Annotated in this window: 54 protein-coding genes (1 of these 54 cut by a window edge); 23 read left to right on the forward strand and 31 right to left on the reverse strand. The window is 67.0% G+C overall.

The window, feature by feature from the left end:
* Positions 1-14: 14 nt before the first annotated feature.
* Positions 15-707: a YceD family protein gene (locus tag ACN6PJ_RS20730; RefSeq protein WP_427997691.1), complete on the reverse strand. Its 693-nt coding sequence runs from the start codon at positions 705-707 to the stop codon at positions 15-17.
* 72 nt (positions 708-779) lie between these two features.
* On the opposite strand from ACN6PJ_RS20730, the gene ACN6PJ_RS20735 reads away from it, so the two are divergent.
* Genes ACN6PJ_RS20735 through ACN6PJ_RS20745 form a run of 3 tightly spaced genes read left to right on the forward strand, consistent with a single transcriptional unit; the run spans position 780 to position 2941 of the window.
* Entirely contained in the window at positions 780-1382 is a 603-nt protein-coding gene (locus tag ACN6PJ_RS20735) for a Maf-like protein (protein WP_427997692.1), read from the forward strand.
* Positions 1383-1441: 59 nt separating this feature from the next.
* Positions 1442-2152, forward strand: a complete 711-nt coding sequence (locus ACN6PJ_RS20740) for an SAM-dependent methyltransferase (protein WP_427997693.1) — start codon at positions 1442-1444, stop codon at positions 2150-2152.
* Between the two features lie 3 nt (positions 2153-2155).
* Positions 2156-2941: an N-acetylmuramoyl-L-alanine amidase gene (locus ACN6PJ_RS20745; protein ID WP_427997694.1), complete on the forward strand. Its 786-nt coding sequence runs from the start codon at positions 2156-2158 to the stop codon at positions 2939-2941.
* Between the two features lie 12 nt (positions 2942-2953).
* On the opposite strand, the gene msrQ is transcribed toward ACN6PJ_RS20745, so the two are convergent.
* The 4 genes from msrQ to ACN6PJ_RS20765 all read right to left on the reverse strand — a co-directional run bounded on the left by msrQ (position 2954) and on the right by ACN6PJ_RS20765 (position 6348).
* Entirely contained in the window at positions 2954-3592 is a 639-nt protein-coding gene (msrQ, locus tag ACN6PJ_RS20750) for a protein-methionine-sulfoxide reductase heme-binding subunit MsrQ (protein WP_427997695.1), read from the reverse strand.
* 7 nt (positions 3593-3599) lie between these two features.
* On the reverse strand, positions 3600-4562 hold the full coding sequence (msrP, locus tag ACN6PJ_RS20755) for a protein-methionine-sulfoxide reductase catalytic subunit MsrP (protein ID WP_427997776.1): 963 nt from the start codon (positions 4560-4562) through the stop codon (positions 3600-3602).
* A 153-nt stretch (positions 4563-4715) separates the two neighbouring features.
* Entirely contained in the window at positions 4716-5384 is a 669-nt protein-coding gene (locus ACN6PJ_RS20760) for an HAD family hydrolase (protein WP_427997696.1), read from the reverse strand.
* Between the two features lies 1 nt (position 5385).
* Complete coding sequence (locus tag ACN6PJ_RS20765) at positions 5386-6348, reverse strand: RluA family pseudouridine synthase (protein WP_427997697.1); 963 nt, start codon at positions 6346-6348, stop codon at positions 5386-5388.
* A gap of 523 nt (positions 6349-6871) precedes the next feature.
* Here ACN6PJ_RS20765 and ACN6PJ_RS20770 point away from each other — a divergent pair.
* Positions 6872-9916, forward strand: a complete 3045-nt coding sequence (locus ACN6PJ_RS20770; protein ID WP_427997699.1) for an Rne/Rng family ribonuclease — start codon at positions 6872-6874, stop codon at positions 9914-9916.
* Between the two features lie 189 nt (positions 9917-10105).
* Here ACN6PJ_RS20770 and ACN6PJ_RS20775 read toward each other — a convergent pair whose 3' ends face one another.
* From ACN6PJ_RS20775 to argE, 5 genes are all read right to left on the reverse strand, one after another.
* Positions 10106-10654, reverse strand: coding sequence for an acyloxyacyl hydrolase (locus ACN6PJ_RS20775; RefSeq protein WP_427997700.1), 549 nt, complete (start codon positions 10652-10654; stop codon positions 10106-10108).
* Between the two features lie 266 nt (positions 10655-10920).
* Positions 10921-11796 (reverse strand): acetyl-CoA carboxylase, carboxyltransferase subunit beta, encoded by an 876-nt coding sequence (accD, locus tag ACN6PJ_RS20780; protein WP_043543325.1) that lies wholly within the window; start codon positions 11794-11796, stop codon positions 10921-10923.
* Positions 11797-11831: 35 nt separating this feature from the next.
* On the reverse strand, positions 11832-12695 hold the full coding sequence (gene trpA, locus ACN6PJ_RS20785; protein ID WP_427997701.1) for a tryptophan synthase subunit alpha: 864 nt from the start codon (positions 12693-12695) through the stop codon (positions 11832-11834).
* Positions 12696-12705: 10 nt separating this feature from the next.
* Complete coding sequence (gene trpB / locus ACN6PJ_RS20790) at positions 12706-13905, reverse strand: tryptophan synthase subunit beta (RefSeq protein ID WP_427997702.1); 1200 nt, start codon at positions 13903-13905, stop codon at positions 12706-12708.
* Positions 13906-14041: 136 nt separating this feature from the next.
* Entirely contained in the window at positions 14042-15193 is a 1152-nt protein-coding gene (gene argE / locus ACN6PJ_RS20795; RefSeq protein WP_427997703.1) for an acetylornithine deacetylase, read from the reverse strand.
* 136 nt (positions 15194-15329) lie between these two features.
* Between argE and ACN6PJ_RS20800 the strand changes: the two genes are divergently transcribed.
* Positions 15330-16643: an MFS transporter gene (locus ACN6PJ_RS20800; protein WP_427997704.1), complete on the forward strand. Its 1314-nt coding sequence runs from the start codon at positions 15330-15332 to the stop codon at positions 16641-16643.
* 32 nt (positions 16644-16675) lie between these two features.
* Here the strand turns inward: ACN6PJ_RS20800 and ACN6PJ_RS20805 are convergent, their stop codons facing one another.
* Positions 16676-18943, reverse strand: coding sequence for a RelA/SpoT family protein (locus ACN6PJ_RS20805; protein WP_427997705.1), 2268 nt, complete (start codon positions 18941-18943; stop codon positions 16676-16678).
* 103 nt (positions 18944-19046) lie between these two features.
* On the opposite strand from ACN6PJ_RS20805, the gene ACN6PJ_RS20810 reads away from it, so the two are divergent.
* Entirely contained in the window at positions 19047-19880 is an 834-nt protein-coding gene (locus ACN6PJ_RS20810; protein ID WP_427997706.1) for a zinc-dependent peptidase, read from the forward strand.
* Positions 19877-20386 carry a flavodoxin family protein gene (locus tag ACN6PJ_RS20815; RefSeq protein ID WP_427997707.1) on the forward strand — a complete coding sequence of 170 codons (510 nt, stop codon included), beginning with the start codon at positions 19877-19879 and terminating at the stop codon, positions 20384-20386. Before ACN6PJ_RS20810 ends, ACN6PJ_RS20815 begins: the two co-directional genes overlap by 4 nt.
* 119 nt (positions 20387-20505) lie before the next feature.
* Here ACN6PJ_RS20815 and ACN6PJ_RS20820 read toward each other — a convergent pair whose 3' ends face one another.
* Both ACN6PJ_RS20820 and pncB read right to left on the reverse strand, forming a co-directional pair.
* Positions 20506-20856, reverse strand: a complete 351-nt coding sequence (locus ACN6PJ_RS20820) for a RidA family protein (RefSeq protein ID WP_427997708.1) — start codon at positions 20854-20856, stop codon at positions 20506-20508.
* A gap of 71 nt (positions 20857-20927) precedes the next feature.
* Positions 20928-22103 carry a nicotinate phosphoribosyltransferase gene (pncB, locus tag ACN6PJ_RS20825; protein WP_427997709.1) on the reverse strand — a complete coding sequence of 392 codons (1176 nt, stop codon included), beginning with the start codon at positions 22101-22103 and terminating at the stop codon, positions 20928-20930.
* Between the two features lie 155 nt (positions 22104-22258).
* Here pncB and fdxA point away from each other — a divergent pair, with 155 nt between their 5' ends.
* The 12 genes from fdxA to ACN6PJ_RS20885 all read left to right on the forward strand — a co-directional run bounded on the left by fdxA (position 22259) and on the right by ACN6PJ_RS20885 (position 33483).
* Complete coding sequence (fdxA, locus tag ACN6PJ_RS20830; protein WP_062679504.1) at positions 22259-22582, forward strand: ferredoxin FdxA; 324 nt, start codon at positions 22259-22261, stop codon at positions 22580-22582.
* A gap of 49 nt (positions 22583-22631) precedes the next feature.
* A complete protein-coding gene (locus ACN6PJ_RS20835) occupies positions 22632-23432 on the forward strand; it encodes a ferredoxin--NADP reductase (protein ID WP_427997710.1) in 801 nt (266 codons plus the stop codon).
* 213 nt (positions 23433-23645) lie between these two features.
* Positions 23646-24872: a polyhydroxyalkanoate depolymerase gene (locus ACN6PJ_RS20840; RefSeq protein WP_427997711.1), complete on the forward strand. Its 1227-nt coding sequence runs from the start codon at positions 23646-23648 to the stop codon at positions 24870-24872.
* Between the two features lie 199 nt (positions 24873-25071).
* Positions 25072-25707: an electron transport complex subunit RsxB gene (rsxB, locus tag ACN6PJ_RS20845; protein ID WP_427997712.1), complete on the forward strand. Its 636-nt coding sequence runs from the start codon at positions 25072-25074 to the stop codon at positions 25705-25707.
* Entirely contained in the window at positions 25704-26339 is a 636-nt protein-coding gene (gene nth, locus ACN6PJ_RS20850; RefSeq protein WP_427997713.1) for an endonuclease III, read from the forward strand. Before rsxB ends, nth begins: the two co-directional genes overlap by 4 nt.
* 352 nt (positions 26340-26691) lie before the next feature.
* A complete protein-coding gene (locus ACN6PJ_RS20855; protein WP_427997714.1) occupies positions 26692-27465 on the forward strand; it encodes an ABC transporter ATP-binding protein in 774 nt (257 codons plus the stop codon).
* Positions 27462-28172: an ABC transporter ATP-binding protein gene (locus tag ACN6PJ_RS20860; RefSeq protein WP_043543347.1), complete on the forward strand. Its 711-nt coding sequence runs from the start codon at positions 27462-27464 to the stop codon at positions 28170-28172. Before ACN6PJ_RS20855 ends, ACN6PJ_RS20860 begins: the two co-directional genes overlap by 4 nt.
* Positions 28173-28232: 60 nt before the next feature.
* Complete coding sequence (locus tag ACN6PJ_RS20865; RefSeq protein ID WP_427997715.1) at positions 28233-29447, forward strand: ABC transporter substrate-binding protein; 1215 nt, start codon at positions 28233-28235, stop codon at positions 29445-29447.
* Positions 29448-29539: 92 nt separating this feature from the next.
* The gene (locus ACN6PJ_RS20870; RefSeq protein ID WP_043543349.1) at positions 29540-30427 is read left to right on the forward strand and encodes a branched-chain amino acid ABC transporter permease; all 888 of its coding nucleotides are present in this window, start codon (positions 29540-29542) and stop codon (positions 30425-30427) included.
* On the forward strand, positions 30424-31407 hold the full coding sequence (locus tag ACN6PJ_RS20875; protein WP_427997716.1) for a branched-chain amino acid ABC transporter permease: 984 nt from the start codon (positions 30424-30426) through the stop codon (positions 31405-31407). The genes ACN6PJ_RS20870 and ACN6PJ_RS20875 overlap by 4 nt, the downstream gene beginning before the upstream one ends.
* A 112-nt stretch (positions 31408-31519) precedes the next feature.
* On the forward strand, positions 31520-32545 hold the full coding sequence (locus ACN6PJ_RS20880) for an ABC transporter substrate-binding protein (protein WP_427997717.1): 1026 nt from the start codon (positions 31520-31522) through the stop codon (positions 32543-32545).
* A gap of 92 nt (positions 32546-32637) precedes the next feature.
* On the forward strand, positions 32638-33483 hold the full coding sequence (locus tag ACN6PJ_RS20885; protein ID WP_427997718.1) for a branched-chain amino acid aminotransferase: 846 nt from the start codon (positions 32638-32640) through the stop codon (positions 33481-33483).
* Between the two features lie 22 nt (positions 33484-33505).
* On the opposite strand, the gene ACN6PJ_RS20890 is transcribed toward ACN6PJ_RS20885, so the two are convergent.
* From ACN6PJ_RS20890 to ACN6PJ_RS20975, 18 genes are all read right to left on the reverse strand, one after another.
* Positions 33506-34255 (reverse strand): N-acyl homoserine lactonase family protein, encoded by a 750-nt coding sequence (locus ACN6PJ_RS20890; RefSeq protein WP_427997777.1) that lies wholly within the window; start codon positions 34253-34255, stop codon positions 33506-33508.
* Positions 34256-34320: 65 nt separating this feature from the next.
* Positions 34321-35034: an ABC transporter ATP-binding protein gene (locus ACN6PJ_RS20895; protein WP_427997719.1), complete on the reverse strand. Its 714-nt coding sequence runs from the start codon at positions 35032-35034 to the stop codon at positions 34321-34323.
* Positions 35021-35803: an ABC transporter ATP-binding protein gene (locus ACN6PJ_RS20900; RefSeq protein ID WP_427997720.1), complete on the reverse strand. Its 783-nt coding sequence runs from the start codon at positions 35801-35803 to the stop codon at positions 35021-35023. Before ACN6PJ_RS20900 ends, ACN6PJ_RS20895 begins: the two co-directional genes overlap by 14 nt.
* Positions 35800-36774: a branched-chain amino acid ABC transporter permease gene (locus ACN6PJ_RS20905; RefSeq protein ID WP_427997722.1), complete on the reverse strand. Its 975-nt coding sequence runs from the start codon at positions 36772-36774 to the stop codon at positions 35800-35802. Before ACN6PJ_RS20905 ends, ACN6PJ_RS20900 begins: the two co-directional genes overlap by 4 nt.
* A gap of 3 nt (positions 36775-36777) precedes the next feature.
* Positions 36778-37647: a branched-chain amino acid ABC transporter permease gene (locus ACN6PJ_RS20910; RefSeq protein WP_427997723.1), complete on the reverse strand. Its 870-nt coding sequence runs from the start codon at positions 37645-37647 to the stop codon at positions 36778-36780.
* A 17-nt stretch (positions 37648-37664) separates the two neighbouring features.
* The gene (locus ACN6PJ_RS20915) at positions 37665-38828 is read right to left on the reverse strand and encodes an ABC transporter substrate-binding protein (RefSeq protein ID WP_427997724.1); all 1164 of its coding nucleotides are present in this window, start codon (positions 38826-38828) and stop codon (positions 37665-37667) included.
* 51 nt (positions 38829-38879) lie between these two features.
* Positions 38880-39728 carry an alpha/beta fold hydrolase gene (locus ACN6PJ_RS20920; protein WP_427997725.1) on the reverse strand — a complete coding sequence of 283 codons (849 nt, stop codon included), beginning with the start codon at positions 39726-39728 and terminating at the stop codon, positions 38880-38882.
* The gene (locus tag ACN6PJ_RS20925; protein ID WP_427997726.1) at positions 39725-40120 is read right to left on the reverse strand and encodes a hypothetical protein; all 396 of its coding nucleotides are present in this window, start codon (positions 40118-40120) and stop codon (positions 39725-39727) included. The genes ACN6PJ_RS20920 and ACN6PJ_RS20925 overlap by 4 nt, the downstream gene beginning before the upstream one ends.
* A gap of 120 nt (positions 40121-40240) precedes the next feature.
* Positions 40241-40903 (reverse strand): 3-oxoacid CoA-transferase subunit B, encoded by a 663-nt coding sequence (locus tag ACN6PJ_RS20930; RefSeq protein WP_427997727.1) that lies wholly within the window; start codon positions 40901-40903, stop codon positions 40241-40243.
* Positions 40893-41585 carry a 3-oxoacid CoA-transferase subunit A gene (locus tag ACN6PJ_RS20935; protein WP_427997728.1) on the reverse strand — a complete coding sequence of 231 codons (693 nt, stop codon included), beginning with the start codon at positions 41583-41585 and terminating at the stop codon, positions 40893-40895. The genes ACN6PJ_RS20930 and ACN6PJ_RS20935 overlap by 11 nt, the downstream gene beginning before the upstream one ends.
* Positions 41586-41615: 30 nt before the next feature.
* On the reverse strand, positions 41616-42788 hold the full coding sequence (locus tag ACN6PJ_RS20940) for a thiolase (protein ID WP_427997778.1): 1173 nt from the start codon (positions 42786-42788) through the stop codon (positions 41616-41618).
* A complete protein-coding gene (locus ACN6PJ_RS20945; protein ID WP_427997729.1) occupies positions 42788-43186 on the reverse strand; it encodes a Zn-ribbon domain-containing OB-fold protein in 399 nt (132 codons plus the stop codon). Before ACN6PJ_RS20945 ends, ACN6PJ_RS20940 begins: the two co-directional genes overlap by 1 nt.
* Positions 43187-43240: 54 nt before the next feature.
* On the reverse strand, positions 43241-45328 hold the full coding sequence (locus ACN6PJ_RS20950) for an FAD-dependent oxidoreductase (RefSeq protein ID WP_427997730.1): 2088 nt from the start codon (positions 45326-45328) through the stop codon (positions 43241-43243).
* 7 nt (positions 45329-45335) lie between these two features.
* A complete protein-coding gene (locus ACN6PJ_RS20955; protein WP_427997731.1) occupies positions 45336-45548 on the reverse strand; it encodes an acetyl-CoA carboxylase biotin carboxyl carrier protein subunit in 213 nt (70 codons plus the stop codon).
* Between the two features lie 15 nt (positions 45549-45563).
* Positions 45564-46928, reverse strand: coding sequence for an acetyl-CoA carboxylase biotin carboxylase subunit (locus tag ACN6PJ_RS20960; RefSeq protein ID WP_427997732.1), 1365 nt, complete (start codon positions 46926-46928; stop codon positions 45564-45566).
* Positions 46929-46950: 22 nt separating this feature from the next.
* The gene (locus tag ACN6PJ_RS20965) at positions 46951-48495 is read right to left on the reverse strand and encodes an acyl-CoA carboxylase subunit beta (RefSeq protein WP_427997733.1); all 1545 of its coding nucleotides are present in this window, start codon (positions 48493-48495) and stop codon (positions 46951-46953) included.
* A gap of 46 nt (positions 48496-48541) precedes the next feature.
* A complete protein-coding gene (locus ACN6PJ_RS20970; RefSeq protein WP_427997734.1) occupies positions 48542-49525 on the reverse strand; it encodes a Bug family tripartite tricarboxylate transporter substrate binding protein in 984 nt (327 codons plus the stop codon).
* A 73-nt stretch (positions 49526-49598) separates the two neighbouring features.
* Positions 49599-50567 (reverse strand): Bug family tripartite tricarboxylate transporter substrate binding protein, encoded by a 969-nt coding sequence (locus ACN6PJ_RS20975; RefSeq protein ID WP_427997735.1) that lies wholly within the window; start codon positions 50565-50567, stop codon positions 49599-49601.
* Between the two features lie 167 nt (positions 50568-50734).
* Between ACN6PJ_RS20975 and ACN6PJ_RS20980 the strand changes: the two genes are divergently transcribed.
* The 4 genes from ACN6PJ_RS20980 to ACN6PJ_RS20995 all read left to right on the forward strand — a co-directional run.
* Positions 50735-52189, forward strand: a complete 1455-nt coding sequence (locus ACN6PJ_RS20980; protein WP_427997736.1) for an aldehyde dehydrogenase — start codon at positions 50735-50737, stop codon at positions 52187-52189.
* A 69-nt stretch (positions 52190-52258) separates the two neighbouring features.
* The gene (locus ACN6PJ_RS20985; protein ID WP_427997737.1) at positions 52259-53140 is read left to right on the forward strand and encodes an NAD(P)-dependent oxidoreductase; all 882 of its coding nucleotides are present in this window, start codon (positions 52259-52261) and stop codon (positions 53138-53140) included.
* 33 nt (positions 53141-53173) lie between these two features.
* Entirely contained in the window at positions 53174-53890 is a 717-nt protein-coding gene (locus tag ACN6PJ_RS20990) for an IclR family transcriptional regulator (RefSeq protein ID WP_427997738.1), read from the forward strand.
* A 39-nt stretch (positions 53891-53929) separates the two neighbouring features.
* Positions 53930-55069: the 5' portion of a phosphocholine-specific phospholipase C gene (locus ACN6PJ_RS20995; protein WP_427997740.1), read on the forward strand. It continues 1008 nt past the right edge of the window; 1140 of the gene's 2148 nt are visible here — the first part of the coding sequence; the start codon lies at positions 53930-53932; its stop codon lies off the right edge, out of view.

Raw genomic sequence — 55069 nt, forward strand, 5'->3', positions numbered from 1 at the left:
GCCCGATGTTGATCTCAATCTTTGTGCTTCAGTTGTTCCAGCACCGCAAACGGCGACGGACGCTTGACAACGGGCTCCTCGGGAGGAGCTTCGCCGGCATTGGCCTGCGCGCCCGGGCATACATCATGCTTGGGCACATACGGAACGCTCAGAATGAGCTCATCTTCGACCTGGGCCAGCAGATCGAAGTGATGTGAACCCACCACCTTTTCAGGCAGGTTGGACACAAAACCTTTTCCTTCTTCGTCTTCGTCGCCCTCGTCTTCGATGCCGCCGGAATGTTCTCCGGAAGCAAAGCCGTCATCGAGATCGTCTTCGGACTTGACCAGCTGCAGCAGGACTTCGCTGTCGACCGGGTACGCAAACGGCGCGTTGCACCGCTGGCACACGACCACCGGATTCGCGCGCACGTGTAGATGCAGCAGCGGTTGACCCGCGAGGAGACCGGACTTGCCCTCTTCCCCTCGAACGGACCAGTGCGCAAGGCCGGCTTCGCCGGCAGGCTGCTCGGGCAGCCCGTCGACAAACCGCGTAAGCCGTACGAGCGGCACGCTACCCTGCGCTTCCTTGCCCAACCGGGCAAAAGCGAACGCGTCGATGCGCCTTGCATCCACCGGCGTTGCACCCGCGGCACGAGCGCCCTCACCGTCACCCTGGCCACCCGCGCTTTTGCCAAGCTTCCCGCCTGCCAAGCCCTTGGTGTTCATGATGATGTTCCTGCAAAAATGCCGCAAAACGTTAGATAATACTGTGACTTACGTATTAACGTCAAATATCGCATGCCCTTCAAGCCCAGCCTCATCCTCGCCTCCAGCTCACGCTACCGCAAAGAATTGCTGTCCCGCCTGCGCCTGCCATTTACCGCCGTTTCCCCGGATGTGGACGAAACGCCACAACCCGGCGAAACCCCCGAGGCCCTGGCCCTGCGGCTGTCCGTGGCGAAGGCCATGGCCGTGGCGGCGAACCACCCGGGCAGCATCGTGATCGGCTCGGACCAGGTGGCCACGGTGGACGGGCAGCCCATCGGCAAGCCGGGGAATTTCCCGCGCGCCCTGGCCCAATTGCGGGCCTTGTCGGGCCAGGTGGTGGAATTCCACAGCGCGCTGGCGGTCACTGACGGCCAGCGCGTGGAAAAAACCGACATCGTCACGCGCTGCCGTTTCCGCCGGCTGACCGACCAGGCGATCGAAGCCTATTTGCGCGCCGAGGAACCCTACGATACCGCAGGCAGCGCCAAGGCGGAAAGCCTGGGAATCGCGCTGATGGAAAGCATCCAGAGCGACGACCCGACCGCCATCATCGGCCTGCCCCTGATCGCGCTGACCGGCATGCTGGCCCGGTTCGGACTGGATCCGCTGGACGCGCCGGGAGCGCCCGCATGAGCCGCCCGGCCGCCCCGCAGGCCCAAGGCGCCGCAGCGATCCGGCATGAAGGATCCCCAATGAACGGCGCCCTGCACCTGATCCCCGTCGGCCTGGGCGACGCCCCGCCCGAGCGCTGGCTGCCCGCCGAGGCGCGCGCCCTGGCCGGCCGCCTGGACACCTATATCGCGGAAAACGCCAAGACCGCCCGCGCGTTCCTCAAATTGATCGGCACGGCCCGGCCGCTCCAGGAAATCACCATCCACACTCTCAGCGACAAGGTCGACGCGGCCCAGATCAAGGCCTGGCTCGAACCCATCAAGGCCGGGGCGGAAATCGGGCTGGTTTCCGAGGCAGGCTGCCCCGCGGTCGCGGATCCGGGCGCGAAAGTCGTGGATGCCGCCCACAGGCAGGGCATGACGGTCAAACCCTGGGTCGGCCCCTCTTCCATCCTGCTGGCGCTGATGGCGAGCGGACTGGACGGCCAGCGCTTCGCGTTCCACGGCTATGCGCCCGTGGACGCCACGGAGCGCGCCAAGCAGCTGCGTGCCTGGGAGCAGCATTCGGCCAGGCACAACCAGACCCAGATGCTGATCGAAACGCCCTATCGCAACGCCGCCATGTTCGCGACCCTATTGGCCAGCCTGAAGGGCGACACCAGGCTCTGCGTGGCCCGCTCGGTGACGACCGCCGACGAATGGATCGTCACGCGCAGCGTGTCCGACTGGAAGCAGCAGCCGGCGCCCCAGCTCGACAAGCTGCCTACGCTGTTCCTCTACCTGGCCCGCTGAACCATGTTCCGCCTGACCCTCGCGCTGCTGGCCGCGGCAGCCCTGGCGGGATGCGCGGCGCGCGGCCCCGCCGGCCTCGACCTGGACACTTCGGTGACCGCCGTCAGCCAGTCCAGCCGGGTCCGCGCCATCGTGCTGCACTACACCACCGTCGACGACGCCGGCTCGCTGGACCTGCTCTCCAAAGGCAAGGTCAGCGCCCACTATCTGGTGACCGATTCCGGCCGAACCTACCGCCTGGTCGACGAAAACCGGGCCGCGTGGCACGCCGGCGCCAGCTCCTGGTACGGCAACATCGCCATGAACAGCACCTCCATCGGCATCGAAGTCGTCAACCCCGGCTGGACGGACGGCCCCGACGGCAAACCCCTGTGGCACGCCTACAACGACCGCCAGCTGCGCGCGCTGACCCTCCTGCTGCGCGACATCATCCAACGCCACGGCATCGCGCCGGAGAACGTGGTGGGCCACAGCGACATCGCGCCCCAGCGCAAAGTGGACCCTGGCCCTCTTTTCCCATGGAAGGCCCTGGCGGATGCGGGGATCGGGCGCTGGTACGACGAGACCGGCGCGGCCGCGCACCGGGCCCGGCTGCAATCGCAAGGCATCCCGGACGTCGCCTGGTTCCAGCAGCAATTGCAGCGGCTGGGCTATGCCTGCCCGCAGGACGGCGTGCTGGACAAGGCGACGATCAACGCCCTGGCGGCGTTCCAGATGCATTACCGCCCCGCCCTGCACGATGGCCAGCCGGACGCGGAAACCGCCGCCATCATGCTGGCGATGCTGTAGCGGGCCGGCCCGCTAGGCGCGGCGGCGCAGCCACGCCGCCACGCGCCAGCCCAGCAGCACAGCCAGGACGGAGGCGTAGGCCAGGGGCTGCGCGAAATCGTTCTTGCCGGCCTTGTGCCACCAGTAGTGCAGCACCGCCAGCAGCCCTATGGCATACACGGCGCGATGCAGGCTTTGCCAGCGCTTGCCCAGCTTGCGCATGGCCCACTGCGTGGACGTGGCCGCCAGCGCGGCCATCAGCACGAATGCCGCGAATCCCGCCGTGATGAAGGGACGCTCACCGATATCGCGCACCATCGCAGCCGGATCCAGGCCGCGGTCCCACCAGACCCAGGCCATGAAATGCATGACCCCATAGAAAAAGGCGAACAGGCCGCACATGCGCCGCAGGCACACCAGGGCCGGCTGCCCGGTCAATCGGCGCAGCGGGGTGATGGCCAGCGTGACCAGCAGGCAGACGAGCGTCCAGGTGCCGGACGAGCGGGTCAGGAATTCGACCGGGTTCGCGGTCAGGCCGCCGTTGGCGCCCAGCCAGAACCAGCGCGCGAACGGCGCCAGCCCCAACAGGAACAGGATGGGCTTGAAGCGCCCCACCGCCTTTGCCGACAACGGGACCTTGCGCGGCGGCGCCTGCGAAATGCCATCGGGCATGGGCGCCTCAGTAGTTGGCCTTCAGGTCCATGCCCTGGTAGAGCGACGCGACCTGCTCGCCGTAACCATTGAACATCAGGGTCTTGCGCTTGGGCGAGAACAGGCCGTCCTCGCCGATGCGGCGTTCCGTGGCCTGGCTCCAACGCGGATGGGGCACATTGGGATTCACGTTGGCGTAAAAGCCGTACTCCTGGGACGCAGCCTGCATCCATGACGAAACGGGCGCTTTTTCCACCAGGCGGATCTTCACCAGCGACTTGGCCGACTTGAAGCCATATTTCCAGGGCACGGCCAGCCGGAGCGGAGCCCCGTTCTGGTTGGGCAGCACCTTGCCATAGACGCCGAAAACCAGCATGGCCAGCGGATGCATCGCCTCGTCGATGCGCAGCCCTTCGACATACGGCCACTCCAGGATCGCGGCGCGCACGCCAGGCATGTTTTCGCGCTGCACCGCGGTCACGAACTCCACGTACTTGGCGTTGCCGGTGGGCTCGACCTGCTTGAGCAGCACCGAAAGCGAATAACCCACCCAGGGGATGACCATGGACCAGCCCTCGACGCAGCGCAGCCGATACACGCGCTCTTCCATGGGAGCCAGCCTGAGCAGCTCCTCGATGGAAAAGGTGCGCGGCTTGCCGACCTCTCCCTCTACGCTCACGGCCCAGGGACGCGTCTGCAACTTGCCCGCATTGGCGGCCGGGTCTCCCTTGTCGACGCCGAACTCGTAGTAATTATTGTAGGAAGTGACGTCGGCCAGCGAGGTCTGCTTGTCCATGACGCTCAAGCCCGGGTTGGCCTTGCCGGACAATGCGCCGGCATCCTGCGCGAATGCGCTGCGCGCGGCCCAGCCCGGCAGGCCCGCCGCGGCCGCGGCCAGGCCCGCACGCAGCATCAGCTCGCGGCGCGAGCGCCAGACGGCCTCGGAGGTGATCTCGGACGGAAGAATATCGTCGGGCTTGCGTATCAGCATCATGGTCTCCGGTGCGGCGCCTGCGGAATAACGCCCCGCGCAACCCATGGACGACGCGGGGCTCCATGATATTCCGCGGGGGGCGCGGAGATTGCGGGTATTTCTTTATAGACCCGCCCGCAAGCCGGACGTTCCGCGCCCGCGGGCCCGGGCCTACCGTTCGGCGCCCGCCACTACCCGCGGCAGCAGCCATTCGCGCACGCCAGGCACGCTGTCGAGCACGGCCTGGGGAGCGCACCCCTCGAGTTCCTTCAAGGTGTGCGCGCCGTAGGTCACGCCCAGTCCATGCACGCCGGCGTTGGCCGCCATCTGCAGGTCGTGCGAGGTATCGCCGATCATCACCACCCGGTCCGGCGCCACATCCAGCTCCTGCATCAGTTCATGCAGCATCGCGGGATGCGGCTTGCTGAAGGTCTCGTCGGCGGTGCGGGTGGCATCGAAGAGCGGCCCCAGGCCGGTGGCGGCCAGGGCCCGGGTCAGGCCGACGCGGCTCTTGCCGGTCGCGACGGCCAGGCGCACGTTCTGCCCAGCTAGGTCGGTCAGCATCTCCTGCACGCCCTCGAAGAGGCGCAGTTCGGGATCGCGCAGCAGGTAATGCGTGCGATAGCGCTCCAGGAAACGCGGCAGCATGGCTTGCGTGAGCGCCGGCACGGCCCGCCGCAGGGCGCTTTCCAGGGACAGACCGATCACCCAGCTGGCATCGGATGCCGAGGGCACCGCCAGGTCCAGGTCGCGGCAGGCCCCCTGGATGGCGGCCACGATGCTGTGCGTGGAATCCATCAGGGTGCCATCCCAGTCAAAAACGACCAGCGAATACGACATATCAGACCGACTCCAGTTGTTTCAGTATTTTGACGCACGCCGGAGGCAGCTCGGCGGTAAGCGTCAGGGGCTCGCCCGTGAGGGGATGGGCCAGGGTCAATTGGTGGGCATGCAGGAACATCCGGCCGAAGCCCAGGCGCGCGAAGCGCGCCCGCACCTCGTCGTGGCCGTACTTGTCGTCGCCCACGATGGGAAAACCGCTGGCGGCCAGGTGCACCCGGATCTGGTGGGTGCGTCCGGTGCGCAGTTCGGCGTCGACCAGACTGTAACCGCCGAAGCGCCGCTTGAGCGTGACGATGGTGTGCGCCGACTGCCCGTCCGGATCCACCTTGACCCGGCGCTCGCCGGATTGCGTGGTCCATTTGGACAGACCCAGCTTGATGTGCTGGCGGTCGTTGACCCAATCGCCTTCGACCAGCGCCAGATAGTGCTTGTCCCCTTTTCCTTCGCGCAACATGGCATGCAGCGCCAGCAGCGCGCTGCGCTTCTTGGCCACCATCAGCAGGCCGGACGTCTCCCGGTCCAGCCGGTGGACCAGTTCCAGGAATTTGGCGCCGGGCCGAGCGGCGCGCAACTGCTCGATCACGCCGAAAGAGACGCCGCTGCCTCCATGCACCGCCACGCCGGCGGGCTTGTCCACCACCAGCAGCGCGTCGTCTTCGAACACGATGGGGAACTCCGCGCCGGGCACCGGCCGGGGAGCGCCTGGATCCGGCAGCCGCAACGGGGGGATGCGCACGACATCGCCTTCGGCGACGCGATAGTCCGCCGAGATGCGTCCCTTGTTTACCCGCACCTCGCCGCCGCGGATGGCCTTGTAGATATGGGTCTTGGGGACGCCCTTGCACAGCCTGACCAGGTAATTGTCCAGACGCTGGCCGGCATGCTCGGCGCCCACCTCCACCATGCGGACGGCGGGAGCGGCTTTAGAGGGGGAAGAAGGGGAGGAAGTTTCTTTGCGCATTGCGGAAAGCGACATATAATCGGGACAGCCTAAAGGGGCTGAACCAGCCGCCTGACGTAGAGATGCAACGGTACGCAACTCCGTCGAGCGCGTGGGCCGCCATTGTACTGCCTGCTCATTCAGTCCCTGGGTCTCTTGGTCGCCGGCGCAACCGCGCCCTGCCGGATAGTGGTGTGGCATTCATTTTGCCCGCTGTCCCAGCAGGTCCGTTGCATGCCGCAAGCGGCTCTGAAGCACTGCAAGAATCGTCGCATATTTAAAGCACCAGCTGCGTGTAGGCAACCAATCCGACCGCAACTGCCGTTCACAGCAATTTTTCCGTCAAACCACATTCAGTGAAGCTGACCCTCCTGCTGACAGAACCCCGTGCCCCACGGCACGACGTGCCCGCCTGACCCGCGGCGGATACGCCTGGGCGCCGCCCAGGTACGGTCCGCATCTTCTTGCCCGCTTCAGCCGCAGCCCGAGTGGCCCGAGGTCACGCGCCGATATCGGCGCGTCATGACAACGGAGAAACCCTCTCATGAAGCGCATGCTGTTCAATGCGACGCATCAGGAAGAATTACGCGTCGCTATCGTCGATGGGCAAAAACTCATCGACCTCGACATCGAGACTGCCGGCCGCGAACAACGCAAAGGCAACATCTACAAAGGTGTCATCACCCGGATCGAACCCGGCCTCGAAGCTTGCTTCGTCAACTACGGTGAAGACCGTCACGGTTTCCTGCCTTTCAAGGAAGTGGCCCGCAGCTACTTCAAGGAAGGCGTGGACGTCCGCAGCGCCCGCATCCAGGACGCCCTGCGCGAAGGCCAGGAACTGATCGTCCAGGTCGAAAAGGAAGAACGCGGCAACAAGGGCGCAGCCCTGACCACGTTCATCTCGCTCGCCGGCCGCTACCTGGTCCTGATGCCCAACAACCCCCGCGGCGGCGGCGTTTCGCGCCGCGTCGAGGGCGAAGACCGCCAGGAACTGCGCGACACCATGGAGCAGCTCGAGCTGCCCCAGGGCATGAGCATCATCGCCCGCACGGCCGGCATCGGCCGCAACGTCGAAGAACTCCAGTGGGACCTGTCCTATCTGTTACAGCTCTGGACGGCCATCGACGGCGCCGCGCGCGACAACTCCGCGCCCATCCTGATCTATCTGGAATCCAGCCTGGTCATCCGAGCCATCCGCGACTACTTCTCCCCGGAAATCGGCGAAATCCTCATCGATACCGACGAGATCGCCGACCAGGCCACCGCCTTCATGAGCGTGGTGATGCCTGACAACGTGCAGCGCGTCAAACGCTACCGCGACGATATCCCCCTCTTCTCCCGCTTCCAGATCGAACACCAGATCGAAACGGCGTACTCGCGCACGGTGCAGTTGCCCTCGGGCGGCGCCATCGTCATCGACCACACCGAAGCGCTGGTGTCCGTGGACGTCAATTCGGCCCGCTCCACCCGCGGCGCCGACATCGAGGAAACCGCGCTGCGCACCAACTCGGAAGCGGCGGACGAAGTGGCCCGCCAGCTGCGCCTGCGCGACCTGGGCGGCCTGATCGTCATCGACTTCATCGACATGGAGGACAGCAAGAACCAGCGCGCCGTCGAACAGCGCCTGCGCGACGCCCTCCATTTCGACCGCGCCCGCGTCCAGATGGGCAAGATTTCCCGCTTCGGCCTGATGGAGCTGTCGCGCCAGCGCCTGCGTCCCGCCCTGAATGAAGGCTCGCACATCACCTGCCCGCGCTGCAACGGCACCGGCGTGATCCGCGACGCGGAGTCCAGCGCCCTGCACGTGCTGCGCCTGCTGCAGGAAGAGGCGATGAAGGAAAACACCGCCGCCGTGCACGCTCAGGTGCCGGTCGATGTCGCCACCTACCTGCTGAACGAAAAGCGCGCCGACATCACCAAGATGGAAGCCCGCCTGAAGGTCAACCTGCTGCTGATCCCCAACAAGCACCTGGAGACCCCGCATCACCACATCGAGCGCCTGCGCCACGACGATCCCCGCCTGGAAGAGCTGAAGACGAGCTTCGAGCTGGTCGAGGCACCCGCCACCGACGCGCCCTGGCAACCGCGCGAGCATGAAGTCAAGTCCCGTCCGGAAGCGCTGGTCAAGGGCATCACTCCCTCGCAACCCGCCCCCGTTTCGACGCCGGCTCCCGCGGCCGCCGCGCCCGCGCCGGCCGCCTCCGGCGGCCTGGGCGGCCTGTTCAAGCGCCTGGTCGGCTGGCTGACCGGCGGCGCCGACACGGCCAAACCCGCCCCCGCCGTGCAGGAAGACAGCACCAAGCGCGCCACCTCCGGCCGCGGCAAGGGCCGCGCTGGCCACGATGGCCAGGAACGCCGTGGCGAACGCCACGGTTCGGACCGTAACCGCAACCGCCGTGGCGAATCGCGCGGCGAAGGCGCGGAAGGCAGCGAAGGCGGCCGCCATCACGTGCGCGGCGGCCGTCGCGCCGAAGGCGAACGCCAGGAACGCGGCGAACGGCACAACCGCAACGAGGCCCGCGGCGAGCGCGACGCCCAGGCCGCTCAGTCGGCCCTGGCGTCCAACCGCCCCGAGCAAGCCGAACAAGCCGCCGGGGAAGACACCGGCGCTGGCCGCAATCGCCGCCGCGGCCGTGGCCGCAACCGCCGCGAAGAGGGCCAGTCCGATGCGCCGATGAGCGAACAGGAAAGCATGGTCGCCGCGCTGGCCCAGACGGTCGCCACCGCCCTGCCCGACACCGCGCAGCCCGCGCCGGAAGCCCCCCAGGAAGCCGCTGACGCCCTTGACCAGGCCGCGGATGCCGTTCCGGCCGGCGAAGGCGCCGAGAACGCCGTCGATCCGGAACGCAAGCGCCGCCGCCGCCGCAGCCGCCGCGGCCGTCGCAGCCAGGAAGAAGGCAGCCTGGCCGCCGGCGACGAGCAGATGGAGGAAAGCGCCGACGAAGAAGCGGGCGAGCAGCGGGAAGCCGCCGCCGACCTGCCCGCCGCGGCTCCCGTGCAGGCTGAGCAAGCCAGCCAGGCCCAACCGGTAGATGCCGCGCCGGCCCCGGTCGAGCAGGCCGAAACCGCCCCGGCCGAGGCCCCGCAGGAACAGGCCGAGCCCGTGCAAGCGCAGGCCGCCGAGCCCGCCGCCCAGGTTGAGCAGGCCGCTGCTCCCGCCCCCGAGGCGATGCAGCCGGTCGTCGTTCAGCCCGCCAGCGAGGTTTCCGCGCCCGTGGCTCCCGCCGCTCCCGTGGAAGCAGCCGCCGTCGAACCCGTGGCTACGCCCGTCGTCGCGCCGGCCCAGCCGGAAACCGCGGCCCCGGCTCCTGCCGCGGCGCCTGCCGCCCCGGTTCCCGCCGAAGAAGCTTCGGCCAGCGCGCAGCAGCCCATCGTGGTGCCCGCCGCCGCCCCGTCGGCCAAGGCCCAGGCCCTGCACGACGTGGTGAACGCCGCCGGCCTGCAGTGGGTCGAAACCGATCCGGACCGTCACGCCCAGACGCAGCTGCGCATTGCGGCCTCGCACAAGCCGGCCCGCCTCGGCCGCGAGCGCAAGCCGGTCGCGCCGGTCTCCAACGAACCGCTGGTTCAGGTCGAGACGCGCCACTAAGCCGGCGCCTGGCCGCACGGAAAGCCCCCGCCATGCGGGGGCTTTTTTTTGCCATCGCCTCTTCCCCGGGAAAGACGCCCCCGAGCAGGCGGTAGCGTTGGGGAATGATTCCTGCCGCCGAAGGCAGCGGGGCTGCGGCCAATAAAAAAGCCCTCGGGATCGAGGGCTTTTTTGTTGGCCTGCGCTTTTTCAGAACTGGTAGGTGTAGGTGAGCTGCACCACGTCCAGACCCGGATTGGGGCGCTTGATGCTGGCGTTCGAAAAGTGCGAGTAGCGCACCCCGATGCGGTTGTTCGGCGTCACCAGGAAGCCCAGGCCGACGTGATCGCCGAACTGGAAGGCCGTGCTGATGTTCTCGTCCGCGAAGCGCGTGCTGGAGAAGAGCGTGGCGCCGATGCCGGCCTCGATGTAGAAGCGTTCGCCCGTCCACCAGCGGAACATGGGAATGGCGTTGAATTGCCAGACGTGCCCGGGAGAGCGCGAACCGTTCGCCTGCCAGTACGAGGCGCCGAACTCCGGCGTCAGGTCCAGGCGGCCCCAGTTGCCGCCGAAATGGTAGGTCCAGACCGAAGGCGTTTCGTAGTTCAGCGTCAGGCGCTGGTAGTGGTCTCCAATGCCGTAGTGCAGGCTCACGCCGCCCTGGGTGCCATCGGACGATTGGGCGCTTGCGACCGTCGCGGTTGCGGCCAGGGCCAGCCCGACAAGGCGTGTCAGCATTTTCTTCTTGGTCGACTGCATTGGAATTACTCCGTAGATTTCAACTCTAGATCGCAACATAGCAAAATACGGGCCACGCGACTTGATTTGTGTCGCACCCAGGCAACATCACGGATGGAAAACACTGTTCCGTAAAACGAGCGCCACAAACTCGCGCGGCGCGCCTGGATTCCCGGTGGCCGCCCCGACGAAAAATGCCGCCGGCGGGCCCGGCCCGCCGACGGCATATTGCCACTGCCAGCCCCGGCCGCCTAGCGGCGGTTGGTCCGGGAACCGGAAGGGATTCGTCAGGCCGTAACCACGTCCGCCGGCTGGTTGGTCAGCAACGCCAGCAGGCGGGCGATCTCTTCGCGCAACTGGCGGCGGTCCACCACCATGTCGATCGCGCCCTTCTGCAACAGGAACTCGGCGCGCTGGAAGCCCTCCGGCAGCTTTTCGCGCACGGTCTGTTCGATCACGCGCGGGCCGGCAAAGCCGATCAGCGCCTTGGGTTCGGCGATGACCACGTCGCCCATGAAGGCGAAGCTGGCCGACACGCCGCCCATGGTGGGGTCGGTCAGCACGCTGATGAACGGCAGGCCGGCCGCGGACAGGCGCGTCAGCATGGCGTTCGTCTTGGCCATCTGCATCAGCGACAGCAGGCTTTCCTGCATGCGCGCGCCGCCCGAGGCTGCCACACAGATGAAGGAAGTCTTGTTGTCCAGGGCGGCCTGGGCGCCGCGCGCGAAGCGCTCGCCGACCACCGAGCCCATGGAGCCGCCCATGAATTCGAACTCGAAGCAGGCCAGCGTCGCCGGCACGCCACGGATGGAGCCGCTCATGACCACCAGGGCGTCGGTCTCGCCAGTCTGCTTGACCGCTTCCTGGAGGCGCTCGGGATACTTGCGCGTGTCCTTGAACTTCAGTGAATCGACCGAACGCGTGGTCTGGCCGATTTCAACGCGGCCTTCCATGTCGAGCAGCGAATCGATGCGGGCGCGGGCGCCGATGCGCATGTGATGGTCGCACTTGGGGCAGACATGCAGATTGGCGGCCAGGTCTTCGCTGTACAGCACCGATTCGCACGACGGGCATTTCACCCATAGGCCTTCGGGAACGCGGCGGGCGCCGCTGTCGCTGGTTTTGTTGATGCGAGGAGGCAGGAGTTTTTCGATCCAGCTCATTGTTTTTTCATCCCGTATGAGGTCGCGCCCGCCATTCAGGCCGACGCGTTTTCTCGTTTCACTAGATCCAGCGCCTGCCGGATGGTGCGCAGCCAGCCGCTGGCGGCGGCGACTGCGGCATCGGTTTTCTGGGCAGCCGGGGCATCCGCCACCGCCTGCTCCATGGTTTCAATCAGCTTGCTGCCGATGACGACCGCGTCGGCGGCGCGCGCCACGCGCTGGGCGCTTTCGGCGTCGCGGATGCCGAACCCGACGCCGACCGGAATGTCGCGCACGTGGCGGCGGATCACGGCCACGCGCTCGGCCACGTCATCGGTATTCAGCGAGCCCGAGCCCGTCACGCCCTTGAGCGACACGTAGTACACATAGCCGCGGGCGACCCCGGCCACGGCCTTGATGCGCTCTTCCGTGGACGTGGGCGCCAGCAGGAAAATGGGGGCAATGCCATGCTCGCCCAGCGTCGCGGCAAATTCCACGACCTCTTCGGGCGGATAGTCCACCACCAGCACGCCGTCCACGCCCGCCTTTTCGGCGTCGCGCGCGAACTGGTCCTGGCCCATGCGTTCGATCGGGTTGGCGTATCCCATCAGCACGACCGGCGTGGCGGTATCGCGCTGGCGGAACTCGGCCACCATTTCCAGAACGCGGGCCAGGCCCACGCCCTGCGCGATGGCGCGCTCGGCGGCCCGCTGGATGACGGGACCGTCGGCCATCGGGTCGGAGAACGGCACGCCGAGCTCGATGACGTCGGCCCCGGCCTCGACCAGCGCATGCATGAGGGGAACGGTGGTCGCGGGGGACGGATCGCCCGCGGCGATGTAGGGGATCAGCGCCGCGGCGCGGCCGGATTCGGCGGTGCGCGCGAAAGCGGCGGCGATGCGGTCGATGCGAGTTGCCATGGTCGGGCCCTTAAAGCTCGATACCGGCCTTTTCGGCGACGGTATGCATATCTTTGTCGCCACGGCCCGACAAATTGACCAGGATGATGGCCTCGCGCGGCAGCGTGGGCGCCATTTTCACGGCCTGGGCGATGGCGTGCGACGATTCAAGCGCCGGCATGATGCCTTCGATGCGGCAGCAGTCGTGGAAGGCCTTCAGGGCTTCGTCGTCGGTGATGCCGACGTACTCGGCGCGGCCGGAATCCTTCAGCCAGGCATGTTCCGGGCCGACGCCGGGATAATCCAGGCCGGCCGACACGGAGTGCGTTTCGATGACCTGGCCGTCGGCGTCCTGCATGACGTAGGTGCGGTTGCCGTGCAGCACGCCCACCTGGCCCGCGGCCAGCGATGCGGCGTGGCGCCCGGTATCCATGCCCTCGCCCGCGGCCTCGACGCCGATCAGGCGCACGTTTTCGTACGGGATATAGGGATGGAAGATGCCCATGGCATTGGAGCCGCCGCCCACGGCCGCCACGACGTAGTCGGGCTGGCGGCCGGCGGCTTCGGGCATCTGCGTCAGGCACTCGTTGCCGATCACGGTCTGGAAATCGCGCACCATGCGGGGATAGGGGTCGGGGCCCGCTACCGTGCCGATGATGTAGAACGTGTTCTCGATATTGGTGACCCAGTCGCGCATGGCTTCGTTCAGCGCGTCCTTCAGGGTGCACGAACCGGAGGTGACCGGAACGACCGTGGCCCCAAGCAGCTTCATGCGGTAGACGTTCGACGCCTGGCGGCGGACGTCTTCGCTGCCCATGTAGACCACGCACTCCATGCCGTAGCGGGCCGCCACGGTGGCGGTGGCCACGCCGTGCTGGCCGGCGCCGGTCTCGGCGATGACGCGCGGCTTGCCCATGCGCTTGGCCAGCAAGGCCTGGCCGATGCAGTTGTTCACCTTGTGGGCGCCGGTGTGGTTCAAGTCTTCGCGCTTGAACCAGATCTGGGCGCCGCCCAGTTGGTCAGACCAGCGGCGGGCATGGTAGACCGGGCTGGGCCGGCCGACGAAATGCTTGAGTTCGTAATTGAACTCTTCCAGGAAGGCGGGGTCGACACGATAACGGTCGTAGGCCGCGCGCAGCTCGTCGAGCGCGTGCATCAGCGTTTCCGCCACGAAAACGCCACCATAAGGGCCGAAATGGCCCTTGGCATCCGGAAAGTCGTAAGGTTTCACCAAGCATCTCCCCCGGCATCGCGGCAGGCCTCTGCCGTCCGCAAATCCGGTTTGCAACCCGGCATTTTACCTGACGCCGGCCGCGGCCGGGCACGGGCGCGGGTAAGCGCCCGGCCCGGAAACGGCTGACGCGGCCTCAGAGCGATTGCCCGAGGCGGCGCAGGAAGGTCTCGCACGAGGCCAACTGGTCCAGCGCGACGTATTCGTTCGGCTTGTGGGCCTGTTCGATGTGGCCCGGGCCGCAGACGACCGTGGGGATGCCGATGCCCTGGAACAGGCCGGCTTCGGTGCCGTAGGCGACCTTGCGGGTCGTGCGATCTTCGGTCAGCGCGCGCACCAGCTGGGTGATGGCCGCTTCCTCGGACGCTTCCAGCGCCGGCGCCGCCGCCCCCGTTTCGATCTCGATGCTGGCGCCGTCGAACTCGGCCTTCATGCGCGGCAGGAGCTCTTCGCGCACGTATTTCTCGACTTCGGCCTGGATCGCGTCGGGCTGCATGCCGGGCAGGTTGCGGAATTCATAGCTGAATTCGCAGGATTCCGGAATGGTGTTGACCGCGATGCCGCCCTGGATCTGGTTGGTGGTCATCGTGGAGAACGGAACGTCGTAGAACTGGTCGTACGGGCCATTGGCCTTGAAGCTGTCGGCTAGGTCCCGGATGCGGCAGATCAGGCGGGCCGCGTACTCGATGGCGTTGCAGCCGCGCGGCGTCAGGGACGAATGCGCCGCCTTGCCGTGCACCTTGCAGCGGAACAGGTTGATGCCCTTGTGCGCGACCACCACCTGCATGCCCGTGGGCTCGCCCACCACGCAGCCTTCCGGCCGGATGCCGCGGTCGTGCAGGTCGGCCAGCATGTAGGGCGCGCCGGCGCAGCCCACTTCCTCGTCGTAGGAAAACGCCAGGTGGATCGGCTTCTTGCGGGGCATGGCCAGGAATTCCGGCACCATCGCAAGCGAGCCGGCGATGAAGCCCTTCATGTCGCAACTGCCGCGGCCATAGAGCAGGCCGTCCTTTTCGACGAGCTTGAACGGGTCCGTGCTCCAGTCCTGGCCGTCCACGGGCACCACGTCGGTATGGCCCGACAGGACGATCCCGCCCTGCAGGCCGCCGTCCTGCGCCGGCAGGGTGGCGAACAGATTGGCCTTGGTGCGCTCCGGATTGTGCGCCAGCCATGCGTCGACGCCCTGGCCCTTGAGCCAATCGCGGACGGTTTCGATCAGGGCAAGATTGGAATTGCGGCTGGTGGTGTCGAAACCGACCAGCGTTTCCAGCCAGGTGCGCGCGTTCATGTCACTACTCTCGTGGGGGAAAAGGAGAAGTGTAAAGCCAGGCGGCGCCCGCGTCTCGGACGGCCGGACAGGCCCCGGATCCGGCGAAGCGCCTAGAATGTCGGCCGAATCGACCAAACACCCCCAAGGAGAAACCGTGCAGCACAAGGCAGTTCCCACGCGCAACATCGTGGCGGCAGTAATCGGCAATGCCCTCGAATGGTATGACTTCCTGGTGTTCGCGTTCATGACGCCGATCATCTCGAAGCTCTTCTTCCCCACCGACCCCAGCGTGCCCGGCAGCGAGCTGAACGCCATCCTGATGACCACCGCCATCTTCGGCGTCGGCTTCTTCATGCGCCCGGTCGGCGGCATCATCCTGGGCCTGTACGGCGACAAAAAGGGCCGCAAGGCCGCCATGGTGATGGTCACGTCGCTCATGGCCGTGTCCATCGCCCTGATCACCGTCGCCCCCACCTATCACGCCGCCGGCATCCTGGCCCCGATCTTCATCCTCATCGCGCGCCTGCTGCAGGGCTTTTCGGCAGGCGGCGAATTCGGCACCTCCACGGCGCTGCTGATCGAGATGGCGCCCAACGGCAGGCGCGGATTCTATGGTTCATGGCAGATGGCCGGCCAGATGCTGGCGCTCCTGATCGGCGCCGCCTGCGGCACCCTCATCACCGAGTTCTTCACGCCGCAGCAGATCGCCGACTGGGCATGGCGCCTGCCCTTCGCCTTCGGCCTGGTCATCGTGCCGATCGCCATCTACATCCGCCGCAACATCGACGAAACCGACGCCTTCAAGCAGATCAAGGAAGAAGAGCGCCAGGCGGCCGCGCGCGGCGACGTGCAACGCCTGAGCCTGGGCCAGATGCTGAAGACGCATACGCGCGAAACGCTGATCGGCGTGGGCCTGGTCGTGACCGCGACCGTCTCCATCTACATCACCTTCACGTACCTGGTGACGTACTCCACGCAGATCCTGAAACTGCCGCTGAACCAGACCTTCCTGGTGCAGATGGCCGGCGCAGCGCTGATGGTACTGCTGACGCCCTTCATGGGCGCCTGGTCGGACCGCCTGGGCCGCCGCCCCATCGTGATCGGCTCGCTGATCGGCTATCTGCTCGTGCTGTACCCGCTGTACTACTGGCTGTCCGACGCCCCCTCCATCGGCCGCCTGCTGACGGTGCAGGTCGTCGTCTGCCTGTTCGTCTCGGCCTTCTTCGGCGTGTTCAGCACCGTGATGGCGGAGCTGTTCCCGGCGCGGGTGCGCTCGGTGGGCCTGTCCCTGGCCTACAACGTGGCCGTGATGATCTTCGGCGGCTTCGCCCAGTTCATCGTAACCTGGCTGATCAAGACTACCGGCTCGCCGATGGCGCCCGCCTACTACGTCATGTTCGGCGTCGCGCTGGGCCTGATCGCCTCGTTCTACATGCGCGAGCGCGCGCACGACAAGCTGGACGACTGAGCCCGGCCCCCCCCCCCGCGCGCCGCGGGGGGTCAGCGGCGCGCCGCCGACGACACGCCCGGCACTTCGGCCAGCGCGTCCAGGGCGCGCGACAGGGATTCGCCGCCCCGCACCTCCACCGTGAACACCATATGGGCGAGCGACTGCTTGCTCTGCGTGTTCACGCCCACCACGTTCAGGCGCAGCCGGGCAAAGACTTCGGACAGGTCCCGCAGCAGGCCGGAACGGTCGTGCGCGCGCACGCTGATATCCACCGGATAGAACGTGTCGGAGGTCTCGCCCCACGCCACTTCGATGACGCGTTCGGGCTCGCGCGCGGCCAAGGCTTGATAGCTGTGGCAATCGCTGCGGTGGATGGACACGCCGCGCCCCCGCGTGACGAACCCTGCGATGGAGTCCGGCGGCGCCGGGCGGCAGCAGCGCGCCAGCTGGGTCAGGAGCGACCCCACGCCCACCACCAGCACGCCGCTCTTGCCGCTCTTTTCCGCGCTGCCGGCGCTGGCGTTGCGCAGCGCGGCCGGCTGCGGCTCGGCGGCGGGAGCCGGCTGCTGGAACAGCGTATCGATCTGCCGCAGGCTGAACTCTTCCTTGGCGGCCGCCACGTACAGGTCGTCGGCGCGCGCGAAGCCCAGGTTTTGCGCCAGCTGCTCCAGGTTGACGGCGGTCTTGCCCAGGCGCTGCAATTCCTTTTCCACCAGCGCCTGGCCCTGGGTGATGCGCTGCTGGAGCTCGATCGCGTTGAACCACATGCGCACCTTGGCGCGGGCCCGTGGGCTGGCGAGAAAGCCCAGCTGGGGATTGAGCCAGTCGCGCGACGGCCCTCCGGACTTGGCGGAGATGATCTCCACGGTCTGGCCGGTGGACAGCCGGGTCTGCAGCGGCACCATCTGCCCGTCGACGCGGGCGCCGCGGCAGCGGTGGCCCAGGTCGGTATGCAGGTGATAGGCGAAGTCGACCGGCGTCGCGCCTGCCGGCAGCTCGATCACGCGCGCCTGCGGCGTCAGCACGTAGATGCGCTCGTCGGTGTGCGCGGGCGCCGCGGCCGCGTTGCGGCCCTTGCCCGTAGCAGGCTTGCCGGCGGCCGGCTTGGCGGGCTCGCCGCCGCCCTCGACATCGGTGTTCCAGGCCAGCAGCTGGCGCATCCACGCCAATTGGCGGTCGTACTCGCTGGAGGCCGCCACCTGGCCGCCCTTGGCCCCCGCTTCCTTGTAGCGCCAGTGCGCGGCCATGCCGTACTCGGCGAACTGGTGCATCTCGCGGGTGCGGATCTGCACTTCGAACGGACGTCCGTCATCGTCGGTCACGACGGTGTGCAGGGAGCGGTAGCCGTTGGGCTTGGGCCGGGAGATGTAGTCGTCGAACTCCTCGGAGATCGGCGTCCACATCTCGTGCACCATGCCCAGCGCGGTGTAACAGGCGCGCACGTCGTCCACGATGACCCGCAGCGCGCGCAGATCGTACATCTGGGAAAAATCCAGGCCTTTCACGCGCATCTTGTTCCAGATGCTGTAGATGTGCTTGGGCCGGCCGCTGACCTCGGCCTCGACGCCGCTCTTGGCCAGCGCCGCCTGCAGGCGCTCGATGGCGCCGGCAATGAAGGCCTCGCGCTCCACCCGCTTTTCCTCGAGCAGGCGGGCGATCTGCTTGTACTTCTCCGGCTCCAGGAAACGGAAGGCCAGGTCCTCCATTTCCCATTTGATCTGCCAGATGCCCAGACGGTTGGCCAGAGGCGCGTAGAGGTCCAGGGTTTCCCGGGCGAAGGCGGTGGAACATGGCGCCTTGCTCTCGGCGTGCCAGCGCAGGCTGCGCAGGCGGGACGCCAGCCGCATCAGCACGATGCGCAGATCGGCCGCCATGGCCAGCAGCATCTTGCGCTGCATTTCCTTCTGCGAACCGCTTTCGGCCTCGGCGTCGCTGGCCTGCCGGGCCACCACGCCCAACCGGAGCAAGGCCCGGGTGCCATGCACCAGCCGCGCGACCTCGGCGCCGAAGGCGGCCGCGACCGGATCGTTGCGCAGGGACGGCGCGGGCGCCATCAGATCGGTGGGCAGCGCGGCCAGCAAGGCGGCCGCCCGCGTCGCGGCATCGGTATGCAGGGCCGCCAGCACGCGGACCACGCCCGCGCCATGCCCGGCCAGGGGTTCGCCGGTCAGCGCGTGCTGCCCTTCGAACCGGGGCTCGGCCCAAGCAACGGCCTGATCGATCAACGCCAGGCCGCCGGCATCCAGGCCAGCCCCTACCTCTTGGCGCCAGGCGGCGTCGAAGGGCGAAGGCGCGTCGAGAACAGGCGGGGCGGACATGACGGACGTAAGCGATTCGGGTTGAGATTCCGACACTCTACACTAGCGTCAGTTGACATCGAAAGACGCCGCGGACCGCGGCATATGGAAGGAACCCGAGCTTATGTTGCGCTGGCTGAAGGGGCGTGGCGCCCGCCCGTCCGCGGTGGCCGAAATGCAGTCCCGCATCTCGTCCGAACTGTGGCGGCAGGTGCTGGACGCCCACCCGTTCCTGGCGGTGCTGGACACCGACGAGGCCGGCCAATTGCTGGCCCGTTCGGCCTGGCTGCTGGCAAGCAAGAACATCAATGGCGCTCAAGGACTGGAGGTCTCCGACTTCATGCGCCTGTCCATCGCGGCCCAGGCCAGCCTGCCCATCCTGAACCTGACGCCGGAACTGTACGAGGGCTGGGACGAAATCATCGTGTATCCGGCCAGCTTCCGCATCCCGCGCTCCCGCCAGGACGAGGACGGCGTGGTGCACGAGTACATCGAGGACGCCGCCGGCGAGGCCTGGGACGGCGGCCCGCTGGTCCTGTCCTGGGAGGACGCGCAGCTTTCCGGCGGCGGCTTCAACGTGGTCATCCACGAATTCGCCCACAAGCTGGACCTGCGCTCGGGGTTCGCGGACGGGATGCCGTCGCTGGCGGCCCATCCCGCACTGAATGCCCGGACCTGGCGCCGCGTGCTGGACGAAAGCCTGGACCGGTTCGTCGCCGCCCTGGACGCGGTGGAGGCCGCCATCCCGCCGCACATCGACCCGGAAAGCGAGGAAGCGGACGCCTGGTATGGCCAGCTGCCGATGGACCCATACGCCGCCACCGACGAAGCCGAATTCTTCGCGGTGAGCTCGGAGCACTTCTTCGTGGACCCCTATCCCATGCAGCAGGCGCTGCCCCAATGGTACGAACTGCTGAAGGCCTACTATCGGCAGGACCCCCTGGAACGCTACGCATGAAACAGCTGCTGATCGTCTGGCATTCCCGCACCGGCGCCGCGCGCCAGATGGCCGAAGCCGCGGCCCGCGGCGCGCGCTCCGCGGCCGCCCTGCTCGAACAGGAGAGCGATCTGCGCGTCGTGCTGCGGCGCGCCTCGGACGCGGAAGCCGGCGAGCTGCTCGCCAGCCACGGCTATCTGTTCTGCGCCCCCGAAAACCTGGCGGGGCTGAGCGGCGAAATGAAGGAGTTCTTCGACCGCAACTACTACGCCGTGCTGGACCGGATACAGGGGCTGCCCTACGCCTGCGCGATCAGCGCCGGCAGCGACGGCACGGGCGCGGCCCGGCAGGCCGAACGCATATGCACCGGATGGCGCCTGAACGCCGTGTCCCCGCCGCTCATCGTCAATATGGGCGCGCAGACGGCGCAGCAGATCCTGGCGCCCAAGACGGTGGCGCAAGCGGAACTGGAAAAATGCGAGGAGTTGGGGGGGCTGCTGGCGGGAACGCTGCTGCTGGGGCAGTGAGCGTGAGGGGGGCGGGCGGACGGCATGGCGCCCGGAAGAGCCCCCGGCGGGCGCCTGCCCCCTCTGAGGATGAGCGCCGCGCCATGCGTCGCCCTTCCCCGGGGGCCGGGAGCCCGGGATTACAGGGCGGCCGTGACGACGATCTCGACCTTGTAGTCGGGATTGGCGAGGCGGGCTTCGACCGTGGCGCGCGGAGGCGAATTGCCTGCGGCGACCCAGGCGTCCCATGCCTTGTTCATGCCGTCGAATTCCTTCATGTTGGCCACGTAGATCTGGGCCATCAGGATCTTGGTCTTGTCGGTGCCGGCTTCGGCCAGCAGGCGGTCGATCGTCGCGAGCACTTGCTCGGTCTGGCCGGTGATGTCCAGCGTGGCATCGTCCGGCACCTGGCCCGCCAGGTACGCGACGCCGTTGTACACGGCCATGTCCGACAGGCGCTTGTCGACGTGGAAGCGCTTGATGCTGCTCATGAATATTCCCCTAGGATCGAGTGGGTTGGGTGAAACAATGCAGGAAACCCGCAATTTACCCCGAGCCGCCCTCAGGCGGGGGGCAACTGGAAGACTTGGCGCAGGTAGGCCAGGTACGCGGGATCGTCGCACATGGTCTTTTCCGGCGCATCCGATACCTTGGCCACGGGCTGTCCGTTGCAGCGGACCATTTTCATGACGATCTGCAGGGGCTCATGGCCTAGGTCGTTGGTCAGGTTGGTGCCGATGCCGAAAGACACCTTGCAGCGGCCGGAGAACTGGCGCGCCAGCTCGATGGCGCGCGGGAACGTCAGCGAATCCGAGAACACCAGCGTCTTGGCCCGCGGATCCACGCGGTTCTTGCGATAGTGCTCGAGCAGGCGTTCGCCCCAGACGAAAGGATCGCCGGAGTCATGCCGCGCGCCGTCGAACAGCTTGCAGAAATACATGTCGAAATCGCGCAGGAAGGCGTCCATGCCATAGACGTCGGACAGCGCGATGCCCAGGTCGCCGCGGTATTCCTTGGCCCAGACCTCCAGCGCGAACACTTGCGAATCGCGCAGGCGCGGACCCAGCGCCTGGCAGGCCTGCAGGTACTCATGGCCCATCGTGCCCAGCGGCAGCACCTCGTGCTGCTTGGCGAGCAGCACGTTGCTGGTGCCGGCGAAATGCGGGCCCATCTGCGCCTTCATGGTGGACACGATCTCTTCGTGCCAGACCTTGGAGAAGCGGCGGCGCGTGCCGTATTCGGCCACGCGGAAGTCCGCCAGCGCGGGATCGTCCAGCACCAGGTGCATCTTGGATTGCAGGCGCTTGCGGCCTTCCTCCCAGTCCGGACTCTTGCGCGTATTGCGGAAATAGACCTCGTTGACGATGGCCAGCACCGGAATCTCGAAAAGAATCGTGTGCAGCCACGGCCCCTTGACCTCGATGCTGATTTCGCCGGGCGCCTCGCCCTCGCCGATATGGATGCAGCGCTCGGGCATGTGGAACAGCTCGAGGAAATCAACGAAGTCGCTTTTGATAAAGCGCAAGCCGCCGAGATATTTAAGTTCGTCTTCGGTGAACCGCAGCTGGCACAGCTGGTGCACTTCCTCGCGGATTTCGTCCAGATAGGGACGCAAGTCCACCCCGGGGGTACGGCATTTGTAACGGTACTCGACCTGGGCAGCGGGGAACTGATGCAAAACCACCTGCATCATGCTGAATTTATACAGATCGGTGTCGAGCAGCGAGGTAATTATCATGATTGCGCGTTTCGTTTCGCGACACCATAGCATAGAGCGCGCGCCGCTAGGGGCGAAGGGCCACGATGTCAATACGGGTATTACCGGCACATCCGCGCGGCATTGGGTAAAATCGATGCAACAAGATTAAAGCCGCCGAATCCCGGAGTTCCTGAATGACCCACGTTGTCACTGAAAACTGTATTAAGTGCAAGTACACCGACTGCGTAGACGTGTGCCCGGTGGACTGTTTTCGTGAGGGTCCGAACTTCCTCGTGATCGATCCCGACGAATGCATCGATTGCGCGGTCTGCATCCCGGAATGCCCGGCCAATGCGATCTACGCCGAGGAAGACGTTCCTCAGGACCAAATGAACTTCATCGCCCTGAATGCGGAACTCTCGCCGGAGTTCGCCAGCATCAGCCGTGCCAAAAAGCCGCTGCCCGACGCCGACGACTGGAACGGCAAGCAGGACAAGCTGCAATACCTGGAAAGATAAATCGGCGAACGCCGGCCCCGCCTGGCGGCCGGCATCGCGCGATGCCCCGATGACCGACGACTCCAAATACACGCGCCAAACCGTAACCCACGTCCATACCTGGGTGCCGGACAAGCTGTTCTCCGTGCGCGTGACGCGCGACGACGCGTATACCTTCCTGCCCGGCCAGTTCGCGCGTGTCGGCCTGCCGGAAGCGGGCTCCTCCGACGACACCCCCACGCTGTGGCGCGCCTACTCCATGGTTTCGGCCCCGCACGAGCCTTGGCTGGAGTTCTATTCCATCGTGGTCCCCGAAGGGCTGTTCAGCCCGCGCATGGCCAGGCTGCAACCCGGGGACTCGCTGTATGTGGAAAAGGCTCCCTACGGCTTCCTGACGCTGGAGCGCTTCGCCCCCGGCGGCGACCTGTGGCTGCTGGCGTCCGGCACAGGCCTGTCGGCCTATCTTTCCATCCTGCGCGACCCCGCCGTCTGGCGCGCCTACCGCCGCATCGTGCTGGTGCATGGCGTGCGCACCGCGGCGGAACTGGCCTACCGCGAAGAGATCGAATCGTGGCGCGAACAGCCCGGCCTGGCCGAGATGTTCGCCGCGGATCCGCAAAAGCTCATCTACCTGCCCATCGCCACGCGTGAGCCGCTGCCGGGCATGCCGCAGGAACGCCTCACCACGCTGATCGCCGACGGCCGCCTGGAGCAATTGGCCGGGCAGCCCCTGGATCCCGAACATGCCAAGGTCATGCTCTGCGGCAATCCGGCCATGCTGGCGGACGCCCGCAAGCTGCTGGGCGAACGCGGCTTCAAGCCGGGCCGCCGGGGCATCCCGGGCAATCTGGCGGTCGAGAACTACTGGTGATCCCGCGCCGTCCGGCGTAGTGCATAAATCCGCCATTTGGTATCGCTGCAAGGCATAAAAAGCGCCCTAAACTGGTGCCTAAACGGATATTGGGTCGTTTTTTAGCAACATATTTGCCTTTTTTGACGGCGTTTCTTCAGGCTGTTTGGAAATATCGTTAGTCCTGGGGGCAATAATCGGGACACACGCACGACCCAGAAGGACTTTTCCCAAATGCTGTATCAATTGCACGAAATGCAGCGCGCCTTCCTGACTCCGTTCGCTGCATTTACGGACGCCGGCTCCCAGCTGTTTTCCAGCCCCTACAGCCCTCTCGCCTACACCCCGATCTCGCGCCAGATGGCCGCGGGGTACGAGCTGATGACGCGCATCGGCAAGGAATACCAGAAGCCGGCCTGGAACCTTCCCACCACCCAGATCGACGGCAAGACCGTCCGCGTCACCGAAGCCGTGGCGATGGACAAGCCGTTCTGCCGCCTGGTGCACTTCCATCGAGACATCCGCCACGCGCGGCGCGGCGACCCCAAGATCCTGCTGGTCGCCCCGCTGTCTGGCCACCACGCCACCCTGCTGCGCGACACGGTGCGCGCCCTGCTGCCCGCCCATGACGTCTACGTGACGGACTGGATCGACGCCCGCATGGTGCCGCTGTCCGCCGGCCCGTTCCACCTGAACGACTACGTGCGCTACGTGCAGGATTTCATCCGTCACCTGGGCCCGGACGTCCACGTCATGTCCGTCTGCCAGCCCACGGTGCCGGTGCTGGCCGCCGTTTCCCTGATGGCGTCCGCCAACGATCCCTGCCAGCCGCGCAGCATGGTGATGATGGGCGGCCCCATCGACCCGCGCCAGTCGCCCACGCAGGTGAACCGCCTGGCCACGACCAAGCCCTATTCGTGGTTCGAGAACCAGGTCATCCATCCCGTGCCGCCGCGCTATCCGGGCTCCGGCCGCAAGGTCTACCCGGGCTTCCTGCAGCACGCCGGGTTCATGGCCATGAACCCCGACCGCCACATGAAGTCGCACTACGACTTCTACCTGGACCTGCTGCGCGGAGATGACAGCGACGCGGAGGCGCATCGCCGCTTCTACGACGAGTACAACGCCGTGCTGGACATGCCGGCCGAGTTCTACCTGGACACGATCCGCATGGTGTTCCAGGAGTTCCAGCTGCCCAACGGCACCTGGGAAGTCGAAGGCAAGCTGGTGCGCCCCGCCGACATCAAGAAAGTCGCCCTCTTCACCATCGAGGGCGAACTGGACGATATTTCGGGGCAAGGCCAGACGCGCGCCGCCATCAAGCTGTGCAAGAACATCCCGGCCGATCGCAAGATGCATTACACGGCGCCCGGCTGCGGCCATTACGGGATTTTCTCGGGCCGGCGCTGGCGCGAAATGATCTGTCCTAAAATTGCCGAATTCATCCGGCAATCTGCGTAGGATGGGTGAAGCGCGAGATTCTTCTCGCAAGATCCCAGGCCTCCAGCGCGCGTAACCCATGCTGTCGCAATAGACTGTTTTCCGGCCGGAGCCGGGCACGGTCTGCCCACGGCCGCATGGGTTACGCGCGTTGGGCATTCGTGTTCTTGCCTTAAGAACTCTCGCGCTCCACCCATCCTACGGTTCTCTGTTTCCTATCATGTCCTGTCGCACTCTTGCCGACCGCATCGATGCCTTGCTGCCCCAGACGCAATGCACCAAGTGCGGATACGACGGCTGCCGGCCCTACGCCGACGCCATCGCCGGCGCCACCGCCCCGATCAACCGCTGCCCGCCCGGCGGCGAGGAAGGCATCGCCGCATTGTCCGCCCTGCTCGGCGTTCCCGCCCTGCCGTTGGACACGGACCGCGGCGAACCCGGCCCGCTGCGGGTGGCCCGCATCGACGAATCGCATTGCATCGGCTGTACGCTGTGCATCCAGGCCTGTCCGGTGGACGCCATCGTTGGCGCCAACAAGCATATGCACACCGTGCTGGACGACTGGTGCACCGGCTGCGACCTGTGCGTGGCGCCCTGTCCGGTGGATTGCATCGAGATGGTGCCGGCGGGGCGCGCCTGGCGCGCGCAGGACGCCGCCGTCAGCCGCGAGCGCCATCGCGCACACCTGGCGCGGACGGCGCGCCTGGCCGCCGACAACGCGCGCCTGATGGCGCCCGAAGCGCCCGCGGAACCCGCCGCTCCGGCCGCCGACGCCGGCAACGAGGAGCGCAAGCGCTCCGCCATCGAATCCGCGCTGGCTCGCGCCCGGGCCCGCCGCAACGCCACGCAGCCATGAACGCCGCCAAACGACAAGAAATCTTCGCCCGCCTGCAAGCAGCCAATCCCCACCCCACCACGGAACTGGAATACGACACCCCGTTCCAGCTGCTGATCGCGGTGCTGCTGTCGGCCCAGGCCACCGACAAATCGGTCAATATCGCCACGCGCAAATTCTTCCCGGATCATGGCACGCCGGAAGGGCTGCTGGCGCTGGGCGAGGAAGGCCTGGCGGACTACATCAAGACCATCGGGCTCTTCCGCACCAAGGCGAAGAACGCCATCGCCACCTGCAAGATCCTGCTCGAGCAGCACGGCGGCGAAGTGCCGCAGACCCGCGAGGCGCTGGAAGCCTTGCCCGGCGTGGGCCGCAAGACGGCCAACGTGGTGCTCAACACCGCGTTCGGCCAGCCCACGATGGCCGTGGACACGCACATCTTCCGCGTCTCCAACCGCACGGGAATCGCGCCGGGCAAGAACGTGCTGGAAGTCGAACGGAAACTCGAAAAGTTCGTGCCCCGCGAATATATGCAGGACGCGCATCATTGGCTGATTCTGCTGGGCCGCTATGTCTGCGTGGCCCGCAAGCCGAAATGCCCCCAGTGCGGCATTTCCGACCTCTGCGAATTCAAGCAGAAAACTCCCGCCTGACCCGCGCGCGCCATGGCGCGCCACCCGCAACGGCGCAGGGAAAAACCGGGTTTTCCCTCCCGCAAAAAGTTGTGACGCGTTGATGACGATCAACGCCTAATTGCTGCGATGCATTTCCATTCTGGAAAGGCATTCTTCCCCTGCCGCGCAAGCATTGTCGGCCTGCCGACAATTGCCCTTTCCGCACTGCAAAACCTATGACAAACCCTCATGGAATTTTGATAAATAGGTGCGCATACTCGCCGGCAACTCTTCGGAAAACTGCGATACCCCGCAGGCATTCCGAACCCCGCGGGGCCTGGCGCGATAACGGCAGGTGCAGACCAATAAATACAACGCTGGTGCAGCGAACATGGACGACACGATCCTGGAGACAAAAGGCCTCACGAAGGAATTCCGCGGTTTCGTCGCGGTCAATGGGGTCGATTTGCGTATCAAGCGAGGCGAGATTCATGCCTTGATCGGGCCTAACGGCGCGGGCAAGACCACATGCTTCAACCTCCTTACCAAGTTTCTACCCCCCACTTCGGGAAGCATCAAGTTCAACGGCATCGACATCACCGGTGAACGGCCCGCGCAGATCGCGCGGCGCGGCATCATCCGTTCGTTCCAGATCTCGGCGGTGTTTCCTCACCTGTCCGTGCTCGAGAACGTGCGCATCGGCCTGCAGCGCAAGACGGGCCTGTCGTTCAAATTCTGGAGCAGCGACAGGCAGCTCGCATCGCTGAACGAACCCGCGCGCGCCCTGCTCGACCAGGTGGACCTTGGCGCCTTCGCCGACGAGACCACCGTCAACCTGCCGTACGGCCGCAAGCGCGCGCTCGAGATCGCCACCACGCTGGCGATGGAGCCCGAGCTGATGCTGCTGGACGAACCCACCCAGGGCATGGGCCACGAAGACGTGGATCGCGTCACGCAACTGATCAAGCGGGTCAGCGCCGGCCGGACCATCCTCATGGTCGAACACAACATGAATGTCGTGTCCTCCATCGCCGACACCATCACCGTGCTGGCGCGCGGCTCGGTGCTGGCCGAAGGATCCTACGCCGAAGTCTCCCGCCATCCGGCAGTGATGCAGGCCTACATGGGCACCACCGAGGGCGAACTTCAAGGAGCACACGCATGAGCACCCCCGCGCTGGAAATTTCGGGCCTCGAGGCCTGGTACGGGGAATCGCATATCCTGCACGGCGTGGACATGCGCGTCGGACAGGGAGAAGTGGTCACGCTGCTCGGGCGCAACGGCGCAGGGCGCACCACCACGCTGCGGGCCATCCTGGGCCTGACGGGATCGCGCAAGGGCTCGGTACGCATCCACGGCACCGAAGCCATCGACCTGCCCACCTACAAGATCGCCCACCTGGGCGTGGGCTACTGCCCCGAGGAACGCGGCATCTTCGCCAGCCTGTCCTGCGAAGAAAACCTGCTGCTGCCTCCCGTCGTCGGTTCGCTGGGCGGCGGCATGTCGCTGGCCGAGATCTACGACATGTTCCCCAACCTCCAGGAGCGCCGGAACTCGCCCGGCACGCGCCTGTCGGGAGGCGAACAGCAGATGCTGGCCGTCGCGCGCATCCTGCGCACCGGCGCCAATCTGCTGCTGCTCGACGAGATTTCCGAAGGCCTCGCGCCCGTCATCGTGCAAGCGCTTGCGCGCATGATCACGGCACTCAAGCAGCGCGGCTACACCATCGTCATGGTGGAGCAGAACTTCCGCTTCGCCGCGCCGCTGGCCGATCGCTTCTACGTCATGGAGCACGGCCAGATCGTCGAACACTTCGAAGCCGCAGAACTTTCAGAAAAACAGGACACGCTCAACGAATTGCTGGGCGTGTAACAAACCTGTCATCCGCCGGAATCCCGGCAACACAACACCGTAGGGAAGAGGAGTCATCCCATGAAGCTGCACACTATCACTGCTGCACTGGCCTTGGCGGGCCTGGGATTTGCTGGGGCAACCGCCCACGCGCAAGGTATCTCCGACGATGTCATCCGCATCGGCTTCATCACTGACATGTCGGGCGTGTATTCCGACATCGACGGCAAGGCTGGTCTGGACGCGATCCGCATGGCGATCGAAGACGCCGGCGGCGCCATCAACGGCAAGAAGATCGAAGTCGTGTCGGCAGACCACCAGAACAAGGCCGACGTGGCCTCCGCCCGCGCGCGCGAATGGTTCGACCAGCAAAAGGTCGACGTCATCGTCGCCGGCACCAACTCGGCGACCAGCCTGGCCATGGCCGCGGTCGCCGCCGAAAAGAAAAAGCCGTTCATCGCGGTGGGCGCGGGCGCATCCGACCTGACCAACGCGCAATGCTCGCCCTACACCGTCCACTACGCCTACGATACCGTGGCGCTGGCGCGCGGCACCGGTTCCGCGGTGGTGAAGGACGGCGGCAAGAGCTGGTTCTTCCTGACCGCCGACTACGCCTTTGGCCATGCCCTGGAGCGCGACACGATCGCCGTGGTGAAGGCCGCCGGCGGCGAGGTCAAGGGCCAGGTGCGCGCGCCGCTGGGCGCGTCGGACTTCTCCTCCTTCCTGCTGCAGGCCCAGGCTTCCAAGGCGCAGATCCTGGGCCTGGCCAACGCCGGCGGCGACACCATCAACTCGATCAAGGCCGCCAACGAATTCGGCGTGACCAAGACGATGAAGATGGCCGGCCTGCTGGTGTTCATCAACGACGTGCACTCGCTGGGCCTGCAGGCCACGCAGGGCATGTACCTGACCGACGGTTGGTACTGGGATCAATCCGACGCCTCGCGCGCCTGGTCCAAGAAGTTCGAGGCCAAGGTCGGCCGCAAGCCCTCCATGCTGCAGGCTGGCGACTACTCGGCGGCCACGTTCTTCCTGAACGCCGTGAAGGCCACGGGCACGGATGATGGCGATGCCGTGATGAAGTGGATGAAATCGAACAAGGTCAACGACTTCTTCGCCCAGGGCGGCTATGTGCGCGAAGACGGCCGCATGATCCATGACATGTACCTGATGCAGGTGAAGACCCCCGCCGAGTCCAAGGGACCGTGGGATTACTACAAGGTCGTGGCGACGCTGCCCGGCGACGAGGTCTACACCAAGTTGTCCGAGTCCACCTGCAAGCTGGTCAAGAAGTAATCCAGCCCCCGTGTCCCCGACGCTGCCCGGCCACCCGCCGGGCAGCGTCCCGAATCGCTCGCCCCCCTCCGTAAGCGCAGGATTTTCACAAGATGACTGACTTTTTCGGCATCCCCATACAGGCCTTGTTCGGCCAGCTATTGCTAGGCCTGGTCAACGGCTCCTTCTACGCCATGCTGTCGCTCGGGCTGGCCGTCATCTTCGGGCTGCTGAACGTCATCAACTTCGCGCACGGCGCGCTCTACATGCTGGGCGCGTTCATCGCATGGATGGGCCTGTCGTACCTCGGGTTGAACTACTGGATCATGCTGATCCTGGCGCCGCTGGTCGTCGGGCTGTTCGGCATCATCATCGAAAAGCTCCTGCTCAAGCACCTGTACAAGCTCGACCATCTGTATGGCCTGCTGCTGACCTTCGGGCTCACGCTGCTCATCGAGGGGCTGTTCCGCAGCTTCTACGGCGTGTCGGGCCAGCCCTATCCCACGCCCGACGCCCTGCGCGGCGCGACCAACCTGGGCTTCATGATCCTGCCGAACTACCGCGGCTGGGTCGTGGCGGCCTCCATCGTGGTGTGCCTGGCCACCTGGTTCGTCATCGAGCGCACCCGGCTTGGCGCGCTGCTGCGCGCGGGCACCGAAAACCCGAAGCTGGTCGAGGCCTTCGGCGTGAACGTGCCGCGCATGATCACGCTGACCTATGGTTTCGGCGTGGCGCTGGCGGGCTTCGCGGGCGTGCTTGCCGCGCCCGTCCTGCAGATTTCCCCGTTGATGGGCTCCAACCTCATCATCGTCGTGTTCGCGGTCGTCGTGATCGGAGGCATGGGCTCCATCCTGGGCGCCATCGTCACCGGGCTGGGCCTGGGCGTCATCGAAGGCCTGACCAAGGTGTTCTGGCCCGAAGCCTCCAGCACGGTTGTCTTCATCATCATGGCCATCGTTCTGTTGATCCGCCCGGCCGGGCTGTTCGGAAAAGAAAAATGAATCGTCAATTCCTGGGCTATGCGGCGCTGGCCATCGTGGTGGCCATTCTTCCCTTCGTCGGGGTGTATCCGATCTTCGCCATGAAGGTCATGTGTTATGCCCTGTTCGCCTGCGCGTTCAACCTCCTGCTGGGCTTCACCGGACTCCTGTCGTTCGGCCATGCGGCCTTCCTGGGCAGCGCGGCCTACGCGGCCGGGCATGCCATGAAGGTCTGGGGCTTCCCCACCGAGATCGGCCTGCTCTTCGGGGTGGCCGTGGCGGCGCTGCTGGGCCTGGCCATGGGCGCGCTCGCCATCCGGCGCAGCGGCATCTACTTCGCCATGATCACCCTGGCCCTGGCGCAGATGGTGTTCTTCTTCTTCCTGCAGGCCCATTTCACCGGCGGCGAAGACGGCCTGCAAAGCGTGCCCCGCGGCTCCCTGCTGGGCCTGGTCGACCTGTCCAAGGACCTGAATCTGTACTACGTGGTGATGGGCATTTTCGCCCTGGGCTATTTCATCATCTGGCGCACGGTGCACTCGCCTTTCGGACAGGTGCTGCAGGCTCTGCGCGAGAACGAGCCCCGCGCCATCTCGCTGGGCTATGACGTCGACCGCTTCAAGCTGCTCGCCTTCGTGCTGTCGGCCGCCATCGCCGGGCTGGCCGGCGCCACCAAGACGCTGGTGTTCGTCTCCGCCACGCTGTCGGATGCCACCTGGCAGATGTCCGGCCTGGTGATCCTCATGACGCTGATCGGCGGCCTGGGCACCCTGACCGGCCCCATCCTGGGCGCCTTCATCGTGGTGCTGCTCGAAAACAAGGTGGGCGACTTCGGCCAGATGCTGGCCAGCGTGACTGGCGTGGACTGGTTCCTGCGGCTCGGCGAATCGGTCACGATCGTCATCGGCCTAATCTTCGTGATCTGCGTGCTGGCGTTCCGCCGCGGCATCGTGGGCGAAATCGGCGCGTTCATCGACCGGCGCCGCGCCGCGCGCGCCTAGGAAGACGTCTCGCAATGACAGACGGGGCCGCAACTTGCGGCCCCGTTTGCATTTCTGCCCCGCTCCTGCGGCCCCGTACAATGGAACCACCCAACCAGACAGGTGCCTGACCATGCGCAACTTGCACATCGCCTCCGCCGTTTGCGCCCTGGCGTTGGCCGCGGCCGCGCCGTCCACTGCGGCGGCGCAAACCTCCTCGTCGCCCTCTCCCGTCTGCGAAGTCGACCGCCCGGTGCGCTTCAGCGGCCTGAACTGGGAATCCAACCTGGTGCTGGCGGGCATCGAACGCTACGTGCTCGAACATGGCTATGGCTGCAAGACCTCGGTCGAGATCGGCGAGACGCTGCCCATGCTGGCCGCGCTGCAACGCGGAGACGTGGACGTCACGCCCGAAGTCTGGCCCGGACAGATCGAAGGCGCATGGAAGAAGGCGCTCGCCAGCGGCCGGGTGCTAGGCGTAGGCCACGTCTACGATGCCGGCGAAGGCTGGTACGTGCCGCGCTACACCGTGGAGCGCCACCCCGACCTGAAGGCCGCGTCCGATCTGACGCGCTTCAAGGACGTATTCGCCGACCCCGAGGATCCGGGGCGCGGCCGCATCTACGGCTGCCCCGCCGGATGGGCCTGCGGCACGCTGAACGAGAACCTGCTGCGCGCCCTGGGCCTGGACCGGGACTACTCGCTCTTCGCGCCCGGCTCGGGCGCCGCGCAGAAAGCCGCCATCGTCTCCGCGTACAAGCGCAAGCGCGACATCGTCTTCTACTACTGGACGCCCACCTCGCTGGTGGGCGCGCTGGACCTGGTCAAGCTGGAGCTGCCCCCCTTCGACCAGCAGGCCTACACCTGCATGACCGACCCGAAATGCGCCCGCCCCGTGGCCACCGAGTTCAAGCCCAACCCGGTGGTGACCGGCCTGAACGCCGGTTTCGCCAAGGACGCGCCGCGGCTGGCCGAGTTCTTCACGAGGCTGACCGTGCCGGAGGACGCCATCGACGCGACACTGGGCTGGCTGGAGAACGAAGGCAAGGAGCCCGAGGACGCAGCCCGCTATTTCCTCAGGCAGTACGGCGAAGTCTGGCGGCAGTGGATGCCCGCCGATGCCGCGACGCGCGTGCAGGCGGCGCTTGCGAAGGAATGAGACCGCTGCGGCTGGCCGTGGGGCCGGGCTCATGTATCCTGACGTTTCGGCGCGGCTGACGCGCCACCCCATACAAGCGAAGGAAGACAACCATGGACGCCCTGTACTGGCACGACGGTCGCTGGACCACTGAAAACCCCAAACTGCTCGGCCCCGCCGACCACGCCTTCTGGATGGCCAGCATGGTCTTCGACGGCGCCCGCGCGTTCCGCGGCCTGACGCCCGACCTGGACCTGCACTGCCAGCGCGTGGTGCGCTCCGCCGAGAAGATGCTGATGAAGCCCCAGATCGGCTGGGAAGAGATCCAATCTCTGTGCCTGCAGGCCGTCGCCAAGTTCCCGCCGGGCACCGAGCTCTACATCAAGCCGATGTTCTACTGCGCCGACGGCTTCCTGCTGCCTGACGCCGACAAGACGCAGTTCGTGCTGCACGTGTTCAAGGTCCCCATGCCCGGCGACCAGGGCTTTTCCGCCTGCTTCTCCAGCTTCGCGCGGTCCTGGCCCAACATGGCGCCCACGGACGCCAAGGCGTCCTGCCTGTATCCCAACGGCCAGCGCGCCATCCGCGAGGCGGCGGAGAAGGGCTTCGACAATGCCATCATGCTGGACGGCGCCGGCAACATCGCCGAATTCGCCACCAGCAACCTCTGGATCGCCAAGGACGGCGTGGTGTCCACGCCGGCGGACAACGGCACTTTCCTGAACGGCATCACGCGCCGCCGCGTGCTGGCCCTGCTGAAGGCCGACGGCGTCGACGTGCAGGAACGCAGCCTCACCCGGGCCGACATCGAAGCCGCCGACGAAGTCTTCTCGTCCGGCAACTACGGCAAGGTCGTGCACGTGAACCGGGTCGAAGACCGCGCCCTGGAGTACGGCCCGATGGCGCGCCGCGCGCACAAGCTGTACATGGAGTACGCGGAAAGCACCGGCCGCCGCTGATCGAGCCCGCGCCGCTCCGGGATCAGCTTTCCCGGGGCGGCAGGTGCAGCGCCGCCACGTGCGGCGAGTCCCGCCAGCGCGGATAGCGCGCCAGCACTTCCGGATCGTGGCCGGGCACGACGTGCTCCTCGGATTGCGCCGCGCCGACCAGCCGGGCGTATCCCGAGATCATCTCGGCCGTGTTGTATACGATGGGAAAGGGGCGGCCCGCCCCCATGTTCTCGTAATAATGGCTGGCGTCCGACGCCAGCACCACCCACCCCCTCGCCGTCCGCACGCGCACGGCCTGCAGGCCCTTGGTGTGGCCGCCGATCTTCAGCAATTCGATGCCCGGCAGAAGCGCCGAATCCCCGTCATGGAACACGACCCGGTCTTCGTAGACGCGGGTGACCAGCGCAACCACGTCCTCGACGGCATAGGCGTGCCGCAACGGTTCGAAGCACATGCAGCGGCCCGTGGCGTACTCCATCTCGGCGTCCTGCACGTGGAAGCGCGCCCGCGGCAGGCGGTCGAGGTTGCCCGCATGATCGTAGTGCAGGTGCGTCAACACCACGTGCTGCACGTCCTCCGGGCGCACGCCCAGGGGCGCCAGCGCTTCGATGGGGCATTGGATCAGCTCGCGGCGGCGCCTGCGCGCCATATCGGCATTGAAGCCGGTGTCGACCAGAACGATGCCTTCGGGTCCGCGCAACAGCCATACGAAGAAGTCCATCGGCATATCGCCGTCATGCGGATCCCCGCCGAGAAAGTTGTCACGCCGCCGCCGCGGCATCCGCGCATAGCGGATGGCGTAGACCTCGTATTCGGGCGCTGCCTCCGGCTTTCGATCACTCACGGTCAAACTCCCAGATAGGCTTTCTGCACGAAAGGGTCCGCCAGCAGATCGGCCCCGGTGCCGCTGCGCACGACCTCGCCATGCTCGAACGCGTATGCCTGGTGGGCCAGACGCAGCGCAAGCCGCGCATTCTGCTCCACCAGCACGATGGCGATGCCGCTGTCGCGGTTGATGCGCTCGATCGCGCCCGCGATTTCCGCAACGATCTTCGGCGCAATGCCGAGCGAGGGTTCGTCGAGCATCAGCAGGCGCGGCTGCGCCATCATCGCGCGCCCGATGGCGACCATCTGCTGCTCGCCTCCCGACAGCGATCCCGCCAACTGGGCCCGGCGTTCGTGGACCCGCGGAAACAACGCGTAGATCTCGTCCAGCCTGCTGCGCACGCCCGAACGCTGGCGCACCGCGTGGGCGCCGGCCAGCAGGTTGTCTCGCACCGTCATGCGGCCGAACAGCCGGCGCCCCTCGGGAGAGAGCGACAAGCCGCCGGCGACTCGGGCGGCGGATCCCTGGCTGGCGATGTCGCGCCCGTCCAGGAGGATCCTGCCGGCCGCCACCGGCGCCAGTCCGATCAGCGCCTTCAAGGTGGAACTCTTGCCGGCGCCGTTGGAGCCGACCAGGGCCACGATCTGGCCCTGCTCCACCGAAAAACTGACTCCACGGACGGCCTCCAGCCGGCCGTAGCGCACATTCAGATCCTGGACTTCAAGCATGGACATAATCGGGCGCTCCCAGATAGGCTTCGACGACGGCGGGGTTCTCCCGTATGGCCTGCGGCTCGCCCTCGGCGATTTTCTCCCCCTGCACCAAGACGACGATGCGATGGCACAGCTCCATGACCAGCGCCATGTGGTGCTCCACCAGAAGCATCGTCAGGCCCTCCTCCGATTGCAATCTGCGCAGCAGGCGGCCCAGCTCGTTGCACTCTTCGTGGTTCAGCCCGGCGGCCGGCTCGTCCAGCAGCAGCATCCGGGGACGGCAGGCAAGCGCCACCGCGATCCCCAGCTTCTTCTGCAGGCCATAGGCCAGGGAGCCCGCCGGCGAGTCTCGCCAGGCATGGAGGTCCAGCAGGCCCAGCAGGCGGTCGACCTCCTGCGCGACCTGCGCGCCGTCCAGCAGATCGTGGCTGCGCCCCGCAAGCCGGCGCAGCCACGAATGCCGGATGCGCGACAACATGCCGCGCCGGATGTTCTCGGCGACCGTGGCCTCCGGATAGGTCGAGGTGGACTGGAACGTGCGCGCCAGCCCCCGGACCACTACGCGGCTGGGAGGACCGCCCGATATGTCGTGGCCGTCGAAGCGCACCCGGCCGGCGCTGGGCGGCATGGTGCCGCTGATGACGTTGAACGCCGTGGTCTTGCCCGCTCCGTTCGGGCCGATCAGCCCGACGATCTCGCCTTCGGCGACCGAGAAGCTCAAGCCGCGCAAGGCCGCCAGGCCGCCGAAGCTGCGAGACAGGCCCTCGACCTGCAATAGGGACTGATTCATTGGGACTCCTTGCCGCGACGGGCTTGCCAGGGGCCGGGCAGGCCCGCCAGGCCTGCCGGCAGGAAGCGCAGGATGAGGATCAGGGCGGCGCCATAGAAAATGTGCTGGGTCTGCACCGCGCCCCGGAACAGTTCGGGCAGCGGCGTGAGCACCATCGCGCCGACCAGCCCTCCCCACACCGAACGCCGCCCCCCGATGACCAGCATGATGATGAAACCGATGGAGATGCTGGCGTTGAACGATTCCGGCGACACATAGCCCACGTAGCGCGCCTGCAGCGCGCCGCCCGCGGCGGCCAGCGCGCAGCCGCCCACGAACGCGCACAGCTGGATGCGGCGCACGCTCAGGCCGGTGGATTCCGCCAATGCCGGATTCTCGGCCACCGCATCGATCGCATGGCCGAACGGCCGCCGGGCCAGCGCGCCCAGCAAGGCGACGGAACCCAGCGCGACGGCCAGCGCCAGCCCATAAAAGCGGGCCCGCGAGTCGAACACCAGCCCGGCCAGCGAGGCGGGTTCGATGCCCGCGATGCCATTGGCCCCGCCGGACCAGGAGGCGCCGTCGAGAAGAATCAGCCTGAGGAGTTCCCCGAACGCGAACGTGACCAGCACGAAGTACACGCCCTTCAGGCGCAGGATCACCGCGCCCAGCGCCAGCGCGACCAATGCCGTCGACACGATGCCGACCAGCGCCGCGGGCAGGAATCCCAGCCCCAGGTGCCGCCCCGCCAGCACCGAGCCATAGGCGCCCACCGCGACGAAGGCGGCGTGGCCCAGCGACAGCTGGCCGCAGCGCGCGATCAGCGCCAGGCCATTGACGATCAGCACATTGAGACAGGTCAGCACCGCCAGGTGCTGGACGAAGGGCCCCGCGAACCAGGGCGCAGCCGCGGCTGCGGCAAGCACGGCCCATAACAGCCAGCGCAACGGCGCGGTCCGCGCCGGGCTGGATTCAAGCGAAAGTACGGTCATGGCCTACGCCTCCCCCCGGCCCAGCAAGCCCTTGGGCCGCACGACCAGCATCACGATCACAATGGCGAAAATCAGCATGTCCGCCGTGCTGCTTTCAAACATCAGGCTGCCGTAGCTCTCGGCCAGTCCGAGCGCCAGTCCCGCTACCGCCGCGCCGGGAATGCTGCCCAGTCCGCCCAGGATCACGACGATGAATGCCTTGAGCAGCGGCGTGGCGCCGACGAACGGAGAGACCGAGAACAGCGGCGCCATCAAGGCGCCGGCGACGGCGGCGAGCCCGACGCCCAGGCCGAACCCCAGCGGGTAGTAGATGCGGGAACGGATACCCTGTATGGCCGCGATCTCGAAATCCTCCACCACCGCCCTCAGCGCGCGGCCGGGGCGGGAAAATCGCAGGAATCCGTAGAGCATGGCCAAGGCCAGCAAGGCGAACACCACCACGTAGATGCGCGAGAGGGGAATGACGACCTTCCCCAACCGCGCGGTGCCCTGCGCCACCGCCGGCATGGACAACGGATCGGGGCCGAAGAACATCAGGGCGACGTTCTGCAGGATCATCGCCAGGCCGATGGTCGCGATCATGCCGTTGAGCTCGTCGCGCCGGAATGGCTTGAGCACTCCCCATTCCAGGATCGCGCCGCCCGCCACGGCCAGGACGAAGGTCAACGCCACCGCCGGCAGAAAGGACAGGCCCGCCTGGGTCGTCAGGAAATAGGCGCCGAACGCGCCGAGCATGTAGAACTCGCCGTGCGCGAAGTTCACCATCCTCATCACGCCGAATACCAGCGTGAACCCTACCGCCATCAGCAGGTACAACAGCCCCACGATCAGGCCGTTGATCGTGGCCTGCGCCGTCAGAATGCTCCAATCCACATCGCCCCCTCGCCGCCTCAGCGGCACCCCTCGACGGTGCAGCGCGCGCGGATCGCCTCGCGGCCGTCCTTGACCTCGGCCACATAGAACGGCGCATTGAGCTGGTGATCGATGCCGTACATGGCCCGGCCGGTCCAGCTGAGCTTGCCCATCGATCCCTCGAAGCCGTCGAGCTTCTCCATCTCGGCGCGCACGCGCTCGGTGTCCTCGACGGTGCCGGCGCGCCGCATCGCCTCGAACAGCATGAGCGTCCCGTCGTAGAAAGCCGGGCTGAATCCGTTCATCGGGTGCTTGTACTTGGCCGCGTAGCGCTCGGCGTAGGCCTTGGTCGCGGGCAGGTCCGGGTCGATCGGCGTGTGAACGAACATGCCTTCCGTCGCCTGCTTACCGGCCACGTTCACGATCTCCTGCGTGGCCGGCCCGCCGGTGCGGACGATGCGGCCCTCGAACCCGAGTTCGCGCGCCTGCTTGACGATCAGGCCCGCCGTGGTGGGCGAGTTTCCGTCAAGCTCGATCGCGTCGATGCCGCGCGCCATCATGCGGGTCAGCAGGGGCACGAAGTCCACCCGGTCGCGCTCGAAGAATTCCTTCGTCGATAGCGCGGCGCCCGCCTTCTTGTAGGCGGCTTCCAGGTCCAGCGCGATCTGCTGTCCGGTCTCGTCGTTGGGGAATAGCGCCCCCACCTTTTTCAAGCCCTGCGCCTTCACAAGCCAGTCGATCTGCGGCTGCGAGACTTCGGCGGTGGTCACGTTGGGACGGAACGTATAGGGCTTTTCGGCCGACAGCGCCTTGGCGGTGAACCCGAGCGTCAGCAGGATGACCTTGTTCTTCTCGGTCATGGGCTGGATGGCCAGTACCGGCGCGGATCCGACCGGCCCGATGATGTATCGGACCTTGTCCTCGAACACCAGCCGGTTGGCCACCGTGACCGCCTCGTTGGCCTGGTACTTGTCATCGTAGGCGACGACCTGGACGCGGTACTTCTTGCCGCCGACCTCCAGCCCGCCGGCCTCGTTGACCTGATCGGCCGCCACCTCGGCGGCGTTCTTCATGCCCTGTCCCCAGGCGGCCCCGGCTCCGGACAAAGTGACCAGCGCGCCAAGCTTCAAGGTTTCCTGCGCCTGGGCCGTGGGCAGGGCGGCCGTGGCCAGGAGGCCGGCCAGAATGATCGGATAACGCATGATGACTCCTGTGGGTGCGCGGGCAATGGCTGCCCGTCTGTTGTGACCGCCCTACTGGCGGGCGATGGCGTCCAGGACCGGCAGCACATAGCCACGGAACTGCCGCGGGTTCTCGCTCATCGGGAAATGGCCCAATTCGCGCATGATCGTGACCTGCGCGCCGGGGATGCCGGCGGCTGTCCGCAAGGTGTCCTCGGGTGTGCAGGAAAAGTCGTATTCGCCCGTCAGCAGATACAGCGGGCACTGTTCCGTGCGTATGCCGTCGAGGCGGCCGCGCAGGTCGCCGTCCACGCGATAGAAGTACAGATCGCCGCGGAACACGCCAGGCCCGCCCTGCATGTACTGCCACAGCGTCTCGTGGCGATGCACGGCCGGCGATTGCGGCGCGACGAGGCCCGAGACCAGGGCGGCGCAGACCTCGCCGCCGTGCACGTCGCCCCGGTGCAGCCAGCTCGTGTCGTACCAGGGTTCCTGGAAATCGGCCGCTTCCACGCCGATCAGGGCCCGGAAGCGCGCCCCGTGCCGATGCGCGAGCTGCAGCACGATGCGGCCGCCGATCGAGCAGCCGATCAGCGCGGGGCGGTCCAGGGCCAGCGCGTCGCAGAAGGCCAGGATGGTCTCGACGTAGCGTTCGGTCGACAAGCGGTATTCCTCGTCCTGCCAGCCTTCCGGAGGGTAGGACTTGCCGTGCCAAGGCAGATCGAAGGCGATGACGCGGTACCGCGACGTGATGTCGGGATCGCACATCATGTGCCGGTACTGCCTGCTGTCGGCGCCCGCCGTGTGCAGGCAGACCAGCGGGATGCCGCTGCCGGCCTCTTCGAAATAGACGCGGCAGGTCCTGCCGGCGATGTCGAACGACACGTAGCGCCCGACGATGGGTTCCAGGACGGCCGTCATGCTTGCGCCTCCCGGCCCACCGCCAGCAGATCCTTGACGTATTGCAGGTGCGCCATCAGCGGCTGCAGATTGCCTTCGATGGAGAGCGCCCGCCGCTTGCCGAGCGCGAAGATATCGTGCCAGCCGGCGGCCGGCACCGCCTGCCAGAACCGCAACCAGGCCTCCTCAGAGGCGCGCAGCGAGAAATCGCAGGATGGAAGCGGCGTGGACGGCGTTTCCGCCGAATCCACGCGCCCGTCCCGGACGCGCACCAGCACGGGATGCTCGCCGAACCTCACCAGCATGTCCAGGTGGACGGCCCTGGCTCGGGAAAACGACGGCGCCAGGCGGCGGAAACGGCCGGCCAGTTGCGCGCCGCGGCCCTCTTCACCGGGAAGGAATGGGACTTCCATTGTGTCTCCCTCTTTTTGATTGTTCTTTTCAGCAGAACGTTAATTCTTTCTGTAAGAACATTCTATCGATCGAAAACTTTCCGTGTCAACACGGCGCATCAAGGACTTGGCCGATTCGCGCTAGAGAATCCGGCAATCGGGGGCAAGCGCCAACGGACAGCCGGTCACGGCCTGCAGGGCATCGAAGCCCAAGCCCGCGACCATCCCGGTCACCCGCAGCCCTTCCGGCAGCACGTCGATGATCGCCAGGTCGGTATAGATGCGGTCCACCACGCCCGCCCCCGTGAGGGGATAGGTGCACTCGCGGACGATCTTGGCTTGCCCGTCCTTGGCGACGTGCTCCATGGTGATGTAGACCTGGCGCGCGCCCGCGACGAGGTCCATGGCGCCGCCCACGGCCGGTATGGTGTCGGGAGCCCCCGTATCCCAGTTCGCCAGGTCGCCGCGCTCGGACACCTGGAAAGCGCCCAGCACGGTGAGGTCGAGGTGGCCTCCCCGCATCATGGCGAACGACACCACGTGATCCGTGATCGATGCGCCGGGAACCAGGGTCACGGCCTCCTTGCTGGCGTTGATCAGGTCCAGGTCCAAGGGCGCGCCGGGGGCGCCGGGCCCCATGCCCACGATGCCGTTCTCGGTGTGCAGGATCACGTCCCGGTCCGCCGGCAGAAAGGCCGATACCAGCGTCGGTATGCCGATACCGAGATTGACGTAGGCGCCGTCCGGAATATCCGAGGCGACCAGGTTCGCAATCTGCTGCCTCGACAGTTTTTCAAATGCCATGCCCGTCTCCCCCCTGAACCACCCGTTTGACGAAAATTCCCGGCGTCATGACGTGCTCGGGAGGAATGCTTCCCAGGCTCACGATTTCGCCCGCCTGCGCCACCGTCGTGGTGGCGGCCATGCACATGACGGGCGCGAAGTTCCGCCCGGCATAGCGGTACACCAGGTTTCCCCAGCGATCCGCCCGCAATGCCTTGACGAAGGCGAAATCCCCCTTCAACGGCGTCTCCAGAACGTAGCCCACGCCATCGATCACGCGGGTTTCCTTGCCCTTGGCGAGCGGCGTGCCATAGGCGGTCGGCGTGAAGAACGGCCCCAGGCCCGCGCCGGCGGCGCGCATGCGCTCGGCCATCGTGCCCTGCGGAACACACTCGAGCTCGACCTTGCCCGCGCGATAGGCCTCCGCGAACGCGGCGGCGTTCGGATTCTTGCGGTCCGATGAGCGGGCGAAGGAACAGATCATCTTGCGCACGCGCCCCGCCTCCACCAACTGGCTCAGGCCCCGCTTGCCGTTGCCCGCGTTGTTGTTGACGATGGTCAGTTCGCGCGCGCCCTGATCGAGCAGCGCGCATATCAGTTCCGTCGGCACGCCCGAGGCGCCGAAGCCGCCGATCAGGATCACCGCGCCATCCGGCACGCCCGCCACCGCCGCTTCCAGCGAGTCGACTGTTTTGTCCAGCATGATTTGCTCCCAGACGTTGAGGATCCCGGCTCAGCGCGTGGACGCGCTGCCCAGCACCGCGGTGGATTGGCTGGACAGCGTGCCACCGTTGCCGTGGACGAGCGCGATCTCCGCGCCGCTCACCTGGCGTTCGCCGGCCTGCGCGCGCAACTGCCTGACTGCCTCGATGACGAGGAAGATCCCGTACATCCCGGGATGGACGCAGGACAGCCCTCCTCCGTTCGTGTTCACGGGCAGGCGCCCGCCGGGCGCGATGCCGCCCCCCTGCACGAACGCGCCGCCTTCCCCTTTCCGGCAAAAGCCGAGATCCTCCAGGAACAGCAGGGTATTGATGGTGAAGGCGTCATAGAGCTCCGCCACGTCCACGTCACGGACCGTCACGCCCGCCATGTCCAGCGCGCGCTTGCCCGACTCCACGGCGGCGGTCACCGTCAGATCCGCCATGGAAGAGATCTGCCGGTTCCAGACCGCGGTGGCGTTGCCCAGCACGTACACGGGGGCCTGCTTCAAGTGGCGGGCGCGGTCGGCCCTAACCATCACGTAGGCGCCGCCGCCGTCGCTCACCAGGCAGCAATCCCGCACCGTCAGCGGATCGGAAACCGGGCGCGAGCGCAACACGTCGTCGATAGACAGCGGATCGCGCATGGCCGCTTCGGGATTCAGCCTGGCCCATGCGCGGGCCGCCACCGCCACCTCGGCCAACTGTTCCCGGGTCGTGCCGTACTGGTGCATGTGCCGGGCCGCGGCCAGCGCGTAGGAGGTCACCGGCTGCATCGGTGAATACGGGTGTTCGAAAGGTTGCGGATCCAGCAGGCTGCGGGCCTTCACGCCCTCCTTCCTGCCGAACGTGGCGGTCTTCTGCGTGCTGCCGTAGCAGACCAGCACCGCATTGCATTGGCCCGACACCAGGGCCATCACCGAAGGCAGCAGGTGGGCAACGAAGCTGGAACCGCCCAGCATGGTGGCCTCGATGTAGCTCGGGCGGATCCCCAGATACTCGGCGACCGGCATGCTCCACATCGTGGCCGAAGCGCTGCACGTCGCCAGCCCGTCGATATCCCGCATGGTCAGCCCGGCATCCTCCACGGCCCGGACCGCCGCCTGCGCCAGCACCTCCATCTCGGTGTAGCCGTGGGCCTCGCCCAGCCCGGCATGGCCCACCCCCGCAATCGCGACCTTGCCGCGCAAAGAATCCAGCGACATCATGCGGCCTCCGCAGGAGCGAACGCCACCAGCGCGCGCTCGCCTTCGCGCGACACGCGGGCCCGCACGCGCATCCCGATGCGCAGGCGGTCCAGGGGAACCTCGTCGATCCGGCTCATCAGCCGGACGCCCTCGTCGAGATCGATCAATGCCACGTTGTAGTCCCCGCCCGCGTCGGGCTTGCGCCGCACCAGGCTGACCGAATAGACCGTGCCGGTGCCCGCCGGCTCGATCCACGAGAGCGCCGTCGCGCCGCAGTGCACGCACAGCACGCGGGGGAAAAACTGGTGCTGGCCGCAGCCCTCGCAGCGCTGTATCCGGAAGCATCCGTCGGCCAGGGCCGAGAAATACTGTTCTTGCGGGCCGCAAGCCGCGGGCTCCACCTTTCCTGTTTCCATGCTCATCTCCTCATTGTTTTTTCAAGCGGGCGCGGCAAGGCGCCCCGCTTCCGCTCACAGGTCGGCGAACGAACGTCCGCTCGCCACGAGCTGCTCCAGCAAAGGCGCGGGCTGCCACAGATCGCCGTGCCGTGCGTGAAACCCCCTGATCGCGTCCAGCACGGCGGGCAGCCCCTGCCGGTCGGCATAGAACAGAGGGCCGCCCCGAAACGCAGGAAAGCCATAGCCGTTGACGTAGATCACGTCGATATCCGACGCCCGGCGCGCCACCCCCTCCTCCAGGATCCGCGCGGCTTCGTTGACCAGGGCGTACATCGTCCGCTGCACGATTTCCTCGTCCGTCACCGTCCGCCGCTCGATGCCATCCCGCGCCGCGCAGACCGCGATGAGCGCCAGGACCTCCGGGTCTTCCACAGGATCGCGGCTGCCGGTCTCGTACCGGTAGAACCCCCTGCCGGACTTCTGGCCGAAGCGGCCCTGCTCGCACAGTTGGTCCGCCACCCGCGAATAGCGTTGATGGGCCGGCCGGGCAGGCGCCGTGCGCTTGCGAAACGCCCAACTGATATCCAGGCCAGCCATGTCCGCCATGCGCAATGGCCCCATCGCCAGGCCAAAGCGCTGCAGCGCGCCGTCCACCTGCGCGGGCGTCGCGCCCTCCTCCAGCAGGAAATGCGCCTCCCGGGTATAGGGCGTCACCATCCGGTTGCCGACGAAGCCGTCGCATACCCCCACCAGTACGGGCAGCTTTCCCATCCTGCGAGCCAGGCGGAACACGGCGGCGATCACCGCCCCATCGGTCTCGCGGCCCTGGACGACTTCCAGCAGGCGCATGATGTTTGCCGGACTGAAGAAATGGGTGCCCAGCACGCGCGCCGGCCGCCGGGTGCAGGCGGCGATCTCGTCGATGTCGAGGCGCGAGGTGTTGGATGCCAGGATCGCTCGCGGCGGACAGATCTCATCAAGCGTCACGAAGATCTGGCGCTTGACCGCCATGTCTTCGAAAGCCGCCTCGATCGCCAGGTCGACGTCGGCGAGCGCCTCGAACGCCAGGCTGCGGCGGATGCGGCTCTCGCGTTCGGCCACTTGGTCCGCCGTCAGCCGGCCCTTGGCTGCCGTCGCCGCATAGTTCCGGCGTATGACCGCCCAGCCGCGCTCGAGCGCCTCGGCGTCGCGCTCGACCAGCACCACGTCCAGGCCCGCGTTGGCCAGGCTCATCGCGATGCCTGCGCCCATGGTGCCGGCGCCCACCACGCCGACCTTCGCAATGGACGATTCGGCCCGCCATCCGGCCGGCAGCTTGAACGCGGCGCGCTCGGCGAAGAACAGATGGCGCAAGGCCTTGGACTGGTCGCCGTTGACCAGTCCGAGAAATCTCTCGCGCTCGTAGGCCAGGCCTTCGGACAGGCTGGCGCTGGCGGCGCGCTCGACACAGTCCACGCAAGCCAGGGGCGCCTCGCAGCCACGGTAACGGCGGGCGGCCTGCGCGCGCGCACGTTCATATACGCGCGCGTCCTCCGGCGCCGCCACCGTTCTCGCCCCCACGACGCGATCGGCCAAGGGGCGGCCCGCGGCCCGCAACGCGCAGGCCGCGGCCGCGGAGCGCAATTCGCCGGCGCAGACCTCGTCGACCAGGCCCCATTGCGCCGCCGTCACGGCGTCGATGGCGTCGCCGCCCGCGATCATGTCGAGCGCGTGCGCGACGCCCACGAGGCGCGGCAGGCGCTGCGTGCCTCCCGCCCCGGGCAGCACTCCCAGCTTCACCTCCGGCAGGCCCAGCGACGCGCCCGTTCCGGCCACTCGGTAGTGGCAGGCCAGCGCCAGCTCCAGGCCGCCGCCCAGCGCGGCGCCATGAATTGCCGCCACCACCGGCTTGGCGGCCCGCTCTATCAGTTCGATGAGCGTCCTCAGCGTGGGCTCGCGCCCGGAAAGCGGCGTATTGAATTCCCGGATGTCCGCCCCGCAGCAAAAGAAATCACCGTCTCCCGCCAGCACGATCGCCTGCACGGCGCCGTCTTCCAGGGCGGACTGGATCGCGGCATGCAACTGCGTCCGCAAATCCGCGCCCAGGCTGTTGACCGGTGGATGGTTCAATCGCAGCAGGGCGACGCGGCCGGATTCGAGCCTTTCGGTTTCTATCAGCATCGCCGCCTCACTCCAGTTCGACGACGATCTGGCCTTCGGCCACTTCGTCTCCTTCCGCGACCAGCACGCGAGCCACCGTGCCGGCGCGTTCGGCCTCGACCGGAATCTCCATCTTCATCGATTCCACTTTGGCGACGCTATCGCCGGCCTCCACTCGCTGGCCAGGGCTGACCGTTACCGCCACAACCCGGCCCACCACGGGCGTTTCCACTTTGAACATCGTCGTCTCCCAGAGTTAAGCGGCTTGCGCGGCCACCCGCGCGCCTTCGAGAATGCGTTCCGCCAGGCCGGTGGAAACCCGCCGCGCACGGAATTCGGGATCGTCCAGCACGCGCAGGACGAAGGGAATATTGGTTTTCAGGCCTTCGATCCGGCATTGCTCCAGCGCCGCCTTCAGCAGATCGAGCGCCTGCTCGCGGCTCTCGCCGCGCGCGATCACCTTGGCCAGCATCGGGTCGTAATGACTGGAGACCCAGCACCCCTCGGCGTAGCCCGTTTCGATCCGCACGCCCGGCAGGGCCGGCAGGCCGAACTCGCGCAGCACTCCCGGCGAGGGGAGGAAGCGGACCGGGTCTTCGGCATAGACACGCGCCTCCACCGCGTGCCCGTCCAGGAGCGGAGGTTCGGGCAGGACGTCCCGCATCGGCTCGCCCGCCGCCAGCCGCAGCTGCGCGGCGACCAGATCGATACCCGTCACCTCCTCCGTCACGGCGTGCTCGACCTGCAGACGCGTGTTGACCTCCAGGAACGAGAAGCCGGACTCGGGCGTGTACAGCATCTCGACGGTGCCGATCACGTCGTATCCGAGGTTCGACAGCATTCCCTCCAGGCGCTGCGCCATGTCCCGCAGCGCGGCACGGTCCAGGCCCGGCGCCGGCGCCTCTTCCAGCACTTTCTGGTGCCGGCGCTGGATGGAGCAGTCGCGCTCGAAGATACTGCGCACCTTTCCATAGCGGTCCGCCAGAAACTGGAACTCCACGTGGCGCGGGTTGCGCAGGAGCTTTTCCAGATAGAGGTCGGAGCCGCCGAAACTGCGTTCGGCGATCACCCGCGCCCTGGCCCATGCGGCTTCGACCTCTTCCGGCCCCTGCAGCGGAATCATGCCGATGCCGCCCCCGCCGGTCGCGGGCTTGATCAGCACCGGATAGCCCAGGACCGCGGCGGCGCGCTTCACTGCGTCCGGATCCGCGCCCAGCACCGGACTGCTGGGCGCCATGGGCATACCCAGCGCGCGCATGGCGTCGCGTGCCTGGGTCTTGTGGCCCAGCATGCGTATCCAGCGCGGCGACGGTCCGACAAAGACCATGCCCGCGCTCTCGACGGCTTCGGCGAATTCCGCGTTCTCGGACAGGAAGCCATAGCCCGGATGCAGCGCATCGGCGTCCGCCTCCGAGGCAACCCGCAGCAAGGCCGCCTGGTCGAGGTAGCTTTGCGAGGCGGGCGCCGGGCCGATGGGAATCGCGAGGTCCGCCTCCTTCAGATAGGGCAGGTCCCGGTCGGCCTCGGAATAGACGGCGACGGATTCGATGCCGAGCCCGCGCAGGGCGCGGATGACGCGGCGGGCGACGGCCCCGCGATTGGCGACGATCACTCGTTTCATGTCAGGGTTCCATATCGGCGGATCAAGGGCGGTAGCCGAAGGCGCGCGGCCCCGTTTCCCGCAGCGGCGCGGTCAGCGAGACGAACTCCTCCAGCGCTTCGCGGGTGGCGGCGGGATCGATGATGTCCTCGACGACGAACGCCTCGGCGCTGCGGAATGGCGAGGTCAGGCTCCGCACGCGCGCCTCGATCTCGGCCATCTTGGCTTCAGGATCGGCGGCGGCCTCGATCTCGGCCTTGTAGGCCACCTCCAGCCCGCCCTCCACGGGCAGCGACCCCCATTGCGCCGACGGCCACGCATAGCGGAAATTGAAGCGCCCCGCGCTCTGGTGCCCCCCGGCGGCCACGCCGAAGGCCTTGCGCACGATGATCGAGCACCAGGGCACGGTCGACTGCGCCACGGCGGTAAGCGCGCGCACGCCATAGCGCATGGCGCCGGTCTTCTCGGCCTGCAGGCCGATCTGGAACCCCGGGACGTCCACCAGATTGACGACGGGAAGATGGAACGTCTCCGCGAGGTCCAGGAGGCGCGTGAACTTCTCGGCGGCCGGGCCGTCCCAGCCGCCGCCGTAGTGATAGGGATCGCTGGCGAACACCACCACGGGCCACCCGTCGATGCGGGCCAGCCCGGTGATCACGGCCCGGCCCCAGCGCCGGCCGATCTCCATGAACGAGCCCTGATCCACGAGCGCCTCGACGATGGGCCGCATCTTGTAGACGGCCCGCGTATCGGCCGGCACGGCGGCGCGCAGCCATTCCTGGTCCGCCGCGCCCTGGCCCGGCTCGCCGCGCGGCGCGAGTTCGTGCACCGACCGGGGCAGATAGGATAGGAAGCGGCGCGCCATCGCGAACGCGGCCTCTTCCGTGTCGGCTTCGTCGTCCACGACGCCGTTGCGGGTATGGATATCGCTGCCGCCAAGTTCGTTCTTCTCCAGCTTCTGGCCCAGGCGCGCCACGACGGGAGGCCCGGCGATGAACAATTGCGAGGTGTCCCGCACCATGACCGAATAGTGGCTGGCCGCCACGCGGGCGGCGCCCAGGCCCGCCACCGATCCAAGCGCCAGCGACACGACCGGAACCGTGGCCAGGTTCTGCGCCATCAACGGCCACATGCGCAGCTTTGGCAGCAGCGTGTGGCCTTTGATCTCGATGTTGCGCACGGATCCCCCGCCCCCGGTGCCATCGACCATCCGCAGCAACGGCAAGCGGAGATCCTGCGCCATGCGCTCGGCCTCGACCAGCTTGTCGCCGACCGCGCCGTCGTTCGCGCCGCCCCGCACGGTGAAATCGTCGGCGGCAACGACCACCGGCCGCCCCTGCACCCGCGCGCGGCCGATCAGCAGGTTGGACGGAGTCAGGTCCGTCAACCTGCCCTGCCCGTCATAGGTCCCGCTGCCCGCCAGCGCGCCGACCTCGCGGAACGAGTCGGGGTCTACCATCTTCGCAATGCGCTCCCGCACCGGCAGCTTGCCGCCCTCGCGGTGGCGGCGCACCTTTTCCTCGCCTCCCATCCGCGCCGCCAGCTCCTTGCGCAGCGCCAATTCCCTCAGTTCCTTTTCCCAAGACACTTTTCTCTCCCTCCTGCCCGCGGCCGATCCGGAACCGGCCGCGAACTCAATCGATCTTGATATTGGCGCGCTTGATGAGCGCCTCGTTCTGCTTGAGCTCGTCCTCGATCTTCTTGCGGAAGGCTTGCGGGGACGGCTGCGTGGACGGATTGCCTTGCAGCGCCAGGCGGGCGCGCACGGCGGGATCCTCGGCCGCCAGCGCGATTTCCTTGTTCAGGCGCTCGACCACCTCGGGCGGCGTGCCCGCCGGCGCGAAGACGCCGACCCAGAACGAGATATCGAACCCCGGGTACCCCACCTCCGCCACCGAGGGCACGTCCGGCAGGTCGTGCCAGCGTTCGGCCGTGGAGACGGCGAGCGCCTTGAGCTTCCCCGACTTGATCAGCGGCACCCCGGAAAGCGTGTCGAAGCCGAAGTCGACCTCTTTGGACATCAGGCCGGCCTCCATGGGCGCGGCGCCGCGGTAGGGCACGTGCAGCATCTGCACCCCCGACATCGTGGCAAGCTGCGCGCCGGCCAGGTGCATCAGATTGCCGTTGCCGGCCGACCCGTAGCTGATGGTGTTCGGATTGCGGCGCGCCAGTTCGACGAGCGACTTGACGTCGTGCACGCCCGACACGCGCGGATTCTCGGCATTGATCGTGAGAATGAACGGCACCGACACCACGGTCGTCACCGGCGCGAAGTCTTTCAAGGGGTCGTACTGGAGATCCTTGTAGAGCAGCGGATTGACCGTGATCGAGCTGGAGTTGCTGACCAGGATCGTGTAGCCGTCCGGCTTGGCCTGCATCACGGCGCGCGCGGCGATCATGCCGTTCGCGCCCGTCCTGTTCTCGACCACGAACGGCTGTCCCATCCTGGTGGACAGCGCGTCCCCCATGATGCGCGCCACGGTATCGATGGTGCTTCCGGGACTGAACCCGACGACGAGCTTCACGGGTGCGCTGGGATACCCTGCGGCTCCCGCCGCCAGGGGAACGATCGCGGACAGGGCGAATACCCCCGCGGCCAGCAGTTTCGATGCTTGCATGATGTGTCTCCTCCATTGAATCCCGGCGCCGTGCTCCGCGCTGCATGGGCGCGGCACTACGGGCCGGTCTTGGTCATTGCGCCGCGACGGCGCCCGAAGCCTTGACGGCCTGCCCCCACTTCTCCTGCTCTTGAGCCATGAAGGCGGCGAAGGCCTCGGGCGTGCTGTTGACGACCTCTCCTCCCAGTCCTTCGATCCGCGCCTGCATCTCCGGCGTGGCCACGATCTTCGACACGTCCTCGTAGATGCGCCGCGCCTGGGCCGGCGGCAGCGACGAGGGCGCCAGCAGCCCGAACCAGGTCGCCGCCTCGAAGCCGGGCATGCCGGCTTCCGCGAACGTGGGCACGTCGCGCAGCGCCGGCACGCGCTTGCCATTGGCGACGGCCAGCGCGCGCAGCTTGCCGGACTGGATCAAAGGCAGCGCCGACGTGATCGTCGCCAGCATCATCTGCACCTGGCCGCCGGCCAGATCGGTAAAGGCGGGCGCATCGCCGCGGTAGGGCACGTGGGTAATGGCGGACTGCGTGGCGATCTTGAACAGCTCGCCGCTCAGGTGCTGCGCCGTGCCGTTGCCCGGCGAGGCGAAATTGACCGCCGCGCCGTCCTTCTTCAGATAGGCCAGGAACTCTTGCAGGTTCTTGGCGGGGACCGATGGGTTGACGACCAGTACCAGCGGCACCTTGGTGACCAGCGTGATCGGCGCGAAGTCCTTGACGGGATCGTAGTTGAGCTTGGTGTAGAGGTGGCCGCTGATGGTGTGCGCCGACGTGGTCATGAACAGCGTATAGCCGTCGCCCTGCGCGCGCGCCACCGCGCTGGCCCCGATCGTCGTTCCCGCGCCGGCGCGGTTTTCGACGATGACCGTCTGCCCCCACGACTGCGTCAGTTTCTCGGCCACGGCGCGCGCCACCACGTCGGTGGCTCCGCCGGCCGGATAGGGCACCACCATCGTCACCGGCTTTTCGGGATACGGGCCGGCCTGTGCCGCTCCGGATAACAGCACCGCGGCGCAAGCCAGGGCGCGCAACCAATTGCATCGCATCGGAATGTCTCCTCTTGTGTTCGGTTTGGACCTACTTATTATCGTTCCAGTAGACAGAACGCTTATTCTATTTTATATTTTTTCAAACCAGACATGTCAATGACCAGGTGTTTTCCGGGAACCCGCGATCCATCCGGGAAATGCCACCAAGAGAGGAGCAGAGCATCATGGCCGACACACCGGACACCCTGAAATCCATGCTGATAGGCGGGCAATGGATCGCGCAGGACTCCAACGCGTTCGAATCCATCAACCCCGCCACCGGCGCGCGCAACTACCTCATCAGCGCGGCGTCCGACGCCCAGGTGGACCAGGCCGTCGACGCGGCGTGGCAGGCCCAGCGCCAGCCGGCCTGGCGCAACATGCTGCCGCATCAGCGCGCGGCGATCCTGCGCCGCATCGCGGACGGCATGGACGCCAATGCATCCGTGCTCGCGCGCTTGCAGATGATCGAAAACGGCAAGGTGTGGGCAGAGTGCAAGGCCCAGGTCGCCAGCGCCGCCGCCACTTTCCGCTACTACGCCGGCGTCTGCGAAACGCTGGAGGCGGAAGTGACACCGCCGCGCGGCAACTATCTTTCGATGACGCGCTACGAACCGTATGGCGTCATCGTGGCCATCACGCCGTGGAATTCTCCGCTTACGATGGAAGCGCAGAAGGTCGCTCCCGCCCTGGCCGCGGGCAATGCCGTGATCCTCAAGCCTTCCGAGGTCACATCCTCCCCCGCCCTGGTGCTCGGCCGCATCGCGCTCGAGGCCGGCCTGCCCCCCGGCATCCTCAACGTCGTTACCGGACTGGGATCGACCGTGGGCCGCCGTCTCGTCGAGCACCCGGGCGTGCGCATGGTGTCGTTCACCGGCGGAACCGGCAGCGGCCGCGCCATCGCGCATGCCGCCGCTGAAAAACTCATGCCGGTCGCCCTGGAGCTTGGCGGAAAGTCGCCGCACATCGTGTTCGCGGACGCGGACCAGGATGCGGCCATCGAAGGGGTCATCGGCGGCATTTTCGAGGGCAGCGGGCAATCGTGCGTGGCCGGCTCTCGGCTCTACGTTCAACGCGGCATCGCCGAATCCTTCATCGCGAAACTGGTGGCCCGAGCGGCCCAGCTGAAGGTCGACCTGCCCGATGCCGAGGGCGCGCAGATGGGGCCGATCGCCTCATTCGCCCATCGCGGCAAGATCGAGAGCATGGTGGAATCCGCCCGGCGCGAAGGCGCGCAGGTGCTGACCGGCGGCGAACGGCCCGACGGCGCCGGCCTGGCCGCGGGCGCGTTCTACCGGCCTACCGTGCTGGGCGGGCTCTCGCGCGATGCGCAAGCCGTGCGCGAGGAAATCTTCGGGCCCGTGCTGTGCGCGCTGACGTTCGACGACGAGGAAGATCTGATCGAACAGGCGAACGACAGCGCCTACGGGCTGGCCTCCGGCATCTGGACGGCCGACTACCGCCGCGCGTGGCGCGTGGCGGGCCGCCTCGAAGCGGGCAGCGTGTGGATCAACACCTACAAGCAGCTGTCGATCTCCACCCCTTTCGGTGGCTTCAAGCAAAGCGGAATCGGCCGCGAAAAGGGCGTGAGCGGACTGCGGCTCTACCAGCAATCCAAGGGCGTCTACTTCGGCATGTAGCCGCGGCCCCCCCCATTCCATTCCCGGCCGCGCCTGCGGCCCCCTACATTCCTCTCGGAGACTACTTAAATGGCTGAATTTCAACGCGTCGGCTTCATTGGCCTGGGCGTCATGGGCGAACCGATATGCCGCAACCTCGCCGTCAAAAGCGGATTGCCGGTGCTGGGCTGCGACACCGACCCCGCGCCCTTGCTGCGCCTGGCGCCGCATGGCGTGACGGCGGCGACCAGCGCGCAGATCATGCAGCAGTGCGAAGTGGTGTTCCTGTCCCTGCCGTCCGGAGAGATCGTCGCGCAGCTATCGCGCGCCGCCGACGGCCTGTTGGCGAATGCGCGCGCGGGCCAGCTGATCGTGGACCTGAGCACTTCGCCGGTGGACGTCACCCGCGAACTGGCGCGCGAGTTCGAGGCGAAGGGAGCGACCTTCATCGACGCCCCCGTGGCACGCACTCGCGCCGCCGCGGAAGCCGGCACCCTGTCCGTCATGATCGGCGGCGCTGAATCGAGCTTCGCGGCGGTCAAGCCCCTGGTCTCCACCTTCGCCAACGAAATCACCCATTGCGGCCCCATCGGCAGCGGCCAGGTGGTGAAGATCCTGAACAATATGGTGCTGTTCGAGACGGTGGTCGCCCTGTCCGAGGCCCGCGCCATCGCCCGCCGTTCCGGGGTGGATCCGCAAGTCGTGCTGGAGACCTTCACCCGCGGATCGGCCGATAGCTTCGCGTTGCGCAACCACGGCTTAAAGGCTATTCTGCCTGGGAATTTTCCCGAAAAAGCCTTCCCGGTGGACTACGCCCGCAAAGACCTGCGCTATGCATTGGCCCTGGCGGAACAGACCGGCGTGCAAGCGCTTGGCGCCCGCAACGTGGATGTCTGGTTCGATGCGGCGCTGGCCCAGGGACATGGCAACCGTTATTTCCCGGTCATCAGCCGGGTGATCGACGCGGAGTAGGGAACCCCCGCAAAATCACCCCTTATCATTCCAATGAGCCGTACCCCCACTCAGGACAATTCCACCGACGGCGTCGCCGCCGTCGAACGCGCCCTGGCAATCATCGGGGCCATCGCGCAACGCACCGATCCCATCACGCTTGCCGACCTTTCCCGGGCCACGGGGTTCTACAAGAGCACGCTCTTGCGGCTTATCGCATCGCTTGAAAAGGCAGCCCTGGTGGTGCGCCGCGCCGACGGGCGCTACGCGCTGGGCCCGTATGCCCATCAGCTGGGGCGGGCCTATGAGGCCACCTACCGCCTGACGGAAACCATTCTCCCCCTGCTGCAGGGGCTGGTGGACAAGGGAACGGAAAGCGCGTCGTTCCACGTCTACCACGACGCGCAATCGCGCGTGTGCCTGCTGCGCGTGGACTCCCATCATTCCACGCTGGACCGCATTCGCGTGGGCGATCTGCTGCCGCTGGACAAGGGGGCCGCGGGCAAGCTGATCACCGCTTACCTGATCGATGGACAGGCCCCCGCCCAGGCCGGCCTGGTCCTGACTTCCATGGGCGAGCGCGACCCCAACTGCGCCGCCGTGGCCAGCCCGGTGTTCGGCCCCGACGACGACATCTGCGGCGCCATTTCCCTGTCCGGCCCGAAAGAGCGCTTCTCCCCCGCCGCCGTCAAGAAAATGTCGAAGCTGGCCCAGGAGGCCGCTGCTTCGGCCACGCAGGCGCTCGGCGGCCGCTGGCCGTCGGGCAGGTAGGCAACCGCAAGCCGTCCCGCATCCACCCGGAGGAATTCCATGCCCACCCGCCGCGACTTCCTCCGAAACAGCGCGACGCTCGCCGCCGCGGGCAGCGCCCTGGCCCTGATGCCGGCGCCGCTGCGCCGCGCGTTCGCGATTCCGGCCGCCCGCCGCACCGGCACGATCCGCGACGTGGAGCACATCGTGGTCTTCATGCAGGAGAACCGCTCGTTCGACCATTATTTCGGCGGATTGGCGGGCGTGCGCGGCTTCGGCGACCGCTTCCCCATCCCCGTGCCCGACAGCCCCGAGCGCGCGCACCGCACCGTCTGGGCGCAATACAACGACCAGGCCGGCGAAGGGCCGCGCACCGTCCTGCCCTTCCACGCGGACACCCGCAAAGTGGCCGAGTACATGCGCATAGCCAGCACGCCGCACACCTGGTCGAACGCACAGGCGGCCTGGGACGCCGGCCGCATGGGCACGTGGCCGGCCGCCAAGAAAAACCATTCCATGGCCTACTTCACGGAAGGCGACATGCCCTTCCAGTACGCCATGGCGCGCGCATTCACCGTGTGCGATGCCTACCACTGTTCGTTCACCGGCGGCACCAACACCAACCGGCTGTTCCTGTGGACCGGCACCAATGACGGCCTGGGCCGGGGCAACGGCCCCGCGCTGGGCAATCTTTACAACAAACAGTCGGGCGGCGATCCGGCCGGCGGCTACACCTGGACCACGTACCCGGAACGGCTGGAAGCGGCCGGCGTCAGCTGGCGCATCTACCAGGACATGGCGGACAACTATTCGCTCAACCCCACCGCGGGCTTCAAGGCCTACCGCGACGCCTACCGCGGCGTGCCCGGTTCGCTTGCCGCGCTGAAGGAAAAGGCCCTGACCACGCGCGGCCTGGACCTGCTGCGCCAGGACGTGCTGGACGGCAAGCTGCCGCAGGTGTCCTGGATCTGCGCCACCAAGGCCGGCTCCGAGCATCCCAGCCCCTCCAGCCCGGCGCAGGGCGCGGATTACACCGCGCGGATGCTGGACGCGCTGACCGCCAACCCCGAGGTATGGAGCAAGACGGTCCTGCTGCTGATGTTCGACGAGAACGACGGGTTCTTCGATCACGTGCCGCCGCCCGCGCCGCCTTCGCGCGATTCCTCCGGCGCGCTGGCCGGCGCCTCCACCGTCGATACG

Origin of the sequence: Achromobacter sp. (assembly GCF_050285585.1) — a bacterium.
Classification (GTDB): domain Bacteria; phylum Pseudomonadota; class Gammaproteobacteria; order Burkholderiales; family Burkholderiaceae_B; genus Achromobacter.

Excerpts from the sequence above, each read along its gene's own strand:
- ACN6PJ_RS20730 (WP_427997691.1), bottom strand. The coding sequence starts at position 707 with ATGAACACCAAGGGCTTGGCAGGCGGGAAGCTTGGCAAAAGCGCGGGT.
- ACN6PJ_RS20735 (WP_427997692.1), top strand. The coding sequence starts at position 780 with ATGCCCTTCAAGCCCAGCCTCATCCTCGCCTCCAGCTCACGCTACCGC.
- ACN6PJ_RS20740 (WP_427997693.1), top strand. The coding sequence starts at position 1,442 with ATGAACGGCGCCCTGCACCTGATCCCCGTCGGCCTGGGCGACGCCCCG.
- ACN6PJ_RS20745 (WP_427997694.1), top strand. The coding sequence starts at position 2,156 with ATGTTCCGCCTGACCCTCGCGCTGCTGGCCGCGGCAGCCCTGGCGGGA.
- msrQ (WP_427997695.1), bottom strand. The coding sequence starts at position 3,592 with ATGCCCGATGGCATTTCGCAGGCGCCGCCGCGCAAGGTCCCGTTGTCG.
- msrP (WP_427997776.1), bottom strand. The coding sequence starts at position 4,562 with ATGCTGATACGCAAGCCCGACGATATTCTTCCGTCCGAGATCACCTCC.
- ACN6PJ_RS20760 (WP_427997696.1), bottom strand. The coding sequence starts at position 5,384 with ATGTCGTATTCGCTGGTCGTTTTTGACTGGGATGGCACCCTGATGGAT.
- ACN6PJ_RS20765 (WP_427997697.1), bottom strand. The coding sequence starts at position 6,348 with ATGCGCAAAGAAACTTCCTCCCCTTCTTCCCCCTCTAAAGCCGCTCCC.
- ACN6PJ_RS20770 (WP_427997699.1), top strand. The coding sequence starts at position 6,872 with ATGAAGCGCATGCTGTTCAATGCGACGCATCAGGAAGAATTACGCGTC.
- ACN6PJ_RS20775 (WP_427997700.1), bottom strand. The coding sequence starts at position 10,654 with ATGCAGTCGACCAAGAAGAAAATGCTGACACGCCTTGTCGGGCTGGCC.
- accD (WP_043543325.1), bottom strand. The coding sequence starts at position 11,796 with ATGAGCTGGATCGAAAAACTCCTGCCTCCTCGCATCAACAAAACCAGC.
- trpA (WP_427997701.1), bottom strand. The coding sequence starts at position 12,695 with ATGGCAACTCGCATCGACCGCATCGCCGCCGCTTTCGCGCGCACCGCC.
- argE (WP_427997703.1), bottom strand. The coding sequence starts at position 15,193 with ATGAACGCGCGCACCTGGCTGGAAACGCTGGTCGGTTTCGACACCACC.
- ACN6PJ_RS20805 (WP_427997705.1), bottom strand. The coding sequence starts at position 18,943 with ATGTCCGCCCCGCCTGTTCTCGACGCGCCTTCGCCCTTCGACGCCGCC.
- ACN6PJ_RS20810 (WP_427997706.1), top strand. The coding sequence starts at position 19,047 with ATGTTGCGCTGGCTGAAGGGGCGTGGCGCCCGCCCGTCCGCGGTGGCC.
- ACN6PJ_RS20815 (WP_427997707.1), top strand. The coding sequence starts at position 19,877 with ATGAAACAGCTGCTGATCGTCTGGCATTCCCGCACCGGCGCCGCGCGC.
- ACN6PJ_RS20820 (WP_427997708.1), bottom strand. The coding sequence starts at position 20,856 with ATGAGCAGCATCAAGCGCTTCCACGTCGACAAGCGCCTGTCGGACATG.
- pncB (WP_427997709.1), bottom strand. The coding sequence starts at position 22,103 with ATGATAATTACCTCGCTGCTCGACACCGATCTGTATAAATTCAGCATG.
- fdxA (WP_062679504.1), top strand. The coding sequence starts at position 22,259 with ATGACCCACGTTGTCACTGAAAACTGTATTAAGTGCAAGTACACCGAC.
- ACN6PJ_RS20835 (WP_427997710.1), top strand. The coding sequence starts at position 22,632 with ATGACCGACGACTCCAAATACACGCGCCAAACCGTAACCCACGTCCAT.
- ACN6PJ_RS20840 (WP_427997711.1), top strand. The coding sequence starts at position 23,646 with ATGCTGTATCAATTGCACGAAATGCAGCGCGCCTTCCTGACTCCGTTC.
- rsxB (WP_427997712.1), top strand. The coding sequence starts at position 25,072 with ATGTCCTGTCGCACTCTTGCCGACCGCATCGATGCCTTGCTGCCCCAG.
- nth (WP_427997713.1), top strand. The coding sequence starts at position 25,704 with ATGAACGCCGCCAAACGACAAGAAATCTTCGCCCGCCTGCAAGCAGCC.
- ACN6PJ_RS20855 (WP_427997714.1), top strand. The coding sequence starts at position 26,692 with ATGGACGACACGATCCTGGAGACAAAAGGCCTCACGAAGGAATTCCGC.
- ACN6PJ_RS20860 (WP_043543347.1), top strand. The coding sequence starts at position 27,462 with ATGAGCACCCCCGCGCTGGAAATTTCGGGCCTCGAGGCCTGGTACGGG.
- ACN6PJ_RS20865 (WP_427997715.1), top strand. The coding sequence starts at position 28,233 with ATGAAGCTGCACACTATCACTGCTGCACTGGCCTTGGCGGGCCTGGGA.
- ACN6PJ_RS20870 (WP_043543349.1), top strand. The coding sequence starts at position 29,540 with ATGACTGACTTTTTCGGCATCCCCATACAGGCCTTGTTCGGCCAGCTA.
- ACN6PJ_RS20875 (WP_427997716.1), top strand. The coding sequence starts at position 30,424 with ATGAATCGTCAATTCCTGGGCTATGCGGCGCTGGCCATCGTGGTGGCC.
- ACN6PJ_RS20880 (WP_427997717.1), top strand. The coding sequence starts at position 31,520 with ATGCGCAACTTGCACATCGCCTCCGCCGTTTGCGCCCTGGCGTTGGCC.
- ACN6PJ_RS20885 (WP_427997718.1), top strand. The coding sequence starts at position 32,638 with ATGGACGCCCTGTACTGGCACGACGGTCGCTGGACCACTGAAAACCCC.
- ACN6PJ_RS20890 (WP_427997777.1), bottom strand. The coding sequence starts at position 34,255 with ATGCCGCGGCGGCGGCGTGACAACTTTCTCGGCGGGGATCCGCATGAC.
- ACN6PJ_RS20895 (WP_427997719.1), bottom strand. The coding sequence starts at position 35,034 with ATGTCCATGCTTGAAGTCCAGGATCTGAATGTGCGCTACGGCCGGCTG.
- ACN6PJ_RS20900 (WP_427997720.1), bottom strand. The coding sequence starts at position 35,803 with ATGAATCAGTCCCTATTGCAGGTCGAGGGCCTGTCTCGCAGCTTCGGC.
- ACN6PJ_RS20905 (WP_427997722.1), bottom strand. The coding sequence starts at position 36,774 with ATGACCGTACTTTCGCTTGAATCCAGCCCGGCGCGGACCGCGCCGTTG.
- ACN6PJ_RS20915 (WP_427997724.1), bottom strand. The coding sequence starts at position 38,828 with ATGCGTTATCCGATCATTCTGGCCGGCCTCCTGGCCACGGCCGCCCTG.
- ACN6PJ_RS20920 (WP_427997725.1), bottom strand. The coding sequence starts at position 39,728 with ATGACGGCCGTCCTGGAACCCATCGTCGGGCGCTACGTGTCGTTCGAC.
- ACN6PJ_RS20925 (WP_427997726.1), bottom strand. The coding sequence starts at position 40,120 with ATGGAAGTCCCATTCCTTCCCGGTGAAGAGGGCCGCGGCGCGCAACTG.
- ACN6PJ_RS20930 (WP_427997727.1), bottom strand. The coding sequence starts at position 40,903 with ATGGCATTTGAAAAACTGTCGAGGCAGCAGATTGCGAACCTGGTCGCC.
- ACN6PJ_RS20935 (WP_427997728.1), bottom strand. The coding sequence starts at position 41,585 with ATGCTGGACAAAACAGTCGACTCGCTGGAAGCGGCGGTGGCGGGCGTG.
- ACN6PJ_RS20940 (WP_427997778.1), bottom strand. The coding sequence starts at position 42,788 with ATGTCGCTGGATTCTTTGCGCGGCAAGGTCGCGATTGCGGGGGTGGGC.
- ACN6PJ_RS20945 (WP_427997729.1), bottom strand. The coding sequence starts at position 43,186 with ATGGAAACAGGAAAGGTGGAGCCCGCGGCTTGCGGCCCGCAAGAACAG.
- ACN6PJ_RS20950 (WP_427997730.1), bottom strand. The coding sequence starts at position 45,328 with ATGCTGATAGAAACCGAAAGGCTCGAATCCGGCCGCGTCGCCCTGCTG.
- ACN6PJ_RS20955 (WP_427997731.1), bottom strand. The coding sequence starts at position 45,548 with ATGTTCAAAGTGGAAACGCCCGTGGTGGGCCGGGTTGTGGCGGTAACG.
- ACN6PJ_RS20960 (WP_427997732.1), bottom strand. The coding sequence starts at position 46,928 with ATGAAACGAGTGATCGTCGCCAATCGCGGGGCCGTCGCCCGCCGCGTC.
- ACN6PJ_RS20970 (WP_427997734.1), bottom strand. The coding sequence starts at position 49,525 with ATGCAAGCATCGAAACTGCTGGCCGCGGGGGTATTCGCCCTGTCCGCG.
- ACN6PJ_RS20975 (WP_427997735.1), bottom strand. The coding sequence starts at position 50,567 with ATGCGATGCAATTGGTTGCGCGCCCTGGCTTGCGCCGCGGTGCTGTTA.
- ACN6PJ_RS20980 (WP_427997736.1), top strand. The coding sequence starts at position 50,735 with ATGGCCGACACACCGGACACCCTGAAATCCATGCTGATAGGCGGGCAA.
- ACN6PJ_RS20985 (WP_427997737.1), top strand. The coding sequence starts at position 52,259 with ATGGCTGAATTTCAACGCGTCGGCTTCATTGGCCTGGGCGTCATGGGC.
- ACN6PJ_RS20990 (WP_427997738.1), top strand. The coding sequence starts at position 53,174 with ATGAGCCGTACCCCCACTCAGGACAATTCCACCGACGGCGTCGCCGCC.